Below are 57,671 nucleotides of genomic sequence, written 5' to 3'. Positions count from 1 at the left end.
TATTATTAAATTTTTGACAATCTCTGGTTTATTTTTTGCAGGTATAGCTTGGGTTTTTAAAGATCATTTTGTAAATATTATTAATGGTTTGATTATTATGTTTTCAAAGAATTTTAATATTGGTGATTATATTTCATTTGATGATACGAAAGGTATTATTCAAAATATCACATTCATATTTACTGAGATTAAAACTGATGAAGGAGATATTACTTATATTCCAAATTCTGTTTTGCTTTCAAGGGAAATAATTAATTATAGTAAAACTAAAGTTAAGAAAATAACTTATAATTTTGATCTTGAAAAAAAAATATTTAAAAAGATAAAGCATTTTGAAAAGTTTATTTCAAATAAAATTTTGAGAGAATTCGAAGGGCGTGTGTTAACTGAGGATGTCTTTATTCGTTATGTTACTTTAAAAGTTGATAGAATTAACTTAAATATTGAAGTTTCAGTAAAAACTTATAATTTTGCAATTGAGGAATCTATAAAGAATTTTTTGTCAAAAGAGATTATAATATATGTTGCAAAATATGGTTAATATAATATTTCAATACATTTTATAAATGCTTTATTATTAATTTTAATATGTTGGATTATCTTTTGATTCTGAAAGGGAATAATAAAGAGCTAGCAATAGCTGAATTTGAAACTTTATGGAAGGTTTATTTTAATGAAGAAATAAGGCTTGATGAAGTGAAGAATGTAATTTATAAGTTTTCATCAAAGAATTTAATTGAAGATAATCATGAGATTTTATCAAGATTGACATATACTAATATTTTAGTTAAAATTTTGTCTTATCATCAGAATTTAGAAGATTTGAAAAATAATTTGCCTGATTTGAAAGAGTATGATGGTAAGAAGTTTAAAGTAAGATCTCATAAGTCAAGAAGGAATTTTAAAAGTGAAATTAGTGAGAGTGAATTAGCAAAAGTTTTGTGGAATTCTTTTGATAATCCTAAAGTTGATATTAAAAACTTTGAAGTTGAGTTTAATTTTATTTTTATAGAAGATGTAGAAGAGTTCTATTTTACAGTTAAAATTTATGAGAATGAGAAGGATTATTTGAGAAGGATGCCAAAACTTCGTCCAGTTAAAATGCCTTATACTTTAAAGTCAGATATGGCAAGAGCAGCAATTAATTTACTTGGTATTAAGGAAGGAAAAATTTTAGACCCTTTTTGCGGCATTGGTGGGATTTTGCTTGAAGCTTATGATATGGATTTTGAAGTTATTGGTAATGATATTTCTTGGAATGATTTAAAATACTTTAAAGAGAATTTTGATTATTTTTATCATGGTTCTGATTCTAAATACAAACGGATTCTTGCTGATTCTCAAACGAAGTTTTTGAAGGATAATGTAGTTGATGGTATTGTTACAGATATTCCTTATGGTAAGTGTTCTAGAAGATTGGGCGATGATTTGTATAATAGTTTTTTGAAGAATTCGAAACAGTATTTGAAGAAAGGTTCAAGAATGGTTGTAATTTATGCAAATTTTGTTGAATTTAAGAGCCTGGCACTGAAATATTTTGATGAGATTTTAGAAGTAACTGAGTATATTAATAAAGATTTGACTAGATATATTTTAGTTCTAGAAAATAAATAGTTTTTTAACATTTCATTAATTAGTATTTTTATGAAATTTAGTTATTTATCTGCAGAATCAAGGTTGCTTAAGTTAATTGTTGGTAAGATTCCAAGAGATAAACGAAGTATGGTTTTTCTAAGAGAGATAGATTTTATTAGAAACAATCCAGAAGGATTCTATACTGAATATCAAAAATTATTTCCTGGAGGAAAATTAAAAGATTGTGCAAAGTATTATGCTGAAAAGATTATAACAACTGAAGAGACTGTAGAATGTGAAAGGTTGTTTGCAAATTGTTCTGACAATAAAACCCTCTTTTCTTCTCGGAAGTATTATCAAAAATAGGAATTATTTTCTTTTATCAGGAATAGAAATATTTAAATACTTTTTATTCTAAAAATTTATATGTTATTAAATAAAAATGCGATATCTCCTGTTGTTGCTGTAGCTTTACTTTTAGTTGTTAGTGTTGTTGCAGTTGTAGGATTTCAGAATTGGTATCAGAGTTATTCTTCTACAATACTTGCTGGAGTTGAAGAAGAGGGGGGGGCAACTTTTGGTGCAGTTGGAGTTGAAACTGTAATTGGAGATCAATTATATTTGCTAATTAAAGATGATTTAGTAAGAATTAATAAAATAGAAATAGATTCTATTGATTGTAATATTAATATTAATTTAACTAATGGAGTTCATAATCTTAGTGTTTTTAGTTGTTTAAATGACGTTAAAAGTTCAATTGTTGAAGTTGTTGTATTTACAAATAATAATATTTATTCTAAAAAAGTATATTTGAAAGAAATTAGTAGTAGTTTAATTTCTTATACTGGATATTTAGAAAAATTAGAATTTTTAGAAAATAATTTTATTTATCCAACTTCAATTTATGTTCAAGGAAATTATGCATATGTTACTTCTTGGACTAAAGATGCGTTTAATATTTTAGATATTACGGATAAAGAAAATCTTGAGATTGTTGGGACATATAGAAATTCTTCAATTATAGATTATCCTGATAAGATCTTTGTTAAAAATAATTATGCGTATATTTCATCTATTGGCTCTGATAGTTTGACTATATTTGATATAAGTATTCCAAGTGATATTAGTTTTGTTGGAATTTATGTTAATAATACAATTTTAAATGGTTATACTTCTATTTTTGTTGAAGGAGATTATGCATATGTAACTTCAACAGATGAGGATAGTTTAAGTATTTTGGATGTTAGTGTTCCTAGTAATATTGTTTTAATTGATACTTATATTAATAATAGTGTTTTAGATTATGTGGGTTCTGTTTTTGTTGAAGGAGGTTATGCTTATGTTACTTCAAGAAATAATGATAGTTTAAGTATCTTGGATGTTAGTGTTCCTAGTAATATTGTTTTAATTGATACTTATATTAATAGTACTATTTTAAATGGTGCTGGGGATGTAGTTGTTTCAGGAAATTATGCTTATGTTGCTTCAATATATAGTGATAGTTTAAGTATTTTGGGTGTTAGTGTTCCTAGTAATATTGTTTTAATTGATACTTATGTTAATAGTACTATTTTAAATAGTGCGGGAGATGTAGCTGTTTTAGGAAATTATGCTTATGTTGGTTCATATATGTCGATGAGTTTTTCAGTTTTTGATGTTAGTACTCCTAGTAATATAATATTAGTTGATTATAATTCTAATTTGGGTTTAGTTAATGATATTTTTGTTGATGGTGATTATGTATATGTTACTTCTTATGAAGGAGATCCTTTATTGGCTATATTTAATATTTCAACACCTACCAGTATTGACTTATTAAATCCATTTAATGGTAATTTTGGAATCGGTATATATCCTAATCAAATGTTATTAAATGAAAATTATGCATTTATTATTGGAGATTATGATTCAGGGGATTTGAGTAATCAATTTTATTCTATTGATATTTCAAATTATGATGATTTAATTTATTTAGATGGATATAGAAATTTTAGTATTTTTAGTTCTGCTACAAATATGTTTTTAAGAGATAATTTAATGTACGTTACGTATTGGAATACTAATAGTTTAGGAATATTTAATATTTCAAATCCAAATGATATTATTTTAGAGGGATATTATATTGATTCAACTATTTCAATGCCTAAGGGATTATATTTAGAAGGAGATTATGCGTATATAACTTCTCCTAATTCAGATAGATTAACCATATTAAATATTTCCAATCCTTCAAATATATTATTTGTTAATAGTTTTAATCATGCAGGTTTAGATTATTCTAGAGATATTCTAGTTAAAAATAGTTTAGCATATGTTACTTCTGCATATCAAAACAGTATCTCCATATTCAATGTTTCTGACCCTTTATCAATATCTTTGTTAGATAATTATATTAATAATACAATTTTAGATTTTGCAGAAAAAATAAAAGTTTATGGTGATTATGCATATGTTACTGCAGCTGATTCTGATAGTTTTAATATATTTGATATTAGTAATTCAAGTAATATATATTTAGTTAATAGTTATATTAATTCATCAACTTTAAATGAAGTATCTAATTTTGATATTGCTGGAAATTATGTTTATCTTGGTACAAGTTATGTGATGTCGGGTAATACTTATTTGACTGTTTTGAATATTACTGATCCGTTTTCAATTACTCAAGTAAGTTCAATAATTCACAACTTAGATAATGGGGGGATAAATTCAGTTATAGTTAGGGAAAATAATTTATATGTTTGTTCGAGAAGTGTTTTTTCTGTTTATGATATTGTCAAATAATTTTATTATTATTTACTTCATAATTTTTAAATTAACTATTTATTTTTAATATATTATAGTGATATAATTAATAATATCTTCATATAAACTAATTTCAAATTATTATAAATTAGATTTCTTCATTTGATTGTTCTGATAATAAAACACTCTTTTCTTCTAGAAGGTATTATCAAGAATAGAAATTACTTTCTTTTTTAACTGATTAATTGTAAATACTTCTTTTAAATATATATATCTATAAGTTTCTATGAAAATAGATTATAATCTTAATAAGCAAGTTTTTTCTTATACTCAAATGGATTTAGATGAAATTAAGAAGCTTAATTTTGTCTTATCAAATTCTCGAGGAGACTTTTTAAATTTAGGGTTTTCGAATAACTCTACTAAGTATGAAGGACTTTGTGTTTTGGAGAATAAGACTCTTGATGTGTATAAATTTTTAGATGAGGTTTTGCTTGAAGGTGTTGAAGTTTCAAGTGTTGAATATGGAGGATATTTTGTTAAGAGAAAATTTTTGAGTAAGGTTGAATCTTTAGTTATAGATGAGACTGAGGATGATGAAAAAGTTGAGGAAGTTGTTACTTTTGATAAATTTTATTTAGGTCCTTCAGGTGGAATGATTTATGAAGTTTCAAATTATGAAGGAAGGATTAATTTTGATTTAGATATTAGAAAACTTAATGATTTTGATGAGTGGGGTAGAATCTATGATGTTTATGTTAAAGATGGTGTTGTTTTAGTTGAGTATAAGAAAGAGAAAGAAGATTCCTCTTATAGTGCATTTTTTGGAATTAAAGCGGTTAATTTTTCTTATGATTTAGTTAAGGATTTTGTTAAGAAAGAATATATGTATTCTAAAGTTCGGGAGACTGATTTTGAGAGATATGTTTATCGTTTGATGAGTGTTAATGTTGTTGGTAGTAAGAGGATGATTATTGGGGCTGGTTTTTCTGAGTCAGAAGTTTTTGAGCAGATTTCACTTCTTGATATTCATGAGGGAGAATTAGATAAGTTTGATTCTGTAATTTTTTCAGATTTTATTTCTGAGAGGGAGTTTGAAAAACCTATTACTCAAGATTTTAATGTGGCTTATAAATTATCAAATAATGCTATTTACAGGTTTATGAATAAGGACTTAGTTGGAAATATAAATTTAGGTTCTTATGCTGGATTTTTATGGTTTTCAAATATTTGGGCAAGAGATGAGCTTGTAGGTTTAAGAGCATTTATTAATAATTCCGAGGAGAAGCATGTTAAGGGGAAATTATTTGATTATTTGAATGCAATTGATCCTGAGACTGGAATGATTAGGAGAATTAATCTTGATGGTTCTTATCAAAGTCCTGATGCTTGTTTTTGGCTTGCTAAAAGATTTGAAGATTTCATTTTCCATTTAGATAAGAATTTGAGGTTGAATGATGTTTTGAAAAAAGAGGAGTTAGAAATTGTTTTTTATAAATTTTTGAATTCATTTCATAAACTTGTTGAGAATTATTGGGATAAAGATAATGAACTTTTGAAAGTGAAATTCGGAGATTCTTGGATGGATACCATTGATGTTGATTTTCCACTTGATATTCAAGTTCAGTTTTTGAGCATGGTTTCATTTTTGATTGTTTTAGGAACTCTTATTGGAAAGAAGTCTGAGGTTTCTGAGCTTGCAGATTTTGAGAGTTTACTTAAAGGAAAAATTAGAGTAACTTATTTTAGGAGTGGAGTTTTGTATGGTGAAGCGTATTCAGATAAAATTGATTCTAATGTTTTTTTAGCGTATTATTTTTATCCTGATTTATTTTTGCAGAGTGATTGGGAGCAAATTTTTGATAATTCTCTTGCTCATTTATGGAATTCTTGGGGTGGAGTTTCAACAATTTCTAAGAAGGATAAGAGATATAAAGATGATTATACGGGTGAGAATAATTTGAGTTATCATTTAGGAGATTCTTGGTTTTGGATTAATAATATTGCTGCAATTGTTATGTATGATTTAAATGAGAAGAAATTTAGACCTTATATTTCAAAGATTATGATGGCATCAACTAATGACATTTTAAAATATGGTTCGATTGGTTTTGGTAGTGAGATTAGTTCTTCTTCTAAGCAAAAAGCTGAAGGAAATTTTTCACAGATGTGGTCTTCTTCTACTTATCTTGAAATGATTGATAAAGTGTTTGAAAGAAAACATTAAGTTATTTTTTATTTTTGAATATAAAGTCAAAAAATTATAAATTTTTAATCTTGTTGTGAGTTCTTAAAACTCACAAAGTTTTAAATATGTTTAATATAATTTATTTATATGAATTTGAATAAATCTGCTATTAGTCCAGTTGTTGCAATAGCTTTGTTATTGGTTGTTGCAGTTATTTCTGTTGTTGGTTTTAATTCTTGGTATCAAAGTTATTCTTCTGAGATGTTTAGTGATATGGAACAAAGTGGAAGTACTGATTTTGGTAATGTAGGAGTTGAAGGAGTAATTGATGACCAACTTTATATTAAAAATACTAATTTAGAAAATTTATCTATTGCTCAAATTACTGTTGATGGAGAAGTTTGTTATGAAAATATTAGTTTAGGTTCAGGAATTTCTAATTTTAGTTTGAGTGATTGTTTAAATGTTAGTGGAATTAGAAATACTCCTGATGTTGTAATAATTACTGAGGATATGATTATTAGAGAAACTGTTTATCTAGATGATTCTAGTTTAATTTCTGTGAGTGATAATTTGCCGATTGTTACTAATACATTTATTAGTATTTGGAATGTTAGTATTGATGTTGGAGTTTCAGGATTTAACAATTTGACTCTTCCTTTACAAAGTGATGGTACTTATGATTTCATAGTTTATTGGGGAGATGGAACTAATGATTCAATTACTTCTTATAATCAACCTGAAATCAATCATACTTATGCTATTGGTGGGGAATATCAAGTTAATTTAACAGGACAAGTTGATGGTTTTGCTTTTAATGCTGGGAATGCTTGGGAAGATAATAATGATGATGGTGATAAATTAATTTCTATTAATCAATGGAGTTCTTTAAAATTATCTGATGGAGGAGAACAATTTTCAAATTGCAATAATTTAGAAAGTCTTAGTTCTTTAGATGGACCTAATTTATCTGGAATTACTGATATGGATTATATGTTTTCTTATGATAGTCATTTTATTGGAGATATAAGTAATTGGGATGTAAGTTCAGTTACTAGTATGGTTAGTATGTTTCATGATACTGATTCTTTTAATTGTGATTTATCTATTTGGGATGTTAGCTCAGTTGTTAATATGTAAAATATGTTTTCTACTGCAAATGGTTATTATGGAAGTCTAAGTTCTTGGGATGTTTTTAATGTTGAATATATGTATTATATGTTTGATTATTCTTCTTTTAATGGAGATATAAGTTCTTGGGAAACAGGAAAAGTTACAACTATGAAACAGATGTTTGCTCATTCAAATTTTAATCAAGATATAAATTCTTGGGATGTTAGTAATGTAACAAATATGGATTATATGTTTGATGCTAATCCTACTTTTAATCAGGATTTAAATTCTTGGAATGTTTCAAAAGTTAATGATATGGAATCTATGTTTAGAGGTTCAGCTCATTTTAATGGAGATATTAGTAATTGGAATGTTAGTAATGTTGGAGATTTTTTTCAGATGTTTGATGGAGCACTTGATTTCAATCAAGATTTAAGTTTATGGGATGTAAGTTCTTCTTCTGCTTTAGGGTATATGTTTGATGGATGCCATAACTTCAATCAAGACTTAAGTGGTTGGAATACTAGTAATGCAGTATATATGTACTCGATGTTTAGAGATACAACTAATTTCACAAGTGATTTGAGTTCTTGGGATACTGGAAAAGTTACTACTATGTATGTTATGTTTAAAGGTGCAAATAGTTTTAATAGTGATTTGAGTTCTTGGGATACTGGGAAAGTTACAACAATGGAAGGAATGTTTTTGGGAGCAAGTAATTTTACAAGTGATTTGAGTTCTTGGAATGTTAGTTCTGTTTTAGATATGGATACTTTATTTTATGATGCAATTAGTTTTAATAGTGATTTGAGTTCTTGGGATGTAGATCAAGTAAATGAATGTAGTTCATTTAATACTTCTACTACTTCTTGGGTTTTAGCTCAACCAGATTTTTTGGGACAGGGGTCAGTTTGTACTCCTTGATTTTCCTACAAACTTTTATAAATTAATTTTTATATATTAGTATATGGTTAAAGATAATTATAATAAAAAATATTCTGCATTGATACTAGTGTTTTTTTTTGGTTTGATTATTTTGTATATGCTTAGGAATTTTTTGACACCTATTATTACAGCAGTTATTTTGAGTTTTTTAGTTTATCCAGTTTATAGTTATTTTTTGAAAAAGACTAAAGGTAAAGAAATTTTGAGTGCATCTTTAGTTATTGTTTTTGTTTTATTGGTAGTTTTTATTCCGTTATCTATAGGGGCTAGTGTTGCGCTTAATCAGATTAATAATTTAGATTTGGATCCTGAGGGTTATTCAAAATATGAACAGACAATTTTTGATTTGACAGGGACCGAGATTTCTATTTCTGAAGGAGTTAATAATTTGGGAACTTTATTTAAGAGTGAGGCTAAGACTACTTTGCCTAAGTTTGTTTCTCTTACTTCAAATTTTTTAATATCAGTTTTTGTTATGTTTTTTGTTATGTTTTATTTGATATTGGATAAGGATAAAGTTATCAAGCTTGTTTGTGATATTTTACCTTTTTCAAAAAAGAATTCACAGCATTTAATTTTAGAGAGTGGGAAGGTTACTAGGGCAGTATTAATAGGACAAGTTTTAACTGCAATTATTCAAGGATTTTTAGGAATGATTTCGTTTATTATTGCTGGAGTTTCAGGAGCATTCTTTTGGGGTTTTATAATGATGATTTTATCTGTTATACCTGTAATTGGAGCATTTTTAATTTGGGTTCCTGCAGGAATCTTTTTACTTATTGAAGGACAGATTTGGCAAGGTGTTTTTGTTTTAGTTTGGGGAGTTGTTGTTGTTTCAAATGTAGATAATATTGTTCGACCAAAACTTGTTGGCAAATTTGCAGATATTCATCCACTTGAAGTATTTTTAGGAGTTATTATTGGTCTTTCAACATTTGGTATGATTGGTATAGTTTTAGGTCCTCTAATTGTTTCTTTGTTTAAAACTTTGATTAAAGTTTATCATCAGGAGTATTTTGTAGCTTGAGCTTATTTTTTTTATCAAAACCTTTTTAAATACTTAAATTCATGTTTAAATACACAATGAGGAAGATAAAAAAATCTGCTTAACGATTTTTTTATCTTTATCATTCTTTTTAAAAATGAGAAAAGATGCAGTCACTCACTTGAGTTCGTTCGGTATCTTTTCTTATTATATATAAAAATGAGAAAAGATGTAGTTGAAAAATTAGCAGCGTTAATTACTGCGGCCTTTGGTCTGGTTGCTGCTCTTGCATGGAATGATGCAATTAAGTCTATGTTTGCAGAAGGTGGAGTTCTTTATTCTTTAGCTTCTAGTGGTCCTTGGATTTATGCAATACTTGTAACTGTTTTGGCAGTATTTGCGGCGATTTGGATTGGAAATGTTGCAGCTAATGCAACAAAATAAAAATTTCTAATTGAAATTTTTAAGTTTTATTTTAGGTTGTTACTCTTACTTGTTTAAACAAATGTTTAAAAAGTAAATCATTATTTATTTTTATGAATTTTAAGAAAGCAATATCTCTAGTTGTTGCTATAGCATTACTTTTAGTTGTAAGTGTTGTTGCAGTTGTTGGGTTTCAAAATTGGTATAGTAGTTATTCTAGTGAGATGTTTAATAATCTGGAACAAAGTGGAAGCAATGATTTTGGTGCAGTTGGAGTTGAAGCAATAATTGGTGATCAATTATATGTGAAAAATAGTAATTATGATAATTTAATAGTTTCTAAAGTTATTGTTGATGGTGAAGTTTGTTATACTAATATTAGTTTAGATTCAGGGATTTCTAATTTAAGTTTAAGTTCTTGTTTAAGTGGTGGAGTTAGTAGTTCTACTCCTGATGTTGTCATTATGATGGAAGATAAAATTGTTCGAGAAACTATATATGTTGAAGATGTTAGTTTAAGTGGAAGTGTTGTTTTAGTTTGTAATGCAACAACTCCTGAAGGTTTTCAAGAAGGAGATGGAAGTTTAGGGAATCCGTGGAAGATATGTAATTGTTCTCAGTTACAATTGATTGGACAGTCTTCTTCAGTTTTATTGGGGAATTTTTCACTTATTCAAAATATTGATTGTTCTGACACAATTAATTGGAATGCTGGATTAGGATTTGATCCTTTAGGGAATATAGGGGTACACTTTAAAGGGAGTTTAGATGGAAATTATAAATCTATAATGGATTTATTTATTGATAGATCCTTAGAAGATAATGTTGGATTATTTGGAGTAGGTGAAAATGGTTATATATTTAATCTTTATTTAAATAATGTTAATATTACTGGCAAAGATTTTGTTGGTGCTTTAATTGGGTATGATTTTGCTTCAACTATAGATTTAATAGTTGTGTCTGGAGTTGTTCAAGGTAATGATTATGTTGGTGGTTTAATTGGAGGTGTTAATTAAAATGAAAAATTTATTTAAGATTTCATGGATTTTTGTTTTTTTGTTAATTATTCAATTCAATTTGAGTTTTAGTGTTGGATTTTCCGGTAGTATGATTAATAATTCTTATTTTAAAGGAGAAGTAATTTCTACTGGAGATAGTGTTGGAGGATTAGTTGGACTTTTAAATTCTAATGGAGGATATATTGCTAATTCTTATTCTATTTCTACTATTTCAGGAAATGATAAAGTTGGAGGTTTAGTAGGGTATTTATTTGGAGATATAGAGAATTCTTATTCAATTAGTAATGTTTCTGGAGTAGGTTTAGAGTTGGGAGGATTTATTGGCAATAATTTTATGGGAGTTATTACTAATTCATATTATAATAATGTATCTGGAAATCCTAACTTAGCTGTAGGCTTAGAACAAAATGGACAAACAGTTAGTGCTAGACAAAATGAAATTTCTTATTTTTATGGAAATTCTAATGAACCTATGATTTCATGGGATCCTACTGTTTGGAGTTTTAATCTTGGCTCTTTACCAAAATTTTTTTGGGAATAATTTTTATTTTTTCTAGTAGTTACAAACTCTTTAAATAATATTAATTTTTATTTATATTATGTTTAAAAAATCTGCAGTCACTCATTCTTCGTTCGGTACAAAGAAATCAAAGATTTCTAGTACTGATAATTTTCAATTATCATGTACCATTTTTTCTAAAACCAAAAAGGGAATATCTCCAGTTGTAGCTATTTCTTTACTTTTAGTTGTTAGTGTTTTTGCTGTTGTTGGTTTTAATAATTGGTATAGTTCTTATTCTAGTAATCTTTTAGATGATGCACAAATTAAAGGTGATCTTGATTCTATGTATTCTGGAATTAATACTTTGATTGATGGAAATCTTTATTTTAATAATCCTAGTTCGGAAAATTTGAGTATTTTAAAAGTTACTGTTGGTGGAGTTGATTGTAATATTTTAGAAAATATCGAAAGTGGTTTAGGTGAAATAGATTTAAGTTCTTGTTCTGAGGATTTGAATGGAAAGTATGATGTTAAAGTTTTTACAGAGGATGAAATTTATACTAAAACTTATAATTTTGATTATGATTGCCATGGCTATTGTACTTCTTTGAGTTTTATGATTGATTTAGGCAAACTTAGTGGAGAACAAGTTAATTTTCAAATTAATTATACTACTGATGATTTTAATTTTTCAGGTATTGGTTTTACTGAAAATTATATTGGTAGAGTCATTTGGAATACTATTGATTATGGTGCTTATATAATGAAAATACTTGCAGTTGATTTGGATGAAGATGGAATTAGTGATGAAGTTCTTGTAGCAAAATCAGGACGAATGTATGCATTCAATGAAGATGGTAGTGATTTATGGGATACAGGAATCTCAGGTGGTTATATTTATGATTTCGAATTATTTGATTATGATAATGATGGATTTAAAAATGATTTAATTGTCCCAGTAGTTAATGGTGATGTTCATATATTAAATAAATCTGGAGGAATTGAGCAAATTTTGGATTTGACTTCAGATGATACTATTTTAGTTGAAAATTGTGAATTTGATGGAGATGGATTAAATGATGAATTTACTATAACTAATAATTCTCATGTTATAGGTTTAGATAATGATTTCTCTATTTTATGGACTGAGTATTATGGTGCATATGGGAAAGAAATTGAATGTAATGATATGGATAAAGATGGTTTTGATGAATTGGGTATAGCTACTTATACGGGCTCAACTAATTATTTTTTTTTGATTAATTATACTGGAGATCAAATTTTTAATACTACTTCATTAGGTAATGGTTTGTATTCTATAGCATTTGTTGATTGGAATAAAGATGGGTTTGATGATGTCGCATTCTCAGGATTTGAATATATTAGATATTATGATTATTTAGGTAATGAATTATATAGTAATGGTGCATATTCGACAGAGTCTAATTTAGATAAGGTTAATGAGATGTATAAATTTGATTATGCTAATGATGGAGTTTTTGAAATTTTAATGGGGAATACTTTGTATGGAGGTGGTCCTTCATATTTGTCGATTTATAATGGAACGGAGTTTATTGATTATGTTGAAATTACTTCGGCTGAAATTGATGCAATTAGTATTGAGATTGGAGAAAATATATATGTTGGTTTGGAAAATGGTGAGGTGCATTCATATGATAAAGAATTAAATTTTTTATGGAAATATGATTTAGGAGATGGTGATGTCGGACCGGTTAATATTTATGGTAAAGGTGATGGTTTAGATTTATCTGATATTAATGGGGATGGACAAGTGGATTTGCTTGCAGTTGAAAATCAAGGTGTTGGATATATTCTTCAAGATGTTGATTGTGAAATTCAATTTTTTGATGGAACTTATGATTTAGATTGGAATAATTCTATTAATCAGTGGCAATATAATAGAACTTTTGCTTTAAGTGGAACTTATGATTATACTGTTTTATGTGGTAAGAATAGTTATCAATCTCAAAGAAAAAAAGGTAGTGTTTTGATTAGTTGATTTGTTTTACCTTAATTTATTAAAACACACTTAACAATTTATTTCATAAATTCTTAGTTGTTTTATCTTAATTTGTTAAAACACATCATAAATGTTTCACAAGATTTTTGTTGTGAGGATTTAGGTTTGAATTCTTTTACTACTTCAAATATTTCTTTTGCTTTTTTTTTAACATTTGGTAAATCTTCGCCTTCAAATGATTTGAATAGTAGTTTTCCACCTTGTTTTAAGTGTTTTTTACAGAATTCAATTGTTATCATATTTAATTTATGGGTTCTTCCTCTGTCTACTTGTGAGTTTCCACTAAATTCTGGTGCCATGTCAGATAGGACTAAATTAAATTTTTCGCCTTCTTTTAGGTATTCTTCAATGTTATTAAAGTCATCTTCAATTATTTCTATTTTTTCAGAGAATTCTTTTTGTTTTTCGATTTCTAATAAATCGATGCCAATTATTTTTCCAGTTTTTAATGTTTCGTCGATGTATTGGAGCCATCCTCCTGGTGCAGCTCCTAAGTCGATAATTGTATGTCCTTCTTTTAGTAGTTCATATTTTTCGTTTAATTGTTTTAATTTAAAATAAGATCTTGCACGAACTTTTTTCTCTTTTGCTTGTTTGAAATATTGTTCTTTATTTCTTTTTTTTATGTATTCTGGAATAGTCATATATTTAAGTAAGAAGAAGTATAATATAAAACTGATGGAAATTTTTTAAAATTTAGAGTAAAAATTAGTTTAATTGTTTTGATTAAATAATTTTTTCACTAAATGGTAGAGGTCTTTTAGCATTGTAATGTTTAAGATTATTATTATTAAGTATATTAACATTAGAATATTTCCTGCAATATAAAATGTTCCATTGATGTATTCAATTATTCTTACTATTATGTTCATTATAAATAATATCGTTATTGTTAATAATGAGATTCTTAGTAGATTTTTTTTTGTTCTTGAATATGTTGTAATATAGGATAAATTTGCAAATAATTGTGCAAGGAATAATACAAATATTAGAACTATAGGTTGCCAAATTGTTTTAAAGTATTCTTTTGAATATTCAAAAGCATTTAGTCCAACACTTGTGTAGATGTATGCTACATTTAATGTTGCGATAAATATTACTAAATTGTATATGATTAATTTTGAGATTTTCATTTTTATATTTCGTTGTTATTGAATAGCCAGTTAGCAAATGAGTTACTTTTTTTTTTGTTTTTGATAGTTATTTGTTTTTTTATTGGAAAGTTTAATTTTTCGGCATTTGCATCCAATTTATGGTAAAATTCCATTTTTTCTAATTCTTTTTGAATTTTTAAAATCTTTTTTTGTGTTTTTAGATTGTATTCTTCAATTGATATTTTTTCTATCTCATCCAAATTTTCTCTTATGCCTTTTATGTTATGCAATATGATTTTTTGGTTTAATTTGTTTTGCATATTATTTTGTTATTTTTATAATTTATAAATTTTTGTTTTTTGTTATTTTGGAGTGATGATTAATATTTTAAGTAAATTTTATAAAGAGTTTGTTGGTTATAATTATATAAATAATTTTTTATTGTTAACTTACAGGAGAAATTCTTTAAATGAATTTCGAGTGTAGTCAGACTTTGCTTGTTAGCACCTTATTTAGTTAGAGTGCAAATTGTGGGTTTGTTAAAAATTATATTGTCGACTTAGCTCAGTTGGTTAGAGTGCCAGACTCATAATCTGGAGGTCCCGAGTTCAAGTCTCGGAGTCGACACTTTTCTTGGGACTTTGGTCCCGATACGACATATTCTTCTTATTAAAATAATTTGTGGATAATTCAATTAGTTTTAATTAGTTTCAATTTTTGGAGTCGACACTTTTTTTTCGTATTTTTTGTTAATTTTTATGTTTTTTAGTGGTTAAATATTTAGTTGACACTTTTAGTGAATTGAGTTCTTTTTGCACTTATAACTCAAAAACTAGTTTTTCTTCTTTCAAGTGACAATTTTTGACTACTGTCAATAGTAACATTTATAAATATAGATTTATTTGATAATGTAGATTAAATATTTAAAATGGGAGACCAACAATATGAGAACGATTATTTGGAGAGGAAGAAGAGACTTAGAGTTCTTCACCAAAAGTTGAAAGATACTAAAGAAGTTCAAGAAATTTATCATAAAATTATGGGGTCTAGTCAAGGTGAAATGGACTCAGATACTGAGGATCCTAAATCTAAGTAATTTTATTTTTACTTGTTAGTTACATATAAATATTATATAGTTTTTTTAGAAATGTTTTGTTATGAAAAGTATATTAAAAGTATTTTTAATGTTAATTTTTTTTTTGATGAGTGTTACTTTCGTATATTCTGCAGATTTGACTTGTTGTTTTGATGGTGATATTTTTAGAGTTTCTTCTTTGGGTTGTGGAGAAGGAGAATTTGATGTTGGACAAACTTTACAAGTAGGAAATAATTTGTGTGATTTTAGTTCTATGAGGCAAGTTTGTGAATATAATTTGGATAATCAAATTTATTGTAATTTTTTAGGATATGAGATATATGATTTTGATTGGTATCCTACTTTTATTCAGGATGAAACTGGTTTGAATGTTGATGATTATTGTAATTTGATTCCTTATGTTGATACTTGTGTTGGGGATTTGAATCCTTCTGGTGCTATTGGCTCTGATCCTGATAACACGAATAATCCTACCGGTAGCACTATTGGTGATCCTTTAGATATTGCAATTCCTACTGATACAGAACTTTTAGAAATTTTAGATGTAGAACTTAGGAAGTTTTGTTCAGATACTGGAGGTCCTTTTGGTTTTTTCTCGAATGAACAAAGTTGTAACGGATTAGTTGATCAAAATGGCGAATTTCCTTGTTTGTATAATCCATATTTAGCTGGCGAAGTTTCAATTTCTGCTGTTGAAGCTACTCCAGGTCTTGGATATATGGAAGAGGGGTGTGTGCCTAAGACTTCAATTAATAGGTGTTACGATTATAAAACTGAAATTAATTGTAATGAAAATATTATTTTCGGTAGTGATTTTAGTACTAATGATTTAGCTTTACAAAATTGTGTTTGGGTTCCAACTAATGATTTTTTAGATTCTAATACTTATTTTGAGGTTGATTCAGGTATTTGTATTTCTGATGCAATTGATGAAATGAAGAATTATGATTTGAGTAAGTTTGTTGATAGAAATAATTTGCTTATTAATCCTAGTTTTGAAATTAATGGAGATACTAGTTGGTCTGTTTTGAGTAGAATTGATGGTAGGGAAGATTCTTTTAATGGATATTCATATGCTAGAGTTGATCCTGGAGTTACTTTGGGACAGGGAATTGAAAATTTAGGTGAGAGAATATCTTATGAGACTCTTTTGTACATTATGACAAATGAAGATTTTGCTCAAGGAGATGAACTTAGAGTTTTAATTACTGAAATTGATAGTGATGGAAGTCTTCTTCCTAGTGAATTTATTGTTGATTTGTCTTCTTTTAATGGTTCGAATGGAATTTTTAAGAAATATGTTATTTTTCCTAATCATGTTGTAAATGAAGGAACAGTTGGCATTAATTTTGAGATTTCTTCGGATGTTTTAGTTTATATTGATGCGGTTTATTTTGGTGTTGATGATGTTAAGTTTACGACAGGTAATAATGGTTTATTTGAGCCACTTGAGATTATCCCTTCTGAGGCATCTTCTTGTGGAGTTTGTTTTGATGAAAAAAATTTTAATTTTTGTACTCAAGAAAAGTCTGATTTATTAGGTGATTGTTCTTATATGGTTGATAGTTTGTCACAAATTTATGAGTCTGATTTAGAAGATGATAATTATTTGGGGTCTGAGATTGATGGTGGAAATCCATATCTTAATAATTTTTCTTCACAGTCTTTAGCTAATTCTTTAGTTTTTTGTGAACTTTATGTTACTCAAGATACTTGTGAGGATCCGAATAGTTTTTTGAATTATGTTGTTGATTATTATCATTTTGAATCTGGTGCTAATTTGTGTAAATGGAATGATATTTATGGTTGTTTCAAAGATTCAGATAATTCTAATGGACCTGATACCATTTTGAATGGAGAAATTTATCATAGAGTTCCTGGTATTACTTATGATAATTATGGTGTAGATTTTTTCCCATTTTATAATAGGAGTAGATATGCTTCTTTACCTTCCGATTTTGAATTTGCTTGTGATTATTTATCTCCAGAATTTTATGTTTCATTTGAAGCACAAGATGAAGATTTAAATAAAATTTATGTTACTGATAGCTTTCCTGAGAATGTTTTAGGGAATGTTATTTTTGATGTTTTTTCTTATGATTTAAGTCTTGAGTCTTGTAGTCCATTTGATGTTTCTAAAAAAATTTATATTGATTATGAGGTTGTGAATTCTGTTTCTAATAGTTCATTTAGATTTGTTCAAGGTAGTGTTTTTAATCAAAGAGATTTAATTCAAAATTTTTTTGTTGATATTCATGGTAATACTATTTTAGAGGAAGGAGTTAATAGTTTTAGAATTTATGCTAGAGACCAGTCAGGAAATGTTGGAAAGATTAGAAATTTTGATTTTGATGTTGATTTGTATGGTCCTCAAGTTGTTTTAAATGATATTTCTAATGGTGGTGTTTATGGTCCTTATAGTTCGGATTCACAACTTAGTTTTACAATATTTGATACTAAATCGGGAGTTGTAAATTGTTCTTATGATTTGGATGCTAATGGTGATATTCCTCTTGATTTTTATAATTCTTCGGGGGATTTTTTAGATTTTGCAAGTCCTAATGATTATTCAGGTTCAAGCTTTATGTTTGATTTGCCTATTTATAATAGTTCTCTTAGTGGAGATTATTATGCATTGACTATTAGTTGTGAAGATGTTTTTAGACAAACTGCAAGTGAGACTTATATTGTTAGTGTTGATTATGATACTTCATTTGTTTTGATTTCTCCTCAAGATCTTTATGGTTTGGATGAGCCTTATTTAGTTAGTAGTGGTTTTATTAATTCAGGAGATAATTTTTGGGCAGTTTCTGCAGATACAGGAATTTCTAGTTGTTCATTTGATTTTACTGGAACTGATGGTAGTGGTTCTTTGAATTCGGAAGTAATTATTGGACCTTTTGATATGTTCAGTTATAATTTTGATTCTTATATTAATATTTCGGGAAGTTTTGATTTTGCAAGTGATGGTATTAAAGATTTTACAGCTTTTTGTTTGGATGTTAATGGTAATAGATATGAGGAGAATTTGAGGTATTATTATGATACTGCATTTCCAGTTTTAGATGATTTCAATTTAATTGATGTTTCTTCAAGTAATAATAGTGTGGCATTAGTTGGTTCAGATTATTATACTAGAAGAACTGATAGGTCTGAACTTACTTTACATAATGTCTTGAATTTGAGTGTTGATGGTACACTTTCATGGATGTCTGAGAATTCAGAGGATTATAATATTAGTAGTTGGAATGGTTCTACTTTTAAGACTATAAGTAATGCTGATTATTTTCCTTATTTGAAAAATGATTCAAAAATTGGACAAATTTATATTGATGATTATGTTGATTTGTATAATTATAATCTTGAGACTTCGGAAGATAATTTGTATGAGAGGAGATATAATGTTGAATTTGCAGATAAAGCTGGAAATATTGGTAGTTCACAGCTCAGTTATTATTTTGATGATTCTATGCCTGATTTTGTTTTTAGTGGAGATATTTTCAAGAATGGAGATTTGTATACTGGTGAGACTGATCCATTATTTGGTGTGAGTTTTAATACTCCTGATTATAGAACTTGGAATTGTGATGTTGAAGTTTTGCATGAGGGTTTAACTTATATCGGTAATTATGATGGTGTTAATTCTATGAGTTTTAGAATTAGTGATGTTATTGGAGCTTCTTTTGAGTTTAATGCAGATTCTTCCTTAGATATTGGATTTAGTTGTGTAGATATTTATGGTGTTGAGTTAAATAATGTTTATACTTTGAAATTTGATAATACTCCTCCAATTTTAGATAGGATTTATCTTGATAATGGTAATAATATTTATTTGGCTAATGCTGGAAATAATGTTGTTTATAATGCGGTTATAGATAAACTTGTTTTTGATTTTGAAGATACTGGCGAAGAAGGTTATGAGTGTTTTTATGGATTTGAAGAACTTGATTCTCATTCTATATGTTCTGATGATGTGTATGAATATAGTGATTCGGTTGGCTCTGAGAGTTTGACTTTCAAGACTGGTGATTTGGATATTTTAGATGAGACTCAAGAGAGTATGTGTTATAGGGATAGAATTGCTTTGACTCCTGTTTTGGAGAGTTTTAGAGATAGAGAGAAAACACTTTACTCAAAGATTAATGTTCAAGCAGAATGTTTTGATAGAGTTAATTTATCTACTGGAGTTTATAGTTTTGAAGTTAATGTTAATTATGTTGCTGGAAATAGATTTGTAGATTTTGATGTTGAGTATAATCTTGATAGTGCTAAATTTGTTGCAAGGTCTATGACTCCTTTTGATAGTGTTGTTGTATCTTTTGATGATAATGGTCAAGATGTTTTGACTTATATGGTTGCAACAGGTGAAGAAGATGGATTATTCATTTATTCTACTGATGGTGATATTTCGGGAATTGATGAAGGTTTTAGTCCACTTAATATTTTTGCAGTTGGTTTTGGTAGTGATGGGAGTATTTGGGATAGAATTACTACTGATCTTGTGATTGATAGGACTCCTCCTGTTATTGATTTTAGTTTTCCTGATGCTAATTCTAATGGTGAGGTTTTCTTTAAAGATTTTCAGATTATTTTTGATGTTTATGATGAGGGTGGAAGTTCACTTTTTGAAGTTGAATTATTTTTGGATGGAGATTTGATTTATTCGGGTAATAACATTTCAGAGTATGATTCATCTAATTTGTATGAACCTGATTTTACTAAGAATCATTATTCAATTGATAGGTCTAATTATTTTGGTAGTGTTATCTTTGCAAATGGGACTATTAATGGAGTTTATGAGTTTGAGGTTGTTGCAAAGGATGGTTTTGGTAATGAAGTTAATGTTACTAAGACTATTTTAGTTAAGGATGGAGTTGGTATTAGATTAATTGATTCTGATTCTGCTTTGGTTGATTTTGATAGATTTTCATGGATTACTAAATTTAATGCACCTGTTTTGAATTTTGAGACTTCAAAGTCAGTTATTAGTTGTAATATTAAACCTTTATATGATGATGTATGGATTAAATTTTATTCAGAAGATGAGCAGCGTTTGAGTATGACTCAATCAGGTATAGAGATTTCAGACTTTAGTTACGATTTATCTACATTTAATGAGGGTTCTTATGATTTGAGTCAAGGTGACCAAAAAGATTTTGATATATTAATTCAATGTAATAATGGGACTCAAGTTTTCAATTTTACTAGGACTTTAAGTTTGATTAACACATTGCCTGATTATGTTTTGAGTTCGAGTGAAGGTTTTTTGATTAATAATGAACCTTATGAGACTAATTTAGAGGTTTTAAGTGTTGGGCCATACAAATACATTACTTGTGCATATTCTGTTGATGGATCTCCTTTTATTGATTTTAATGGAGGAATCTCTTATAGATTTGTTGAGAGTTTGAGTTTTGCGAATTTTGCACAAGGAACTTATAATATTGATTTGAAATGTGCTGATAAATTGGGAACTGAAGGTCCTTTGAAGAGTTATAATTTTATTGTTAATCAAGATGTTGCTACAACTTTTGAGGATATTAAGTTGACTAATGGCGCTCTTGATTATGAATTGGTTGATAATACTTTTTATGTTGATACTTTAGATGGATTTGGGTTAGAGTTTAAAGCAAATAAGAATGATTTGGCTTGTAGTTATTATGTTGAAAAATATATAGGTAATCCGATTACTAGTTTATTTACTTATTTTATTAACTTGTTTGTGGATAATACTGAGGATTTGAGTTCTAGTTCTAATCCTTTTGTTTATTTGGTTAGTTCAGGAATTAGTTTTAGTGAAGGTGGTAATAATCAATTAATTATTACTTGCGGTGCTGATAATTTCGAGTATAATGTTTTGTATGTTGAAGAGAGTAGTTTTGATTTTGATTTGGTTAAGGTTAATTAATTTTTCAATTTTTTTCAAAAGCTTTAAAAACCAATTCTAATTTTAATTTAATATAGGTTGTGTATATCTATGTATTATATTTATCAATAACAGTCCTGTAGTGTAGTGGACTATCATCGTAGACTTTGGATCTATGGACCCCGGTTCGAATCCGGGCAGGACTACTTTTTTTTTGAATTCTTAAAGAAACATACTTTCATTTATTCTTTTGTTTAACAAAAACCTACAGTCACTCAATTCTTTTGCTGAGTACTTTATTTAAGATAAAGTTTTTAAAGCACTATTAATTATTTTATACTGTATAAATATGTTCCCTGGGAGTAAATCCTATAGGATATGTTTGTTTGTACAAAATCAAAAATCCTCAAAATTGTTGATTTTTGGTCATGGTTTGACAAATTCATGTTAATTAAATTTGTGAACCCATAAACAATAATATACCTGAAAATGGCTAGAACACACGCAAGAGTAAAAGGAAAATCTGGTTCAACAAGACCAGTGATTGCAGATTTATCTTTTGTTACAGTTAAAAAAGCTGATGTTGAAAAATTAGTTTTAGAACTTGCAAAAGAAGATGTTAAACCAAGTATGATTGGTTTAGTTCTAAGAGATTCTCATGGAATTCCAAGCATTAAAAAAATGACTGGAAAATCTGTTGGAAAGATTTTAGAAGATAATAAAATTAGTGTTACAACTATTCCTGAAGATTTAAGTGCTTTAGTTGTTAGAGCTAAAGGATTAAAAAAACATTTAGAGATGAATACTAGAGATACTCATAATAAGAGAAGCCTTCAATTAATTGAAGCTAAAATTAGAAGATTATCTAAGTATTACAAAATTAAAGGTAAGGTCCCTTCAAATTGGAGAATGAATTAAAATGGTGCAGTCAAAAATAAGTTTTTTCGGTACAATTTTAAAATTTAGTGAGGTAAATTATTAAAATGGCTAAGGTAGTAGTTAAGAAAAGCGTTAAAAAAGTTAAGAGAAAATTTCCTGTAGAAATTAAAGCGCCTGAGTCTTTTAATTCCAAAATTTTAGGAAAAACTAGTACTACAGATTTAACAACTTTTGTTGGAAAATCAATTAAGATGAATTTAATGTATGTTACTGGAAATATTAAAAACCAAAATGTTAGATTAGTTTTTAAAGTAAATGAAGTTCATGCAGGAGTTGCTAAGACTGATGTTATTAGTTATAGTCAAATTCCTTATTATTTGAATAGATTTGTTAAAAAAGGTTCAGATTTAGTTGAAGATTCTTTTGTATGTGAATCAAAGGATGGTAAAGAAGTACTTATTAAACCTTTTATAATTACAAAGATGAATACAAGTTCAATGATTTTGACTTCAATTAGAGAAAAAGTTAAAGAAGTAGTCTTAGCTGATGTTAAGTCTAAGACTGCAGAAGAATTTTTAACTTCGGTTGTTTATTCAAAAGTTCAAACTGCGTTTAGAAATGAGGTTAAGAAAATTTTCCCTGTTAAGGCATTTGAGTTTAAAAAAGTAGTTATTCAATAAAGATGAAGATTTTAGAAAAAGTTGAGGAAAAGGATACTTTAAGAGTTCTTGTGGATTCTAATGAAGAATCTTTATTTTTTTTATTAAAAGCTTATCTTGAAGCTGAGTCAGATGTAGACATTGTCGGTGTTTATAAAGAGCATTATTTAATTAATAAAACTGAGATTTTAATTAAAGTTAAGAAAGGTAATGCTTTGGAAGTTTTCAATAAGTCTTTAGCAAAAGCAAAGAAAGATTTGTTATCAAAAAAGGTGAAATAAAATGAGTGCAGTCAATAATCAAAGATTCTCAAGAAATGTTTACATTTCTAAGCCTTTGTCAACAAGTTCGACAAAGTTTCGGGACACATTTGATTTTTTGATTATAATCTCTGAGGTAAAAATAAAATGAGTGTAATAGGATTTAGTTTTTCAAAATTTGATTGTGTTAAGCTTACAGGAAAAGCTTCTGGAAGTATTGAAATTAAACACAATATCAGTATTAAAAGTGTAGAAAAGACTACTCTAAATGTTGGCGCAAATAAAAATGATGTTTTAAAGATTGTTTTTGCATTTGATGTTAACTATGGTAAAGAGTTAGGAAAAATTAGTGTTGAAGGTGATGTTGTTTACGCTGACACTAAAGAAATTGTTGATGAGACTTTGAAGTCTTGGGAAGCAGATAAGAAGTTAAATACTACTGTTAGTGAAGTTGTATTTAAGTTTATATATAGTAAAGCAACAGTAAAGGTTTTAGATCTTGCAGATTCATTGAATTTGCCTTCTCCAATTCCTCTTCCAAAAATTAATTTTGGGAATAAATAATTAAATTTATTTATGTTATTTTCAATAATTTTTAAGATAAATTTTATTGTTGAATTTCATTCAATAAAAAGCTTTATAAAGGGGTATAAATTTCAATTTATATTAAGTAACCCAAGCATAGCTCAATGGTAGAGTGGTCGGCTGTAAAATCTTTTTGACTGGTTCTTTTAGAACTAGGATGATACTAAAGACAGTCGCGATTTGCCAAACAATGCAGAAACCGACAGGTTCCCGGTTCAAGTCCGGGTGCTTGGACTTAAAATAGCGTTATTGCCCGAGTGGTGTAGTCCGGCCCATCATTTCACCCTGTCGAGGTGAAGACCCGGGTTCAAATCCCGGCTCGGGCGCTATTAAAGACAGAAAGCCTAAATGGATTAATTTCATTTGGGCTTTTTGCAATTTATCACGAGCTGTTAGCTCAGTCTGGTAGAGCACTAGACTTTTAATCTAGGTGTCGCGGGTTCGAATCCCGTACGGCTCGTTACTTCCTTTAGTGGTTTTAAGCAAGGTTATTTTTAAAATGGAAGAAAATATTAGTTTTTTGGTACCAAAACATAGGAAATTATCCCCACAGGAGATAACTTTACTATTAGAGAAACATCAGTTAGTTGGTGTTGTTAAATTACCTAAAATAAAGGTAAAAGATCCTGCAATTAGTTCTATGGATGTAGTAATCGGTGATGTTATAGAGATTACACGAGAAAGTTTTGCTGGAGTGAGTAAGTATTTTAGAGTAGTTATTGAATAATAAATTGAACATTACAGTTAGTGCAAAACAAATCAGTTTGAAGAACTGTCGAGGAAAATCAAAAGAATGGAATATAAAGAGTTGTTAAAGTCTTATTTTAAGGACAATAGTATAGTTGAGAGTCAGATTAGGTCATATAATTATTTTATAGAAAAAAGACTTAAGGAGATCATTATGAAATTTGATAGGTCAAATATCCCTGAATATTTGCTTGAAGTTTATGATGAGGTTAATTTAAAGATTGAAGATGCTAGATTGGGTAGTCCAGTACATATTGAAGTTGATGGTTCGATTACGCATCTTACTCCTGCAGTTGCAAGGCTTAGAGGTTTAACTTATTCTGCACCGCTTTATCTTACAGTGAGTACCTTAATTGGTTCACAAAAAGATGAGTTTGAAGTTCAGATTGCAAAGATGCCTATTATGCTTAAGTCTGATAAATGTGTCCTTAATGGAAAATCTCAAGATGAATTGATTGGTTTAGGGGAAGATCCTTTTGAACCTGGTGGATATTTTATTATTTCTGGAACTGAGAAAGTTGTAGTTCTAATTGAAGATTTAGCGTTGAATAAATTCTTTATTGATGATATTGAAGCTATTGAACCTTTAGGAAGAATGTTCTCTGAGAGAGGAGTATATAAGAGTCTTCAAGAAATTAAAAGATTAAAAGACGGAAGTTATATTTACACTTTTGGTAATTTTAAAAACATACCTATTTTTTTATTAATTAAAGCCTTAGGAATCACTAAAGATAAAGATATTGTTGAGTTGACAGAAGTTACAGATTCGGATGTTATTTTCCAAATGTCTGGATATTCTACAATTACAACTAATGAAGAAGCGATTGAATTTTTGAGTAAAAAGTTTAATTTAGTTGGTAGTAGTAAAGAGAAGGGAGATAGAGTTTCTTTTTATTTAGAAAATTTTGTTTTACCTCATGTTGGAACTAGTATTGATGATAGAGAAACTAAAGCTAAACTTATTTGTAAATTGTTTAAGAAATATTATAAAATTACAAATAAACAAGCTAGTTTAGATGACAAAGATCATTTTGCAAATAAAAAAGTAAAGTTGGTTGGTCAATTATTTGAGCAATTATTTGTTGGAAATTTTAATGATTTGATTGTTGATATTTTAACAAATTTTCAAAGAATGATTAAGAGAGGAAGGTTTTCATCTATGAAGATTATTATTAGGGAGCAATTATTAACACAAAAAATTAATAGTGCTCTTGCTATTGGTACTTGGTCTGATGGAAGAAGAGGAGTTGCACAATATTTGAAGAGAGAAAATTTCTTTGATATGTTGTCACATTTAACTAGAGTAGTTTCACCTCTTTCAACTTCACAAGAAAACTTTAATGCTAGAGAGTTACATCCTACTCATTATGGTAAATTGTGTCCAGTGGAGACTCCTGAAGGTCATAGTATTGGTTTAAGGAAGAACTTGTCACTTCTTGCAACAACAACTTATGAAAGTATTGATACTGAAGTAATTGTTGAAAAATTAAAAAGTTTGGGGATGAATAAATAAAATGGTACAGTCAAAAATTGTAGAAATAAATGGTATTAATTTTTTCGGTACCATTTTAAAATTAAGAGAGGTAAATTGTTAAAATGGCTGGAGATATTTTTTTTAATGATGTGTTTGCTGGGACTTGTTCAAATCCTAAAGAGTTTGTTGAGAACTTTAAAAAAGCAAGAAGAGCAGGAGAGATTGATAAAATTTGTAATGCTCATTTTGATGAGGAGTTAGGTTTTGTTTATATTGATAGTACGCCTGGTAGAATTAGAAGACCATTAATTATTGTTGTGGATGGAGTTTCTAAATTTACTAAAGAGTTAAATGATGAAGTTAAGTCTGGAAAGATTTCATTTGAAGATTTGGTTGATATGGGTGTTATTGAATATATTGATACTTTGGAAGAAGAAGGAGCATATTTTGCTTTTAGTGATTCTGAACTTACTTTAGAACATACTCATTTAGAGATTACGCCTATTACAATGTTTGGTATTAATACTGCACAAGTTCCTTTTTTAGATTTTGATGAGCCTTCAAGGCTTATGAGAGGACAGAAAACTATTAAGCAAGCTGTTGGAACTTATGCTTTAAATTATTTGAAAAGAGTTGAGACTGATAGAAATCTTTTGATTAATCCTCAAAAACCTTTAGTCGAAACTTTTATTTATGAGTTGTTAGGACTTAATCATCATCCTGCTGGTCAGAATACGACTGTAGCAATTATGAGTTTTGAAGGTTATAACATGGAGGATGGACTTATTTTGAATAAATCTTCTATTGAGAGAGGTCTTCAAAGATCTTTTTACTATAAAAAATATTCGTCTTCTGAGATTAAATATCCTGGTGGACTTCAAGATAGAATTGCTATTCCTTCAAAAGATGTTAAAGGATATAGTGCTGAGATTGATTATAGATATTTAGAAGATGATGGTATTATTTACTTAGGTCAAGCAATTAAAAGTGATGACATTTTAATTGGAAAAATTTCACCTCCAAGATTTATTGAAGAAATTGAAGGATTTGGTCAAATGATTAATTTGAATGTTGATTCTTCTTTAAGTTTGAAAGAGGAAGAGTTTGGAGTTGTTTCTTCGATTCATATTATTGAGAATGTTGCAGGAGATAAAGAAGTAAATGTTTTACTTAGAACTCAAAGAGGTCCTATTGTTGGAGATAAATTTGCTTCAAGGCATGGTCAGAAAGGAGTTATTGGTGCACTTATCCCTCAAGCAGATATGCCTTTTTCAGAAAATGGTATTGTTCCTGATTTAATTTTCTCTCCACATTCAATTCCTGGAAGGAAGACTGTATCTCATGTTATGGAAGTTTTAGCTGGTAAAGTTGCCGCTCTTAGAGGAGAGGTTGTTGATGGTAATGCTTTTGACGGTGAAAAAGAAGAGGATTTGAGAAAACAATTGAAAGAGTTTGGATTTGAGTCTTCAGGTACTGAAGTTATGTATCATCCAAAGACTGGAAAAAGAATGGAAGCTCAAATTTATGTTGGTTCCCTTTATTATTTAAGGCTTAAACATCAAGTTGAAAATAAAATTCAAGCTAGAGGTACTGGTCCAGTTCAATTACTTACTCGGCAACCTGCTGAAGGTAGAATTAGAGGTGGAGGTTTGAAACTTGGAGAGATGGAGAAGGATGCTTTGATTTCCCATGGAGCAGCTCTTTTATTAAAAGAGAGGTTCTCTTCAGATCAAACTACAGCTTTAGTTTGTAAAGGTTGTGGTTTCTTGGCAGATCCTTACATGTTTAATTACAGGAGTAAATGTCCAGTTTGTAACACATCTAAGTTTGATGAAGTAGAGTTAGCATATGCTTTCAAGTTATTTATTAATGAGTTGAAGTCTATGGGTATTAATCCATCATTTGGAACACAGGATAGGTTTTTTGAGTAAAATGGCATATAGAAATAAAAATATTACAAAAAGAATTAGTAGTGTGAAATATTCAATTTTTTCACCTAAAGATATTTTAAAGCAAAGTGTTGTAAAAGTTATAACTCCTGAAATTTATGATAAATATGGTTTCCCTGTAGAAGGTGGACTTATGGATATCAGAATGGGTGTTATTGAGCCAGGTTTGAGATGTAAAACTTGTGGTAACAATTATAAAGATTGTGAAGGACATTTTGGTCATTTAGAGCTTGCAAGACCTATTTTAAATGTTTTATTTATTGATCCTATTTTAAGGACTCTTCAATCTACTTGTAGAGAATGTTTTAGAGTTTTATATCCTGAAGAAAAAATTGCTGATGCTAAACAATATTTAGATGATGCTAGAGGCAGTATGTCTTCAGAAAAGTTTGCAAAATTTTATACTAAATTTATGGCAAATTTGAATAAGGTTAAAACTTGTCCACATTGTGAAGCAAAGCAAGAAGGTGTTAAATTAGATAAATCAAGTGTTTTTGTTTTCTCTGAAGGTGAAAAGAAAAGATTACTTACAACTGAGATTAGATTTAGATTTGAAAATATTTTAGATTCTGATTTACCTTTATTGAATTTAGTTGGACTTAGGCCTGAATGGTTACTTTTAACTGCTCTTTCAATTCCTCCTGTTTCAATGAGGTCAACAATTACTCTTCAATCCGGTCAAAGGTCTGAGGATGATTTGACTCATAAGTTAACTGATATTATTAGAACTAATCAAAGATTACATGAGCATTTATTAGTAGGTGTTCCTGAAGCAATTATTGAGGATGTTTGGGATTTATTACAGTACCATATTTCAACATATATGGATAATACTATTACTGGTCTACCTCCTGCAAGACATAGAAATGGAGATTCATTAAAATCTATTGCTGAGAGAATTAAAGGTAAGAAAGGTCTTATCAGAAATAATCTTATTGGTAAAAGAGTAAATTATTCAGCGAGAACTGTTATTTCGCCTGATCCAAAATTAAATTTGAATGAAGTAGGTGTTCCTGTTGAAATTGCAAGAAAATTGACTGTTCCTGAGAGTGTTACTGCTGAGAATATTGATTTTTTAAAGAGTCTTGTTGCAAATGGACCTTTAGTTTATCCAGGTGCTAGTTATTTGAGAACAAATACAGGTTCAAAGAAGAAAATCTCAACTGATATTGTAGAATTATTATTAGATGAAATTGAACCAGGTTACATTATTGAGAGACATTTACTTGATGGGGATAGTGTTATTTTTAATAGACAACCTTCATTACATAAATTATCTATGATGGGTCTTGTTGTTAAAGTATTACCTATTAAGACATTTGCTATTAATCCAGGTATTTGTAAACCGTTTAATGCAGACTTTGATGGAGATGAGATGAATTTACATGCAGCTCAAACTTTGGAAGCTAGACAAGAAGTTGAAAGAATTATGGATGTAAAACATCAATTAATTTCACCTGCTTCAGGTGATGCTGTTATTGGTTGTATTCAAGATTCTATTACTGGTCTTTATGTTATGACTAAAGATACTGAGTATTCTAGAGAAGATGCTTTAGAGTTATTATTTTCAATAGGATTTAGAGAAATTAATAGAATTAAGTTTGGAAAGAAAGTTACAGGAAGGGAAGTTTTTTCAGTGATTTTGCCTGAAGGAGTTAATTTTATTGGAGAGAGTAAGAGTGGACAAGTTATTATTAAAAATAGTAAATTAGTTGAAGGAGTAATTGACAAAAAAACTATTGGAGATGGTGGTGGTACACTTCTAAGACATTTACATAAAAATTATGGACCTGATGAAGTTTTGAGGACTGTTAGGTATATGTTTAATTTAGGTATTCAAGTTCTTGCTAAGAAAGGATTTACTATTAGTATGGGTGATTTTGATGTTCCAAAGAAACTTGATGATGATATTGAAAGAATTAATAATGAAGTTTATGCTAAAATTGATGGATTAATTGAAGAGTTTAAGACAGATAAATTGGAAAGAATTACTGGTATGACTTTGAAACAAACTTTAGAGATTAAAATTTTACAACTTTTGAATTCTATTAGGGATGATGCTATGAAGATTGTAAAAGAAGATTTGGATAAAAATACTGGTACAATGCTTATGGCAGATTCAGGAGCGATGGGTAAGGTTATGAGTATCGTTCAAATGCACACAGGTTTAGGACAACAAGCTTTAAGAGGTCAAAGAATTTCTAGGGGATATAAGGAGAGAACTTTATCTTGTTTTAAGAAAGGAGATATTGGACCTGAAGCTAGAGGATATATTAAGAGTGCTTTAAGAAAAGGTTTGAAACCTTATGAAGTATTTATAGGTAATATCACTGGAAGGGATGGTTTAATGGATACTGCTTTAAGAACTCCTAAAACTGGTTATCTTTATAGAAGAATGGCAACAGCAATGCTCGATTTGATTGTTAGTACTGATTTAAGTGTTAGAAATGAAGATGGTGTTGTAGTTCAATTTAAGTATGGAGATGATGGTATTGATGTAGCAAAGACTGTTAGTGGTGCTTTTGATGTTAAAGGGATAATTGAAAATACTCTTGGAGGTAAGAAATAAAATGGTGGATAAATTATTTGATAAGTTTGAAAAGGAGAATCCAGGATTCCCTAAATATGTTTTAGAGGAAGCAAAGAAATATTTACCTAATAAAGTTAGTGATAAGGATGTTAGTAAAGTTTTGAATAATATTAAGAATGAGTATGAGGAATCACTTGTGACTCCTTATGAAGCAATAGGTATTATTGCTGCTCAATCTGTTGGAGCTGAAGCTACACAAATGACACTTAATACTTTTCATTTTGCAGGTGTTGCTTCACATGGTGTTGAGGGTTTACCTAGACTTATTGAGATTTTAGATGGTAAAAAGAATTTATCTGCTCCTTTAATGAAACTTTATTTGAAGAAAGGTTTAGATGAAGTTAAATTAAAACTTGTTGCTGATAAAATTAAAGAGACAAGATTAATTGATTTTGCTAATAATGTTGATATTGATTTGGAAGGGAAAGTTGTTAAAGTAGATTTAGATGTTTCAAAATTTAAAAAATTAAAAGTAGAACTTGATTCTATTGTTTCTTATCTCGATAAAAAAATTAAAAAGTCAGCAGAAATTGTTGGAAAACAATTAATTATTAGTGGTACTTCTTCTTCTTCACTTAAAGATATGATGGCAATTAAAGAGCTTGCTCTTAATTCAGTTGTTTATGGTATTAAAGGAATTAAGGATGTTTCATTAATTAAAGAAGATGATGAGTATGTAATTATTACTCGTGGTATTGCTTTAGGTCAAGTTCAAAATTTTGATGAGATTGATAAGTCTAGAATTTACAGTAATGATTTTTTTGGAGTTTTAGAGAATTATGGTGTTGAAGCTGCAAGACAAGTTATTATTACTGAGATTCAAGATGTTGTTAAATCTCAAGGTTTATCAATTAATGATAGACATGTTTTACTTATTGCAGATGCTATGACTTATACTGGTGATGTTAAAGGAATGACTAGGTATGGTATTGTTTCAGATAAACAAAATGTTTTAACTAGGGCTTCTTTTGAGACTCCACTTAAACATTTAGCTAAAGGTGCTCTTCAAAATGAAGAGAACAAGTTAAACACTATTACTGAAAATGTAATGACTAATCAAATGGTTAGAGTTGGAACTGGTATTCCTAGAATTTCCGTTAAGGAAAATAAATAATTTTTTATTTACTTCTTTTTTTTAAACGATAATTATATATATTAATTTTTATATTTTTTATTATGAAAAAAATTATTTTAATTTTAGTTGTTAGTTTGTTTGTTTTAAGTGGGTGTAGTAATTCTACTCAAGAAGTTATAGTAAATAATGATTTAATTCCTACATCTGGATTATTTTTGAAAATTTTAGAAACTAATGATGATGGTTTAGAGTATTTGGAAAAACATAATGATACTAAAGTAGTTGATTTTAAGAAGATTAAGCCAATAGAATTTGAAGAATTAAAGAATCAAACACAATACAAGGAGTTGTATTTAGATTTACCTCAAAAGGATTTGTACTATGTTGAGTTTTCAAGTTCTGGAAGTACTTTATCTCTTATTACAATAATTGATTTAGAGAAAGAAGAAGTAATTAAAATTTTCGGTGTTTTGATTATGGGTATGGGATAATTTTAGAATTTAAAAATGGTAGGAATTAAGTATGTTGATTTGAAAGTTGGGTATGATTGTAATAATTCTTGTATTCATTGTGTTATTTCTGATCAAAGAGATAGGGCAAGAGAACTTCGAGGGAATGAGAATCGTGGTACTCAAGAATTTTTTGATGAGCTTTTGAAGAGTAAAGAGAATGGTTGCACTGCAGTTACAATTACTGGTGGGGACCCAACAGTTAGAAAAGATTTTCATGAGATTGTTAAGTTTTCAAAAGAAGAGGGTTTTAGAGTTTTACTTCAAAGTAATGGGAGAGCTTTTTCTTCGAAAAAATATTTAGAGAAAGCATTTGATTATATTGATTATTATATGATTGCACTTCATGGTTCTAGTGCTGAAATTCATGATAAAATTACGAGAGCTCCAAATGGTTTTGTTCAAACTATTGATGGTATTAAAAATATTCTTGAAGTTGGAGGAGAGATAGGAATTAAAGTAGTTATTTCTAATATTAATAAAGATGATTTGTTGAATCTTTTGAAGTTTGTTGATTCGCTTGGAGTTAAATATTGTAATATTGCATTTCCTCATGCAAATGGAGATGCGCTTAAATATTTTGATGAAATTGTCCCATATTACAAAAATATTGATTTAGAGATTCAAAGTTGCATTAAATTTGCAAAGGAGAGTGGTTTAAAGCTTGAATTTGAGCAGATTTTACCTTGCTCTTTAAGTTTAGATTATGATTTGAAATTCTTTTCAGATATGAAGATTCATACTAATTTTGGTGAGATTAAACAACTTGATGAGACTCCTGGTGATTGGAATTCTTTGAGGGCTGGTTCTAAGAGAAAAGGGAAAATTTGTATGTCTTGCGTTTATAATAAATTTTGCGAAGGATATTGGAAAGAATATGTTGAGCTTAGAGGTTTTAGTGAGTTTAGAGCTATTCGAAAATTTGATGATGAATTTAAAAGAATTTTTTTGGCAAAACTTAAATCTTGGAAGGATTAAAAGATGAGAAAATTTAATCATTTAATTATGAGTTTTGGACTTAGTTTGTGGATTTTATATTTTGGTTTCGAATATGATTTATTTTTTGTTTTGTTTGGTAGTTTTTTTGTAGGTTTTTTTTCATTTTTACCTGATTTAGATATTAAATTTATTAAAAAATTAGACAAATTTAATAAGGAAAATTTCTATTTTTTTTCGGTTTTCATTTTACCTTTGAAATACATTTTCAGACATAGAGGAATTACTCATAGTATTTGGATTCCATTTATTTTGATTTATTTTGGAGAATTTATTTTTATAAACTTTTTTTTAGTTTTAATTTTTAGAATTTTTTATTTGAGTTTTTTTTTACATATTTTTGAAGATATGTTTACGGTTTCTGGTGTTGAACTTTTTTATCCTTTTACTTTTAGATTTAGATTTTTTAAATTTTCGACAAATTCTCATTTTGATTTTTGGTTTTTTAATTTAATTTCATTTTTACTTACTTTGTCATTTTTTGTGTCTTTTTTAGCGTTTTTTTGATTTTATAAGAATAAAATTTATAAAGGAATTAGTTGGTTTTTAATTATGGCTGAAAGTAAAACAAAGTCTATGGCTAAAAAAAAAGCTGTGCCAAAGAAAAGTGCTAGTGTGAAGACTTCTAATAAGAAGACTGTTGCAAAAAAAGCACCGGTAGTAGCTGCCAATAAAAAGAGTACTAATGTTAAGGCTCAACCTAAAAAAGTTGAGAATAATAAAACAGATAAAACACATGTTTCCTCAAATGTAAAAGAGTCAGGAAATAATTGGATGTTTGCTGCTATTATTTTGTTATTAGTTATTGCTGCATTGGTTGGGGTTCTAGGATATTTTATTTTTAGTGGTTCAAGTGATTCTTCAACTGATGTTCCAATTGATATTGAAGATCCTGTTGTTGTTACAGATGGAATGGTTGAACTTTTAATTGTTGAAGATCCAAGTTGTATTAATTGTCAAGTTGATTTATTTGTAGAGCAAGTTAAAGTTAATTTGATTCCAGATTTAGTTGCTACTAAAATTACTTTTGATAGTGAAGAAGGAGCTGCAATTGTTTCAGAATTAAATGTTAATCAAGTTCCAGTTTATTTATTTGGTACAAATATTGATCAAAGAGATGATTGGGCTGAACAGTTAGCTGGAGCTTTTGTTCAAGTAGAAGTTTTAGGAAAATCATATTACTTATTGAATCCTCAATTTATCCCTAATAAGGTTATGATTGAAGATGTAGTTATTACTGATTCTGCTATTGTTATCGGTGATGTAAATGCACCAGTTACAGTTGTAGAATTTACAGATTTTGAATGTCCTTTTTGTGGAATTGCTGAGGGTAATCCTGATTTAGTTGCACAATTTAGTGCTCAAAGTCCAGGATATGTTCCTCCAATGCCTAAAGTTATTGAGGAGTATGTAGATGCAGGTTTAGTAAAAGTTGTATTTTATAACTTTCCTATAGCTTCACTACATCCTAATTCCAGAATTGTTCATAATGCTGCACTTTGTGCTAATGAACAAGGTGAGTTTGAAGTTTATAGTAGAAATGTTTGGGATTCAGTTTCTGAATGGTCAAGTTCAACAGTTGATAGAGTTGAGACTCTTAAAACTTATGCAGTTGATTTAGGTTTAGATACTGAACAATTTAATACTTGTTTAGATGCTAAAACTTATGATGCTCAAATTGATGAAGAGTTAGCTCTTGGTCAAGGTTATGGTGTAAGTGGAACTCCAGCATTCTTTGTTGGAAAAGCATTTATTTCAGGAGCACAAGACTATACTGTATTTAAAGATTTAATTGATGCTGAATTAGCTGCTCTAGAAAATTAGAGATGTTTTATCAATATCTTTTTTCTTATTTTATTTTGTATTTTGGTTTTCTTTTAGGTAAATCTACAAAAGAAGAACATGATGAGATTAAGAGATATGTTTTAATTTTGAGTAATTTATTAAAGGTTATTTTTTATGGAGTTTTATTTTATTTTTCTTTAAGTTTAAATATAATCTATTTGTTTTTTGCATTATTTTTATTGTATGTTTTATCTCTTACTTTGAAAAATAAAGATACAATGAAATTTCATGATATTGTTTTGCTTGGATTTTCTTTTTTATTTTTGCAAAATAATGGTTTATTCCTTTTGATAATTTTCATAGCTTCACTTGTATTTGAAAATTCATTTATAGAGTTTGATGTAAAAGAAGAGATTTATTCTTTTGTTTTGTATGTTATCGTTTATGTTTTATTTGGAATGTTGTATTGAGTTTTTATTTTTCTATTATTGATTTGTCCATTATCTTAGGTTGTTTTATGTTTAATAATTCTAATAGTGTTGGTGCTATATTGTATAATGATAGGTTTTCATAGTCTTTTCTTAGTTTGTAGCTCTTATCGCAGAGTATGAATGGTACTAGGTTGTATGTATGTTTTGTGTGTGGGTTATCTTTTTCATCACGCATTGTCTCGCAATTCCCATGATCTGCTGTTATTAATAGAGTTCCGCCTAGTTTGTCGATTTCAGTTTTAATGAGACCCAGATTTTTGTCTACTTCTTTCATTGCTTTAATTACTGCCTCATAATTTCCAGTATGTCCTACCATGTCCGAGTTTGCGTAGTTTAGTAGTATAAAATCGTATTGATTCTCTTTGATAGCTTCAATTACTTTTTTTGTTAGCTCGGGTGCATTCATTTCAGGTTGCAGATCATATGTTGCAACTTTAGGGCTAAGTATTTTAATTCTTGTTTCGTTCTTGAATGGTTCATTTTTTAGACCATTAAAAAAGTATGTTATATGAGGATATTTTTCGGATTCTGCAATTCTTAATTGTTTTAGATTGGATTTTGCAATTATTTCTCCAAAAGTTCGTGTTGGGTATATGGTTGGGTATAATACATCTACTTTGAAGTTTGGAGAATAATTAGTCAGGGTTTGAAATTTTAGATTTTTGAGTTTTTTTGTTTCAAATTCTTTGAACTCTGGATTAATAATTGCGTCAACGATTTGTTTTGGTCTATCTGATCTAAAGTTATAGAATATACATAGATCATTATTTTTTATTGGTTTTATGTGAAGTATGGTTGGCATTAAAAATTCATCGTATGTTTCTTGTTTGTATGATTCCTCAATTGCTTTTTTTGCTGAAGTTGTTTTCTTGCCTACTCCATTTATTAACATGTCATATGCTAGTTTTGTTCTCTCCCATCTTTCATCTCTATCCATTGCGTAGTATCTTCCGCAAATTGTTGATATAATGAATTTATCCTTGTGTTCAAGAGAGTTTATTTTGTTTTCTAATTCTTCAATGTAGCCTATTGCAGATTTTTGTGGCGTATCTCTTCCATCTAGAAAATTATGTATGAATATTTTCCCTTCTATCTCTTCTGCATAGGAGTTGTAGAAATCTAGTAGAGCATGCAGATGTATGTCTGAGCTGTGGACTCCGCCATTACTTAATAGTCCCATTATATGTATGTTCCCTTTGCTCTTTTCTATGTATTTTATTCCTTCTAGGAGTTTTTTATGTGAAAAGAATTTTTTAGATTCGATTTCTTCTGTTATTCTAACTAGGGGTTGCTTGATTAGTCTTCCAGCACCAATTGTCATATGTCCTACTTCAGAACTTCCAATTTGTCCATCTGGAAGACCAACGAGGGGACCTGATGCGTGAAGTCTAGTATGAGGGTAATTGTTCCAAAGTGAGAAATAGTTTTTCATGTGAGAGTTTAGTACTCCATTATAATATTTGTCGTCTTTTATTCCAAATCCGTCTAGAATTGTGAGCATTATGGGTTTTTTATTCATATCTGTTTTAGTATATTTTAATATATAAATACTTGTTACTCCTTTTGAAAAGGAGTTTTTAGAATAATTTCTCCCCTCATTAGTAATTTATAATTTATATAAACATTTATTCTATGTATAATATATGAGTAATATAAAAATTGCATATTTTAGTGCTGAAATTGGAATTTCTGAGAAGATTAAGACTTATTCAGGTGGTTTAGGTATTCTTGCAGGAGGAACTATTAAGGCTATGGCTGACTTGAGGGTTCCTTTCTGTGCTGTTACGTTGTTGTATAAGGATGGTTACTTTAAACAACATATTAATGAAGAGACTAATCTTCAAGAAGAACTTGATGATAAATGGGATTATGAGAAAATTTTAGAAGATACTGGAAAAAAGGTTAAAGTTAATATTTCAGGAGAGGATGTTTGGATTAAGATTTGGAAGTATGAATATGAAGGAGTTACGGGACATAGGGTTCCAATTTATTTTTTAGATACAAAAGTTGAAGGTAATTCTGATTCTGCTGTGCATTTGACTAATCATTTGTATGTGGGAGATAGAATTGGACAAGAGATTGTTCTTGGAATAGGTGGTTTTAGGGCCTTAAAAGAGCTAGAATATAACGAAATTCAGAAATACCATATGAATGAAGGGCATAGTGCTTTTTTAACGCTAGAATTGTATAAGACTATTGGAGAGAGTATTGGTTGGGATGATGGAGAAGTTCGTGAAAAATGTGTTTTTACAACCCATACTCCAATTGCTGCAGGTCATGATAAATTTTCTTATGAGGAGTTTGATGATAAACTTAGAGGAGAGCAGAATATAGTACCACTTCATATTAGAAAGCTTGCTGGCGAATATGAACTTAACACTACAACACTTGCCATGAGTTTTTCAAGTCATATTAATGCAGTCTCAAGAAAGCATGGCGAAGTGACTCGTGATATGTTTCCAGATTTTTCAATTGAGTACATTACAAATGGTGTTCATGGCCAGACTTGGATTAGTTCTTATATGAAGAGTGTTTTTGATAACTCAATTCCAGGTTGGAAGGAAGATTTTACAAAATTAAAGGAAGTTTTTAAGATTCCTAATTCTGAGATTTATAAGGCTCATTCTCTTGCAAAGAAGGATCTAATTAAATTTGTTAATGAAAATAATGTTGCAGGCTCAGTTTTGAAAGAAGATGTTTTAACTATTGGCTTTGCAAGGCGTTTTATTGCATATAAGGATGCTGAACTTATTTTCTCAAATATTGATAACTTAAAGAGATTGGGTGAAAAAGTGCAATTTATTTTCTCAGGGAAGTCTCATGTTAAGGATGGTTTAGGAAAAGATATTATGAGAAGAATTATTGAGAAAGCAAAACTTCTAAAGGGAGATATTTCAATTGCATTTGTAGAGAATTATAACATGGAAGTTGCAAAGCTTTTAGTTGCGGGATGTGATATGTGGCTTAATACTCCAATACCTTTTAATGAAGCATCAGGCACTTCAGGTATGAAAGCTGTAATGAATGGTTGTTTGCATTTCTCAAGATTAGATGGTTGGGCAATTGAGGCTTATGAGATGAATGGTGGTGGTTTCCCAATTAGTGAATATCCTGATTTTATGACAACTCTTGAGTATAAAGTTATCCCAATGTTTTACTCTCAAAATAAAGCTGAATGGGTTGAGGAGATGAAACTCTCAATTGGTAATTCAGGAGGTTATTTTAATACTCATAGAATGGCTAGAGAATACATTAAGAAAGCCTATAGACTAAAATTATAATCTTTCTTAGAGTATTTTTAATAGGAAAAATATGTAAAGAGAGCTTACAGGTTAAAACAATCTAACTATTTTTTCTAGTTTTGTTAATTCCTTATTCTTTTTTGCAATTGTAATGTATCCATCAGACATTGCAATTGATGTTGCTCCTTTTCTCGAAACAAAATGAGCATGTGGGTTTTCTTCACTTACTTCTATATCATAGCCTACTCTTTTGATAGGTTTTTGTGATAATTCATATTCCGTACTTATGCAATTTGTTACTAAAAGCAGTCCACCTATTTTTGTTAAATCAAAACAGTCTTGCAGAATATTTGTCCAATTCATGTCTCCTATATAAGGATGTCTTAGTATTATTACGTTTGGTTGAATTGGAATGTAATTCTTAAGTTCATTGATATCTTTCACGTAGAACTTGGCATGTTTAGAGTTATTGTTTTCTTTTGCAATTTTAATTGCTTCCTTATCGATATCTACTCCTAATAACTTTCCATTAAAAAATTCTTTTAATATTTCTCCCTCTAAGCATTTTCCACATCCCAGATTTAATATGAATGGATTTTCATATGTTGTTAGATTTTGAGCATAATGATGAAGAGTCTTTTTATATGTAGCCTCAAGGTCCATAATTTCTTCGTAATGTTGCATAGAGTTTTTCATTTTAATTTATCCTTTAATTACTAATTCAACTTCTAGTACTTTTCTTTTTGTTGCTTTGATTACTCTAAATATTGTATGTTTTAATTTTACTATGTCGTTTACTTTTGGTATTCTTCCTATTTCTGATATTAAGAATCCATTAATTGTTGTAAAATCTTCATCATCACTTAAATCAAGTTTTAAATCAAGGTCTTCATCTAATTCGAATATGTCTGCAGTTGCATCTACAGTGTATTTATTTTCGCTTATTTTTATATATGGTAATTTTTCTTCGTGATCAAATTCGTCTTCGATTTCTCCTAGTAGTTCTTCGATAATATCTTCAAGAGTTACAATTCCTGTAAAGTCTCCATGTTCATTTACAATTATTGCCATATGAGTTCTTTCTTTTTTTAAATTTTGTTCTAATGCAAATATTTTCATACTATCAGCTGCAAAAATTACTGGTCTTAAAATTTTTGAAATTGAGAAATCTGCTGCTTTATTTAAAAATTTGAACAAGTCTTTTGTGTTAATTACTCCAATTATTTCTCTGTTTTCAATTATTGGAAATCTTGTGTATCCAGTTTTTTCAACAAGTTCTACAATACTGTTTAATGAAGATTTAGAATCGATTACTTCTACTTTGTTTTTTGGAACCATGATATCATATGCTTCAATATCATTCATTTCAAATACGTTATTGATGATATCTGTTTCATATTTGTTTAGGCTTCCTTCTATTTGTCCAAGTGTTGCCATTTGTTTGATTTCACCTTCTGATATGTTGTTTTCTTTGTTTTCTTTTACAACTTTTGTTGTGAATTTATTGATTATGTATACTACTGGATAGATTAGTGTTGTGATTATTATTATTGGTCTTGCAATTATTAGTGATATTTCTGTTGAATATTTTTCACCATAAACTTTTGGAAGAATTTCTGCGAAAATTATGATTAGAAATGTTAATATTCCTGAGACAATACCTAGATATATTTCTCCAAATAATTCTGTTGCTAATACTCCAACATAGATACTCCCTACTATGTTGATTAAGTTATTTAGTATTACAATTGCAGTTAGATATTTTTGCATTTCATCTTTAATTTTCATTAATGGTTTTGCTTTATTTCTAGTTTTTTTCGAATTTTCAAGTTCTTTTGCTTTAGCGTAACTTGTACTTAGAAGAGCTGCTTCTGAACCTGATACTAGACCACTAAATAGAACAATGGTAATTATTAGAATTATTAGTGCTGTTAGTGCCATTTAATTGGAGTTCACCTTGTTGTTTGTCATTTATATTATATTTATAATGGTTTTTTGTTTTTAAAGGTTTCTTTCTTTCTTATTGAGAGTTTAATTATAATTCTTGAAATATTTTATTCTGCAAATAATTTATGTTATTTTAGGAACATAATATTTAAAAACTATGAGTTATTTAAAATAGTATGAATAGTATTAAACAACATCAAGAAATGGGTTATGATAGATCAGTTGGAATGTTTTCTCCTGATGGTTTGTTATTACAAGTAGAGTATGCTGAAAAGGCAGTAAAACTTGGAACTTCTGTTTTAGCAATTACAACTAAAGAAGGTTTAGTTTTTATTGGTGATAGAAAGATTAAATCTAAGCTTTTAGTGAAGAATAGTTTTAGAAAAATTTTTGATGTAGATAATCATATTTTGGTTTCTGGAGCTGGTGTTATGAGTGATGGTAGAAGACTTATTGAGCAAGCTCAAAATATTGCTCAAGAGCATAAGGTTAAATTCCAAAACCCTATTGATATTTTGTCTTTAGTAAAGGATGTTGCAAATATTCAACAATATTATTCTCAAACGGGGGGGTTAAGGCCATTTGGAGTAAGTTTGCTTATTGGTGGAATTGAAGATGGTGAGTCTAAAATGTATGTAACGACTCCTTCAGGAATTTATATGAGATTCTTAGCAAGAGCTGTTGGTACTTTGGGTGATAAAATTAATGAAGGTTTAGAAGAAGAGTATAAGGCAAATATGTCTAATACTGATGCTTTAAAACTTGGTTTAAAATTATTTAAAGTGGCTTTAGATGAAGAGTTTGATTTAGAGAGATTTGATGTTGTTTTTGTTGATTTAAATGAGAAAGTTACTAGACTTGATAGTTCTGAACTTAAAAAGTACAATTAATTTTTTTATATTCTTTTATTTAGCTTTATATTCACTAATTTTTGTATTTTTTTTCATTTTATTTTTGCTATTCCTTTTTAGTTATACTCAAGTTTTATAAGGATAGTTAACATATTAATAGTTAATACCTTTACAATTAAACTATGAAAAGAAAACATTTTAAAGATTTGGGAAAGTCTAGGATATGGAAAGAAGATTTTAAAAATGTAGAAGATACTATAGATAGAGGGATTAATGAGGATGAAAATATCCCTGATTTTGCTAAAGCTATGAATCTTGTTATTAGAACTTCTGATTTGATGAAAGAACTTGCTGAGAAACATTTTAAAAAGTATGATTTAAGTATTGCTCAAAAAGATGTTTTAGGTGCTCTTTTTTTTTCAGGGGAAAATTATCTTACTCAAACTAAACTTTCTACTTTTGTTTATACGTCTAAGGCTAATGTATCTTCACTTCTTGATAGGATGGAAAAAAAAGGATTGATATTAAGAGAAGGTAATCCTGAAAATAAAAGAGAAAATAAAGTTATGATTACTAAGAATGGTAGAATTATTTTTGAGAAACTTATGAAAGAATCAGAGAAATTACCTTTAGAGGAAATGCTTTCAAATAAAGAATGTTTAGAGTTAAAGAAAATTTTGACTAAGTTAAGAGATGAATATAAGAAACTTTTAGAAATTGAGAATTAAAAATGGTTAAAAAAAAATCTAGTGGACCAGTAATAGAATTAAAGGATGTTTGGAGAACTTATTATTTGGGAGATAATGTTGTTCATGCTCTTAAAGGTTTGTCTTTTAGTGTTAATAAGGGTGAGTTTGTTGCAATTGTAGGTAAATCTGGTTCTGGAAAGACGACTGCAGTTAATCAAATTGGTGTTTTGGATATTCCTTCGAAAGGAGAGATTTTTATTGAAGGAGAACCTATTACTGAGTTATCTGAGAGTGAACTTGCAATTCTTAGAGGTAAGAAAATTGGTTATATCTTTCAAAAGTTTAATTTAATTAAAACTCTTAGTGCTCAAGAGAATGTAGAACTACCTATGATTTTTCAAGGGATTTCACCAATTGATAGAAAAGATAGAGCAGCAGAACTTTTAACAAAGCTTGATATGGGTGAGAGATTAATCAATAAACCAACAGAGCTTTCAGGTGGTCAACAACAAAGAGTGGCTATTGCAAGAGCACTTGCTAATGAACCTGAAATTATTTTAGCGGATGAACCTACAGGAAACTTAGATTCAAAAACTGGGGTAATTGTTATGGAGTATTTAAAAAAACTTCATAGTGAAGGAAAAACTATTATCTTGGTAACACATGATGATAAGTTGTCAAAGTATGCTCAAAAATTAATTACATTAGTTGATGGTAAGGTAATTAAAGAGGAAATAAATACAAAACCGTTATAATATTAAAATAATATAAAAATAGAAAATGACACGAAATAATAATTTGTTTAGAATAATAGCATTGACTTTTTTGTTTATGCTTGGTATGACTTCTGTATATGCTGCAGGAGGTCTTAATGTTGTGCTTTCATCACAAAATCCTGACCCAGTAACTCCTGGTAATTTTGTGTATGTAAATGTTAAAGTTTCAAATTCCGGAACTAGTAGTTTACCTGATGTCGGTATTAGATTAATTGAGAATGATAATTTTCAAATCGCTCAAGGTAGCGATATAAATCAAAATCTTGGTGCTATACCTGCACTTAGTAATTTAGATTCCTCTTCAGGTTTTGTTATTGCTAAATTTAAGCTTTTAGTTGATGAAAAAACGCCTTTAGGACTTAATACTATTGAATTTGAAGTTAGAGATGGGTCTCAAATTTATACTTATGATTTTGATATTTTAGTTCAAGATGCTAATCCTTCGATTAGAGTTGGAGATTTTAAGGCTGAGACTGTTGAACCTGGAAAGAGCACTAAACTTACTATAGATTTGGTTAATGATAATACTATTGATTTGAAAAATGTAATTGTAAGTTTAGATTTAAGTAATGTTCAAGATAGTGTTTTTAGTACTATTAGTGGTAGTAATCAAAAAATAATTGGTCTTTTAAGCCCAGGTAAAACTAAAACTGTTGAATATAATCTTGTTACTGATCCTACTGCTAGTTCAAAGTCTTATAATATTCCAGTGATTATTGAGTATGATGATGCTCTAGGTAATTCTTTTACTTCTAATGGTTTAGCTAGTGTTCAAGTATATTCTGCGCCGCTTTTATCTGTAAAACTTGATTCTCAAGATAGTTTTACTACTGGAGCTAATAAAGTAACTCTTGCAGTTTCTAATCCTGGAACTAGTAGTATTAAAGGAACACAAATTGAAATTATGAGTTCAGATAATTATGAAGTGATTGAAGGTCAATTTCAATATGTTGGTGATTTGAATCCAGATGATTTTCAAACTGTTCAAGCAAATCTTTATGTTAAATCTAATGAAGATTTTAATGTTGTATTGAAAGTTAAATATCTTGATAGTTATAATACTGTAAACGAAGATGTTATTGAAATTCCTGTTAAAGTTTTCACAAATACACAATTAAAAGAATTTGGTTTAGCTGCTGCTAGTTCAAGTTCTGCTTTAGGTAGTGTATTTGGATTTATTGTGCTTGTATTAATTATTGCAGGGGCATATGTTTTAGGAAGAAAGAAAGGTTTTAAGAAAGGTAAATCTTCAAGAAAAGATTAATCTTTTTGTATAAGTGTAGTAAAAATTATTAGAGGCGAAAAAGATGTATTTAGGATTAACTAAGCTGGTGTTTAAGGATATAATGAGGAGAAAGTTTTCCTCATTTTTGACATTTATAGCTATTAGTCTAGGAATACTTGCTATTTTTGCTATTATTTTAATTAGTGCAGGTTTTGAGAATTCGATTCAAGCCCAATTTGAGCAATTGGGTACTAATCAACTTTTTGTTTCAACTACTGTTTCAGGATTTACTTCTGGGACTTTTACAAAAGGTTTGAGTGATAATGAAGTTGATTTAATTAGAAATAGACCTTATGTTAAAGATGTTTTTGGATATTATATGAGAAATTCTCAAATTAAATTTGGGAATGATTTTCGTAATATTAATTTGATGGGAAGTACTGATTTGTCTCAGAATTTTTTTGACACATTAAATGTTGAAGTTGAAATGGGGAGACTCCCTAAATCTAATGAAAAATATGTTGTTGTTATTGGTCCTGAGGCTGCTGCAAATTTATTTGATAAAGAGATTAGAGTTGGTTCTAATGTTTATATTAAAGATACAAAATTTAAGGTTGTAGGAATATTAGAGAGTTTAGGAAATCCTCAAGATGATTCAAGTATATATTTTCCAATTGATACATTGAGAGATTTATTTGATGATAAAGATAAAATAGGTTTCATTAATGTTATTGTTAATGAGAATTCAGATATCAATCTTGCAAAAGAGAATGTTAAAATTTTACTTGAAAATAGATTGGGTAAAGATACTATTGATGTTAGAACTCTTGAGCAATTACTTACTCAAGTTCAAGATATTTTACAGATAGTTCAATATACTCTTGGAGGTATTGCTTTTGTATCTCTTATTGTAGGAGGTTTTGGAATTATTAATACAATGTTTGTAATAGTTACTGAGAAAACTAAAGATATTGGAATTATGAAAGCAGTTGGAGCTACTAATGAGCAGATATTTTTTATGTTTACATTTCAAGCTGGTTTTTTTGGTTTTATTGGAGCAGTTATTGGAGTTATTTTTGGTGCGTTGATTTCATTTGGATTCCAATTTTGGGCAAATTCCGCAGGATATAGTTTTTTAAAAATTACAGTTACACCTATTTCAGTTATATCACTTATCTTGTTTGGTTTTATTGTAGGAGCTTTAGCTGGCTTTTATCCAGCTTATAGGGCGTCAAGATTACAAATTGTGGAGACTTTTAGAAAATAAAATGGTACAGTCAAAAATTATAAATTTCCCCTGTATCATTTTAAAATTTGTGAGGACAAATTCTTAAAATGGCAAGTATGATTGAGTTATTCAGGTTGGTTTTGAAGAATATGTTTGAGAAGAAGGGAAGAGTAGCTCTTACTATTTCAGGTATTGTTATTGGTATTTTTACTTTTGTATTTTTTATTTTTGTTTCTCAAGGTTTGGAAAATGCGATAACTGAACAATTTACTTCTGTTGGAGTTAATGTTTTGGGAGTAGTTTCTGCAAATAATCAAGTTAATGGTCCTCCTTCAGGTGTAGGTCTTACTGATACTGATATTGCAAAAATTAAGCAAGTAATTTCAGATTATAAATATGTTGCACCAGGAATTGCAGGACAGCAACTTTATGAATATGGTAGAAATAAGGCAGTAATTACAAGTATTTCATATCCTGATGAGTTTATAGAGGATATTTCGACTGATTTAAATATTGAGATTGAATATGGAAGGGGTCTTCGTTCAGGAGATAAAGGAGTTTTAGTTCTAGGAGCAAAAACTGCAAGAGAGGGATTTGGAAAAGATAGTGAAGTAAAAGTTGGTAGTTCAATTAAACTAGGAGATAAAAGTTTTAGAGTTATCGGTATAATTAAAGAGAGAGGAGATTTGTTTATTGATAGTTCTATGATGATGTCTTTTGATGATGCAAAGGCTACTTTTGAGCAAGAAACTTATTCTTCTATTAGAATTGCTTTTGTAGATGGTGCTGATTTGGAGGCTAATCAAAAAGCTATTGAGAGGAAACTTAATCCTAATGGTAAAGAAAAAAGAATTAATGTTACTTCACCTACTCAAGTTCTAGAACAATTTAATCAAATCTTAGGTCTTCTTACCGGGATTATTTCTTTTATATCCTCTGTAGCTCTTTTAGTAGGTGGAATTAATGTATTGAATACGATGTATTCTAATGTTTTGGAGAGAATTAACGAAATTTCAGTTATGAAAGCGATAGGTGCTACGAATTCGGATATTAGGACTTTGTTTTTAATTGAGAGTTCAATTTTAGGTTTGATTGGTGCATTTGTTGGTTTTATGTGTGCTTATATTCTTGCAGAGATATTATCTTATATTATTACAACTTATTTGAATTATAATGTTGCAATTTATTTTGGATTTGGATTCTTTTTTACAACTATTTTAGTGACTGCTAGTTTTGCAATGCTTTTTGGAACTTATCCTGCGATTCGTGCTTCTCGTGTTAATCCTGCAGATAATTTAAGAGGAGATTAATTTTTATTTTTAACTACTTTAATTTTGTACTAATATTTATTAACTTCTAACATAGATGTTTTTTATGTTTAATAAGAAGAAACTATTTATTTTTAATTTAATATTGTTTTTTTTTTTAATTTCAAATACTTATTCTACGACATTTTGTAGTTTTGATTTTATTGATAATGATGTAACTCAAGGTTTTGATAATTGGTGGTATTCTCCTTATGGTGATTCTAGTTGTGATGTTTGGGATCCTACTTCGAGGAGTAAGATGTGTTCTTTTCCTGATTTAGATGGAAATGTTAGATCTTTGTATCTGTATTATAATGGATATAATAGTGATCATATGGGTTGGATGCGTTATGGTTATATTGATTCTACTAATATTTCTATCAAAGGGAATGCACTTAAATTTGTTTTTACTGGTGGTGCTTATGATGATAATGGACAAGTTGCTTATTCAGGACTTGAAGTTAAATCTAAAGAGCAATTTGATGATTTTGTTTTACAAGGTGTTGATCCTTATTCTGATAGATTGTCATTACCTGGAGATTTGACTTTTTATTTTAAATCAGGAGGACAATATGTTGGTTTTGAAGAGTTGCAAGGTAATGATAGGTTAAGTGTTTGGGTTTTGCCCCCAAAAGAGAGTTTGCGTACTTTTGAAAATCAAAAATATAGTGATAATTATCGTAGTACTCCTAATTTTTTTGCATGGTATCCTTTTGTTAATAATTCTAATGGGGATCATTATTATAATGAATTAGGTAATATTAATATGGGTGGATGGATTCATTTAGTTTTTGATGCGCATCCTACTCATAATAATGGAGGAGATTATAATCCTTATAGTTATTATAGGGTTGGTGGCAGTGATTATCCAGGAAATGCGACTAGATTTTTTGATAATACTCATGGATTTGCTTTAAGGGCAGGTATTGTTAAAAATAATCCTTCTCCTCTAGAGATTATATTTGATGAATTTGAAGCTTATAAAGTTGGACAGCCTGAAAATGATGAAACTATTGCAGGAATTGGTGTTGGATATAATCCTAGCAAAAAATTGTTTGATATTTCTTTTTTAGATAAATATAGATGTGGTGATTGTAATTCTAAATATGAAGTTAGGTATTCATTTAATCCAATCACTAATTTAAATTATAATAGTGCTAAATTACCTAATGTTATTAATTTTGATAGAAATAAAAATAATGCTATTGGAGAAATATATAAACCTAATCCAGGATATAGTACTTTGTGGGCTGCGATTAATATTAGTGAGAGTGATAAACAACAATTAGTTGAAGGAGAGACTATTTATTTTGCAGTTAAAGATATTTCCGATAGGTCTAATTTGCCTGATAGAGATACATATGATTTAGAGACAGTCCCAGTTTTAGGTTTAGGCCAAGTTAGAAGAATTGATTTGGTGAAGACTATTGATTATACAATCTATCCAGTTTTTTATGAGATGAATTTTAAAAGTGAAGAATTAATTGATGGACATATTGGAGAGTTTTTAAATCAAAAATTGGAAGTTGGGGGTGGTGTTGGACCGTATAATCTTCAAGTAATTTCAGGTAGCTTACCTACAGGACTTAGTTTATCGTCTGATGGAGTAATTTCTGGAATTCCTTTGAGTTTGGGATCATTTAATTTTAGAGTGAGAGTTAGTGAAAGCAGTTCTTATAATCAACAAGTTGAAAAAGATTTTGTTTTGAATATTTATAATCCTGAAATTTGTACTGACTCACAAGATAATGATAATGATGGTTTAGTTGATTGTCAAGATAGTGATTGTTTTTTACATGGGAGTTGTTCTATAGTTTTGGTTGATTTTAATACTACAAATTATTTTGGACTTGAGAATTGGAATACTGTAATTAAAGGTACTTATAATAATTATGTTGAGGGTAAAGGTATGGGTATTACTATTGGTTCTAATAAGGCTTATGATTATCAAGGTGTTAAAGGGGTTTTGAGAAAATTTTCTAGTGGAGAGAAAATTATGGTTACTTGGTATAATGATGGTGATTCTTCAATTACTTTTACTCCTAGGGTTAGTTTTAATGATCCTGATAGGAGTGATACTGGAGTTGTAGGTACATGGTATTTAATGGATGAGATTGTTATTAAAGCTAAGGAAACAAAACAAAGTTTTTTTGTATTTAATGATTCAAATTTTGGAGAGTATGATTTAGTTAATGTTAATGTTAATTATGATAATAATCAAATCTTATTTGTTGATAAAATTAATTTATTTTCTTTGAATAATGATAATGAAGGAAAACAATTAGCATTTCCTGGTGCAGAAGGATTTGGTGCTTATAGTTTAGGAGGTCGTGGAGGAGATGTTATAAAGGTCACAACTTTAGCAGATTCAGGTCCAGGAAGTTTAAGAGAAGCAGTTGAAGCGCCACGTAGACATTGGGCTAATGGTGTTTCTTATTCGTATGAGAGTGAAGAAGTATATCAGACAAGGATGGAGAGTTATGGCCCTAAAATAGTCGTATTTGAAGTTTCGGGGATTATTGATTTAAATTCAACTTTGATGATTACATACCCTTATTTAACCATTGCAGGTCAAACTTCTCCAGGGGGTATTTTAGTTAGTGGTTATCAAACGACTATGAATACACATGATGTAATTATGCAACATATGAGATTTAGAGGAGGTTCACATAAAATTTTAGAAGGAGCTGATCCAGAACAATTAGATTCTTTTGATATTTTGGGAAGTTATTGGGCAACAAATGAAGCTTATAATATTATTGTTGATCATTGTTCTTTTAGTTGGGGTGTTGATGAGACATTTACTATTTCAGGAGGAGTTTTAAATACTACAGTTCAATGGAGTATAGTCTCAGAAGGTTTGAGCCATGCTGGCCATCCTAAAGGAGAACATAGTAAAGGTTTATTAGTTTCAGGAAAATATGTAAATCCTAGTAGTGTTTCTTTACATCATAATTATATTGCACATAATAATGATAGGTCTCCACAAATATCTTCGCCAGAGGATGTTGATACAATTGTTGATGTTAGAAATATTATATCTTATAATTGGAAAGGAGGTTTATCTCCTTATAGTACGGGATCTGCAAAAGTTAATTGGGTAAATAATTATGCTAAACAAGGATATAACTCTAATAGTTATTCTTATGAAGTTGCCTATGAGAATCCTCTTAGTCCGCCTCTTTCTGAATTAATTTATGTTGATGATAATATAGGTTCAACTAGATTTGATCAAGATAGTGATTCTTGGAATGTTGGTGTTGGTTGGACCAATGAGATTTTGGATAGTTCTTATAGGAAATTTGTGCCTTGGAGTGTTCCAAGTGTTACAACAACTCCTATAGATTATACTTATGCATTGGAAATTTTAGAGGATGTTGGTGCTACTAAACCTTTTAGAGATAGTGTTGATACACGAGTTGTTGCAGATTTTGATGCAGGCACAGGAGTTATAATTGATAATGTAGTTTTTCCTGACGATTATCCTATTTTTGAAAATTTGCCAGTTCCAGTTGATATTGATAACGATGGTATGTCTGATTCTTGGGAGGCAAGTCAGGGTTTTAATGTTGGAGTAGATGATTCTGCATTAGATGGTGATGGTGATGGTTATACAAATATTGAAGAATATTTACATTATTTATCTGGTGGCGTAATTGTAACGCAAACTCCAAGTTGTAGTGAAGGCTTAATCACTTCAGATTGTTTGTGTGGAGGTATTTCACATTCTGATGGATATTGTTGCTCAGGAGTTTGGCAAAACAATGTTTGTTCTCAAGTTTGTATTTCAAATGATAATAAGCAATGTGTTGGTGATGATGTTTACTGGTTTGATAGTTGCTCTGTTCAAGAGAATTTATTTGAAAGTTGCTCAATTGGGATGTGTTTAAATGGTATTTGTCAAATTGATAATAGTATAGGATTAATTAATATTTCAGATAAGATAATTGATAGTTCAAATAATTTTGATTTGAATCATCCAATTGAGAAATTATGGGATGGTTGTCTTGATGGAGGTACAGGTTGTACTGCTGGAGCTGCAGTTTCGAGTTTTTGGATAGAGTTTGATTTAGGAGAAGATTATAATTTAAGTGTTACTAAATTATTTGGTGATGATGTTGGTGTTTGGATTAGTGATAATTGGAGTTTATCTTACAAATCAAATTTAAGTGATTTATGGATTAATGCTTTTTCAAATGAAAATGTTTTTTTTAGTGATTGGGATGTTCAATATTTGGATATTATAACAAGATATGTTAGAATTGAAGTTTATGGTGATGCAGTTGCACCGGCAACTCAGGCAAGAGAATTTGAATTATATGGTTTGGTATTTGTTGAAGATTCTATTGAAGAAGGTAGTGATACTTCTTCAAGTAGTAGTTCAAGTTCTTCAAGTAGTAGCGGTAGTAGTTCAAGTTCTTCTTCAGGAGGTAGTTCTATTTCTTCTAACCCTTTTAATATTGTAGGTAGTGATGATGTTGAGGATGATATTTGTCGTGAGAGTTATGAGTGTTCAGAATGGAATTCTTGTAGCAATTCTTTACAATTTAGAACTTGTCATGATCTTAATAGTTGTTTAATTGATATTGAAGAATCTCGTAGTTGTTTGGTTACTAATGATGATTATGAAAACGATTTATTAAATCTGAAAGTTATTAATATTAGTCCAACTATTTATCAAAAACGTTATGAGGGTAGATTTACTGGTACTGAGAAATATATCTCTTTTGAAAATGATGTTGAAGATTATATTTTATTAATTAATTCTGAAACTGGTACAGAATATTTTTCAAGAGTAGTTGATGAGATTGATGGAAAAAAGGTTTATAGTGTTGAGAAGATAGACACTGCTTTATATGATGAAGGTATTTTACAAGAACAAGGTTTAGTTGATCCTCCTTTTACTGAAGAGTTTATGTCTTATTTAGATGATCATTATAAGGTTGTAAAACGTGTTTCTAATGTAGTTTATGGTTTACTTTTGGTTAGTTGTATTTTTGTAGCCCATTTTATTGTGAAGAGAACTCATCGTAAGAAAGCTTATCGTGCAGTTTTGAATGATGACAAGGATTTAGCTAATTATAAAGATTATTTTAATAAATATCATTTACAAATTGATGAGTTGAAGGATTATATTAATTCTAATATAAATAAGGATGAAGTAGAATTAAGAACAGAGTTGTATAAACTTGGTTGGAATAAAGATATTGTTAATGAAGTATTTAGGAGTTTGAAAAAGTAATTAGATTATTATTTTTATAAGAAGGATAGATAGTTATGAATTTGAGATAGTTTTAAGTTCATAACTTTGTATTCTAGGAGGTTGTGAGTTTTTATGTTTAAACATTTGAGCATCTGCCATGTCTATTAGTTTTTCTGTGTTTGTATGATTGTTTTTAGAAAAATAATGGATTGCTCCTATACTTGCACTTGGATTATTAAGTGTTATATTTGAAAGATTATATGGAGTGCATAATAATTTATATATATTTTTTAATGTGTATTGGACATATTCGTGGTTGGGGTTAGTCATAAGCACTCCGAATTCGTCTCCTCCAAGCCTTGCAATGAAATCTGTTTCTCTTTTTGTTATATCTACGAGTCTTTTTGCAATTGTTTGTAAATAAATATCTCCTCTATTATGTCCTAGATTATCATTTACCCATTTGAAATTGTCGATGTCTATGAATGCAATAGCAACAGAAGATTCGGTTCTGTTTAAAATTCTTAATTCTTCTTCGAGAATTTCTTCAAATTTTCTTCTATTTCCTATACCTGTGAGTGTATCTGTTGTTGCATATTGCATTAGTAATTTTTTATTACGATATGATTCTATGATTGTTTTTAGATTTAGTAAGAAAATTTCTTTTAATTCAGGTTCCATTGATAGTTGAGATTTTGATATAAATAATTCTGCACCTGCAAGTCTGGATTCAAGGTGGTATTTACTCTCTTCATGACAAGATATCATTACAAAAGGAGTGTTTATATTTTTTTCTTCTCGTGCTATTTTTATAACATCTATTCCTGTTAGTTTTGGCATATTATAATCTATAATTATTAAATCATAATCTGATTTGCTATCAAGATGTTGTAATGCAGAAATACTTGAATTTAAGCTTTTTATTTTAATATTACTATTATTGATGTATTCACTAAATCTTTTTTGAATTATAGACTTCATTATTTCTGTGAATTTTGATTCATCATCTATAAGTAAGATTTTTATTGTTTGTTCAAGTGACATTTATAGTATATATATTGTTTCCTGTATTGATAAATGTTCCTTTAAAATGTTATTTTTTTTAATTTTTTTTAACAATCTTTATAAACCATTCATCATTAATTTTATTACAAAAGAGATGAGAAGCAATTCAGGAATGGCCTGATTGTGGAGTAAGCTCGAATATTTGACTTACTATATTCTCTTTGCTTTCATTTAAAGATGGCAGAAAAAATCGCAGAAATGTATGTGGAAGAGATAACTCCTTCAAACGAAATTAAAGGTTTTACTAAATCTTTTGTTAAAAGAACTAAAAACAAAAGAGAAGAAGATCAAAGCGTTATTGAGTTGCTTAACTATAATAAACTAGGAAAAGTTCAACTTGGTGCTAAAATCACTGAGAAGAATTTCAAGAAAGGTGTTGTTGCTAAAGTTTATGCGGCAACTAACTGTGACAAATTAACTTTAAAAATGACTAAACATTATGCAAAAATTGCAGATGTTGAAGTTGTTGAGTTAGATTTGGATAATTTAGAACTTGCCCAAAAGTTGGCAAAACCATTTTTAATTTCAATGGTTTGTGTGAGGAATGATTAAAAATGAGTAGAAAAACTAATGGTTTATTTGCGGCAAAGAAACTTATTGAGAAAAGAAATAAGTTCAAGATTAGAAAGGTTAACCTTTTAGAAAAAGCTAAATATGATCCTCTTGAAAATGCAAATCAAGCTAAAGGGATTGTTTTAGAGAAAACTCAAAGGGAAGCTAAACAGCCTAACTCTGCTTTAAGAAAATGTGCAGTTGTACAATTATCTAAGAATGGAAAAACTGTTGCTGCATTCCTACCTGGAAATAATGCTTCAAAGTTCGTAAATGAGCATGATGAAGTTATGATTGAAGGTATTGGTGGAATTAAAGGAAAGTCCAAAGGAGATATTCCAGGTATTAGGTGGAAAGTTATTCAAGTTAATGGTCAATCTCTTAACGCTTTAGTTAGAGGAAAATTAGAGAGGGCGAGAAAGTAAAATGGCTGCTGAAATTAAATTATATGATAAATGGTCATTTGATGGCGTAGTTGTTGTAGATGCTGGTTTGGTTGATTATATTAATGTTAAACCTATTATTGTTCCAAGAACTAATGGTTATTACCATAATACACCTTTTTACAAAACTAAAGTTAATATCGTTGAGAGATTAATGAATAGATTACAAGTAACAGGTCATAAAGGTAAGAAACATAAGTTTTCAACTGGTCATAATACTGGTAAAGCAAAAAATATTTCAAACATGGTTTTTGAAGTACTAGTGCTTCTTGAGAAGAGAACTAAACAGAATCCAATTCAAGTTTTAGTTACTGCTGTTGAAAATGCTGCTCCAAGAGAAGAAGTAATTACAATTGAAAGATCTGGTGCTAGATATGCTCAAGCAGTGGATATGGCTCCTACAAGGAGAGTTGATTTAGTGCTTAGATATTTAACTCAAGGTGCTGCTCAAAAATCTTTTAATAAGAAAACTTTATTGGTTAATGCTTTAGCTGATGAAATTATGGATTGTTTTGAATTTGGAGATAAGAGTTCTGCAATGTCAAAGAAAAATGAGATTGAAAAGATGGCAGCTGCTGCTAAGTAAATTTAATAAAAACTTAATGATATAAATACTTAAAATGACTCAAGAAAAAATGAAAACTGGAACTACATGTATTGGTCTTTTATTCAAAGGCGGTGTTATGCTTGCTGCTGATAGAAGAGTTACAACACATAAAATTGAAAGTGATAGTTTCACTAAAATTTTTGATATTTCAAAAAATATTTTAGCAACTGTTGCAGGAATGGCATCTGACGCACAATTATTCATGAGAGTAATTAAAGGTGAAATAAAGTTATTGGAACTTAAGAATGAGAGACAAGTCAAAGTAAGAGAAGCTGCGATGATTTTGAATTCGTTTCAATATAGTGCAGTTAGGAGTTCAGGTAGTGTAGTTGGATTAATTGTAGGAGGATATGATGTTAAGGAAGGTTATTCTTTATATGATTTGAGTCCTGATGGAACAATTAGTTCTCATGATGGTTATGTTATGAGTGGTTCAGGAAGTAGTTATGTGAAATCTTTGTTTGATGTTGAGTATAATTCAAATTTATCTGAAAAAGATGCTTTGACTTTGGTTGAAAAATCATATAAAGTTTCTTTTAAGAATGATAATGCTTCAGGTGGTGGTTTTATTATTAAAATTGTTACTAAGGATGGAATTAAGGAAATTTCAAGAAAGGTTGTTAAAACTGAGTATGTTGAAGAGTAAAAATATAGAAAATGGTTGAAATTGTAAAAAATGTTGAAAACAAGTTATTGGGAAGATTAGAAGTAGAAGCTTTGATTCCTAATACTGGTGCAACTATTAGCAGAGAAAATATCAAAAAAGATATTGCTAAGAAGTTAAAAGTTAGTGCAGACCTTGTGATTATTAATCATGCGGGTAGCTATTATGGAGATACTCAAGTTAGAGTTAGAGCTAAAGTTTACGATTCTAAAGAATCTTTAGAAAAGAATGCAAGGCCTCATATGGTTAAAAGAAATAGTGCTGCAGTTGTTGTAGCTGAAGGAGAAGAATAGAATGTCTAGGTATAAACATCCAAATAGGAAGGCTAAACTGATTAAGGCTAATAGATCTACTTCTTGGGCTCCAGTTTTTGCTGTACTTAAAAAGTATGGAGTTGGTAAGAGAATTCATCCTTCAAACTTGTCTCAAAAGAGAAGTTGGAGAAGAAACAAATTAAAATTCTAAGCTTTGCTTAAGAATTTTAGTCATTGTTTAATCAATTAAACAATAAATTAAAATTTTAATTAGTTAAAATTTTAGAACTTATTTTATATTTTATATTTCTAGTTGTTAGTAAAATTTATTAATAGTTTCTATAATTATTATTTATGAGAGATAATAATTCTAAAGGTAAAGTTATTTTTGTTATGGGTACTACTGGTTCAGGTAAAGGGACTCTGAATTCAATTCTGAAGGAAAGACATCCAGAATTTTTGTATATTCCTTCTGTTACTACAAGGTCTATTCGAGAAGGTGAAGTTGAAGGAAATAATTATAACTTCATTAGGGAGAGTGAGTTTAAGCAATTGATTGCTGAAGATAAGTTGTTAGAGTATGCTTTGGTTCATAATAAAGCGTATTATGGAACTCTAAAAGAAGAGATTTTTAATAGTTTGAGAGATAATAAGATTATTGTAAAAGAGTTGGATTATCAAGGTTTGATGCAAGCAAAAAAAATACTTTCAAAAGATCAGATGATTTCAATATTTATTATGCCTCCTTCTTTTGATGTTTTAAAGGAAAGAATTAAATTGAGGGCAAAAATTTCAGATGAAGAAGTAGAGCTGAGAATTAATTCTGCTAGGGAAGAGTTGAATCATTTAAATTTATATGATGTGAAGTTAGAAGTAATTGATGGGGATATTGAACAATCTTACGAATTATTTGAAAAAGAAATTTTAAAAAATATTTAATTTTATAAAAAGAAAACTTGTACTAATTCTTTTAGATTGAACAAATTAGTGTATAATCCAATAAATATTAATGTTGAAATTAATAATAGTGGTAGGAATAATACTATTAGAGTTTGTGCGTGTGAATAATTGTATATTATTGAGAGTGATAAAAACATACTTAATAGGAAATAAATTACAAAGAATGAAAGTAAGAACATTCCTAGATTTACACTATATGTTGTAACTAGTCCAATTATATATATCAATATTGTATATACTATTGCAGTATGAAATCCAACTGAGAGTAATGGTTTTACTTTTTTACTGGGATTAATTAATTCTGCAAATAGTCCAAATAGTCCATAAATTCCATAGATTACTACATTGTATATGAATGGGTAAACCATAAGTAATCCAAAGAATACTGGTGGATTTAAGTCTCTGCCCATAATTGTGATCCCTTCTGAGAGTTTTACTAGAATGAATACTACTAGAACTATTACATAATTCAGGAAGAGAGTACTTAAAAATATCTCTTCGAGGCTTTTTTCTCTTGATACAGTTTTAATGGTTTCTTTATCAAAACCAAGTATTTTTAAACCGTCTAATATAGATTTACTTAGATACATAATAGTATTTACTTATTTATTTTTTATTTAAATCTTAGTTATTATTGAAAGATAATTAAATTAGTTTTTAAGAAGGTGATTGAGATATTAAAGTTCAATTATTGAGTCTTCTTTTATACTTATTTTTTGATTTTTTATCTCTTCTTTTAATTTTTTTAGAATTTCTTTTTTTTCTTCTTTTGATTCTTTTAGGTTATTGAATTCGGTTTTTATATTGATGTGTGAATATTTTTCAAATTCTTGGTTTAGAGTTTCATAATCTAATAGTTTGCTTTCTATTTTTTTTATTTCTGAATCAAATTCTTTTGTTGTTTTATTTTTTTCATCTAGTGTTTTTTCTGATTCTGTGATTTTATCTGTAGTTTTATCAATTTTTTCTTTGTTATTTTCAATTTCTTCTGAGATTAGTCCTTCTTTTTGATTAGATTCTAAATTTTCTTTTTTATTTTTGGATATTTGTTTTTTTACTTCATAATC

General features: G+C 28.8%; 53 protein-coding genes and 5 tRNA genes (1 of these 58 running past the window's edge). 49 read left to right on the top strand and 9 right to left on the bottom strand.

The features are described 5' to 3' along the window. The 12 genes from PF569_07180 to PF569_07125 form a co-directional block, all read left to right on the top strand. A protein-coding gene (locus PF569_07180) for a mechanosensitive ion channel (protein MDA3856018.1) crosses the window boundary here: on the top strand, positions 1 to 541 show its 3' portion. 365 nt of this gene lie to the left of the window's left edge; only the last 541 of its 906 coding nucleotides appear in the window; its start codon lies beyond the left edge, outside the window; it ends in the stop codon at positions 539 to 541. A 47-nt stretch (positions 542 to 588) separates the two neighbouring features. Further along, on the top strand, positions 589 to 1,614 hold the full coding sequence (locus PF569_07175; GenBank protein ID MDA3856017.1) for a methyltransferase: 1,026 nt from the start codon (positions 589 to 591) through the stop codon (positions 1,612 to 1,614). Positions 1,615 to 1,644: 30 nt separating this feature from the next. Beyond that, positions 1,645 to 1,941 carry a hypothetical protein gene (locus PF569_07170; GenBank protein MDA3856016.1) on the top strand — a complete coding sequence of 99 codons (297 nt, stop codon included), beginning with the start codon at positions 1,645 to 1,647 and terminating at the stop codon, positions 1,939 to 1,941. 60 nt (positions 1,942 to 2,001) lie between these two features. Then, positions 2,002 to 4,359 (top strand): hypothetical protein, encoded by a 2,358-nt coding sequence (locus PF569_07165; GenBank protein MDA3856015.1) that lies wholly within the window; start codon positions 2,002 to 2,004, stop codon positions 4,357 to 4,359. A 295-nt stretch (positions 4,360 to 4,654) separates the two neighbouring features. Then, complete coding sequence (locus PF569_07160; GenBank protein MDA3856014.1) at positions 4,655 to 6,547, top strand: hypothetical protein; 1,893 nt, start codon at positions 4,655 to 4,657, stop codon at positions 6,545 to 6,547. Positions 6,548 to 6,655: 108 nt separating this feature from the next. Then, positions 6,656 to 7,648, top strand: a complete 993-nt coding sequence (locus tag PF569_07155; protein ID MDA3856013.1) for a BspA family leucine-rich repeat surface protein — start codon at positions 6,656 to 6,658, stop codon at positions 7,646 to 7,648. Positions 7,649 to 7,651: 3 nt separating this feature from the next. Next, a complete protein-coding gene (locus PF569_07150) occupies positions 7,652 to 8,545 on the top strand; it encodes a BspA family leucine-rich repeat surface protein (protein MDA3856012.1) in 894 nt (297 codons plus the stop codon). 43 nt (positions 8,546 to 8,588) lie between these two features. Continuing rightward, positions 8,589 to 9,593, top strand: a complete 1,005-nt coding sequence (locus tag PF569_07145; GenBank protein ID MDA3856011.1) for an AI-2E family transporter — start codon at positions 8,589 to 8,591, stop codon at positions 9,591 to 9,593. Between the two features lie 177 nt (positions 9,594 to 9,770). Then, entirely contained in the window at positions 9,771 to 9,995 is a 225-nt protein-coding gene (locus PF569_07140) for a DUF5654 family protein (GenBank protein MDA3856010.1), read from the top strand. Positions 9,996 to 10,087: 92 nt separating this feature from the next. After that, a complete protein-coding gene (locus PF569_07135) occupies positions 10,088 to 10,990 on the top strand; it encodes a hypothetical protein (GenBank protein ID MDA3856009.1) in 903 nt (300 codons plus the stop codon). 1 nt (position 10,991) lies between these two features. Beyond that, positions 10,992 to 11,534, top strand: a complete 543-nt coding sequence (locus tag PF569_07130) for a hypothetical protein (protein MDA3856008.1) — start codon at positions 10,992 to 10,994, stop codon at positions 11,532 to 11,534. 58 nt (positions 11,535 to 11,592) lie between these two features. Beyond that, positions 11,593 to 13,515, top strand: coding sequence for a hypothetical protein (locus PF569_07125; protein MDA3856007.1), 1,923 nt, complete (start codon positions 11,593 to 11,595; stop codon positions 13,513 to 13,515). A gap of 62 nt (positions 13,516 to 13,577) precedes the next feature. Here PF569_07125 and PF569_07120 read toward each other — a convergent pair whose 3' ends face one another. The 3 genes from PF569_07120 to PF569_07110 all read right to left on the bottom strand — a co-directional run bounded on the left by PF569_07120 (position 13,578) and on the right by PF569_07110 (position 14,950). After that, complete coding sequence (locus PF569_07120) at positions 13,578 to 14,180, bottom strand: RlmE family RNA methyltransferase (GenBank protein ID MDA3856006.1); 603 nt, start codon at positions 14,178 to 14,180, stop codon at positions 13,578 to 13,580. 69 nt (positions 14,181 to 14,249) lie between these two features. Next, complete coding sequence (locus PF569_07115) at positions 14,250 to 14,669, bottom strand: hypothetical protein (protein MDA3856005.1); 420 nt, start codon at positions 14,667 to 14,669, stop codon at positions 14,250 to 14,252. A gap of 2 nt (positions 14,670 to 14,671) precedes the next feature. Beyond that, complete coding sequence (locus PF569_07110; GenBank protein MDA3856004.1) at positions 14,672 to 14,950, bottom strand: hypothetical protein; 279 nt, start codon at positions 14,948 to 14,950, stop codon at positions 14,672 to 14,674. Between the two features lie 233 nt (positions 14,951 to 15,183). Here PF569_07110 and PF569_07105 point away from each other — a divergent pair. The 22 genes from PF569_07105 to PF569_07000 all read left to right on the top strand — a co-directional run bounded on the left by PF569_07105 (position 15,184) and on the right by PF569_07000 (position 35,570). Beyond that, a tRNA-Met gene (locus PF569_07105) sits at positions 15,184 to 15,257 on the top strand. A 301-nt stretch (positions 15,258 to 15,558) separates the two neighbouring features. Next, positions 15,559 to 15,726, top strand: a complete 168-nt coding sequence (locus tag PF569_07100; GenBank protein ID MDA3856003.1) for a hypothetical protein — start codon at positions 15,559 to 15,561, stop codon at positions 15,724 to 15,726. Positions 15,727 to 15,787: 61 nt separating this feature from the next. Further along, positions 15,788 to 21,634, top strand: coding sequence for a hypothetical protein (locus tag PF569_07095; GenBank protein ID MDA3856002.1), 5,847 nt, complete (start codon positions 15,788 to 15,790; stop codon positions 21,632 to 21,634). Between the two features lie 91 nt (positions 21,635 to 21,725). Further along, positions 21,726 to 21,798, top strand: a tRNA-Gln gene (locus PF569_07090). 283 nt (positions 21,799 to 22,081) lie between these two features. Further along, on the top strand, positions 22,082 to 22,510 hold the full coding sequence (locus tag PF569_07085; protein MDA3856001.1) for a 30S ribosomal protein S15: 429 nt from the start codon (positions 22,082 to 22,084) through the stop codon (positions 22,508 to 22,510). A 65-nt stretch (positions 22,511 to 22,575) separates the two neighbouring features. Beyond that, positions 22,576 to 23,151 (top strand): hypothetical protein, encoded by a 576-nt coding sequence (locus PF569_07080; protein MDA3856000.1) that lies wholly within the window; start codon positions 22,576 to 22,578, stop codon positions 23,149 to 23,151. Between the two features lie 2 nt (positions 23,152 to 23,153). Then, positions 23,154 to 23,411, top strand: a complete 258-nt coding sequence (locus PF569_07075) for a hypothetical protein (protein MDA3855999.1) — start codon at positions 23,154 to 23,156, stop codon at positions 23,409 to 23,411. A 1-nt stretch (position 23,412) separates the two neighbouring features. Next, positions 23,413 to 23,541 (top strand): hypothetical protein, encoded by a 129-nt coding sequence (locus PF569_07070; GenBank protein MDA3855998.1) that lies wholly within the window; start codon positions 23,413 to 23,415, stop codon positions 23,539 to 23,541. Further along, complete coding sequence (locus PF569_07065; protein MDA3855997.1) at positions 23,538 to 23,954, top strand: hypothetical protein; 417 nt, start codon at positions 23,538 to 23,540, stop codon at positions 23,952 to 23,954. The genes PF569_07070 and PF569_07065 overlap by 4 nt, the downstream gene beginning before the upstream one ends. Before the next feature lie 111 nt (positions 23,955 to 24,065). Continuing rightward, positions 24,066 to 24,209: transfer RNA gene (locus tag PF569_07060), tRNA-Tyr, on the top strand. A gap of 17 nt (positions 24,210 to 24,226) precedes the next feature. Continuing rightward, a tRNA-Asp gene (locus PF569_07055) sits at positions 24,227 to 24,301 on the top strand. Positions 24,302 to 24,361: 60 nt separating this feature from the next. Further along, positions 24,362 to 24,435: transfer RNA gene (locus PF569_07050), tRNA-Lys, on the top strand. A gap of 39 nt (positions 24,436 to 24,474) precedes the next feature. After that, entirely contained in the window at positions 24,475 to 24,702 is a 228-nt protein-coding gene (locus PF569_07045) for a DNA-directed RNA polymerase subunit H (protein ID MDA3855996.1), read from the top strand. A 66-nt stretch (positions 24,703 to 24,768) separates the two neighbouring features. Further along, on the top strand, positions 24,769 to 26,235 hold the full coding sequence (locus tag PF569_07040) for a DNA-directed RNA polymerase subunit B'' (protein ID MDA3855995.1): 1,467 nt from the start codon (positions 24,769 to 24,771) through the stop codon (positions 26,233 to 26,235). A gap of 83 nt (positions 26,236 to 26,318) precedes the next feature. Next, positions 26,319 to 28,127 carry a DNA-directed RNA polymerase subunit B gene (locus PF569_07035; GenBank protein ID MDA3855994.1) on the top strand — a complete coding sequence of 603 codons (1,809 nt, stop codon included), beginning with the start codon at positions 26,319 to 26,321 and terminating at the stop codon, positions 28,125 to 28,127. A gap of 1 nt (position 28,128) precedes the next feature. Next, the gene (locus tag PF569_07030) at positions 28,129 to 30,714 is read left to right on the top strand and encodes a DNA-directed RNA polymerase subunit A' (protein MDA3855993.1); all 2,586 of its coding nucleotides are present in this window, start codon (positions 28,129 to 28,131) and stop codon (positions 30,712 to 30,714) included. A gap of 1 nt (position 30,715) precedes the next feature. Continuing rightward, the gene (locus tag PF569_07025) at positions 30,716 to 31,849 is read left to right on the top strand and encodes a hypothetical protein (protein MDA3855992.1); all 1,134 of its coding nucleotides are present in this window, start codon (positions 30,716 to 30,718) and stop codon (positions 31,847 to 31,849) included. A 62-nt stretch (positions 31,850 to 31,911) separates the two neighbouring features. Continuing rightward, positions 31,912 to 32,301, top strand: a complete 390-nt coding sequence (locus tag PF569_07020) for a hypothetical protein (GenBank protein ID MDA3855991.1) — start codon at positions 31,912 to 31,914, stop codon at positions 32,299 to 32,301. 15 nt (positions 32,302 to 32,316) lie between these two features. Then, entirely contained in the window at positions 32,317 to 33,297 is a 981-nt protein-coding gene (locus PF569_07015; GenBank protein MDA3855990.1) for a radical SAM protein, read from the top strand. A 3-nt stretch (positions 33,298 to 33,300) separates the two neighbouring features. After that, entirely contained in the window at positions 33,301 to 33,822 is a 522-nt protein-coding gene (locus PF569_07010; GenBank protein ID MDA3855989.1) for a DUF2227 family putative metal-binding protein, read from the top strand. Between the two features lie 45 nt (positions 33,823 to 33,867). After that, a complete protein-coding gene (locus PF569_07005) occupies positions 33,868 to 35,139 on the top strand; it encodes a thioredoxin domain-containing protein (protein MDA3855988.1) in 1,272 nt (423 codons plus the stop codon). A gap of 35 nt (positions 35,140 to 35,174) precedes the next feature. Next, positions 35,175 to 35,570 carry a hypothetical protein gene (locus PF569_07000; GenBank protein MDA3855987.1) on the top strand — a complete coding sequence of 132 codons (396 nt, stop codon included), beginning with the start codon at positions 35,175 to 35,177 and terminating at the stop codon, positions 35,568 to 35,570. A 4-nt stretch (positions 35,571 to 35,574) separates the two neighbouring features. Here the strand turns inward: PF569_07000 and gpmI are convergent, their stop codons facing one another. Further along, positions 35,575 to 37,110 (bottom strand): 2,3-bisphosphoglycerate-independent phosphoglycerate mutase, encoded by a 1,536-nt coding sequence (gpmI, locus tag PF569_06995; GenBank protein MDA3855986.1) that lies wholly within the window; start codon positions 37,108 to 37,110, stop codon positions 35,575 to 35,577. A gap of 124 nt (positions 37,111 to 37,234) precedes the next feature. Here gpmI and glgP point away from each other — a divergent pair, with 124 nt between their 5' ends. Beyond that, on the top strand, positions 37,235 to 38,872 hold the full coding sequence (gene glgP / locus PF569_06990; protein MDA3855985.1) for an alpha-glucan family phosphorylase: 1,638 nt from the start codon (positions 37,235 to 37,237) through the stop codon (positions 38,870 to 38,872). A gap of 51 nt (positions 38,873 to 38,923) precedes the next feature. Here glgP and PF569_06985 read toward each other — a convergent pair whose 3' ends face one another. After that, positions 38,924 to 39,517, bottom strand: coding sequence for a methyltransferase domain-containing protein (locus PF569_06985; protein ID MDA3855984.1), 594 nt, complete (start codon positions 39,515 to 39,517; stop codon positions 38,924 to 38,926). Between the two features lie 18 nt (positions 39,518 to 39,535). After that, positions 39,536 to 40,774 (bottom strand): hemolysin family protein, encoded by a 1,239-nt coding sequence (locus tag PF569_06980; GenBank protein MDA3855983.1) that lies wholly within the window; start codon positions 40,772 to 40,774, stop codon positions 39,536 to 39,538. Positions 40,775 to 40,956: 182 nt separating this feature from the next. Here PF569_06980 and PF569_06975 point away from each other — a divergent pair, with 182 nt between their 5' ends. The 7 genes from PF569_06975 to PF569_06945 all read left to right on the top strand — a co-directional run bounded on the left by PF569_06975 (position 40,957) and on the right by PF569_06945 (position 52,098). Next, positions 40,957 to 41,670 carry an archaeal proteasome endopeptidase complex subunit alpha gene (locus tag PF569_06975; GenBank protein ID MDA3855982.1) on the top strand — a complete coding sequence of 238 codons (714 nt, stop codon included), beginning with the start codon at positions 40,957 to 40,959 and terminating at the stop codon, positions 41,668 to 41,670. 143 nt (positions 41,671 to 41,813) lie between these two features. Beyond that, on the top strand, positions 41,814 to 42,359 hold the full coding sequence (locus PF569_06970; protein ID MDA3855981.1) for a MarR family transcriptional regulator: 546 nt from the start codon (positions 41,814 to 41,816) through the stop codon (positions 42,357 to 42,359). A 2-nt stretch (positions 42,360 to 42,361) separates the two neighbouring features. Further along, entirely contained in the window at positions 42,362 to 43,075 is a 714-nt protein-coding gene (locus PF569_06965) for an ABC transporter ATP-binding protein (protein ID MDA3855980.1), read from the top strand. Positions 43,076 to 43,100: 25 nt separating this feature from the next. Next, positions 43,101 to 44,360 (top strand): hypothetical protein, encoded by a 1,260-nt coding sequence (locus PF569_06960; protein ID MDA3855979.1) that lies wholly within the window; start codon positions 43,101 to 43,103, stop codon positions 44,358 to 44,360. A 106-nt stretch (positions 44,361 to 44,466) separates the two neighbouring features. Further along, on the top strand, positions 44,467 to 45,588 hold the full coding sequence (locus PF569_06955) for an ABC transporter permease (GenBank protein ID MDA3855978.1): 1,122 nt from the start codon (positions 44,467 to 44,469) through the stop codon (positions 45,586 to 45,588). 68 nt (positions 45,589 to 45,656) lie between these two features. Then, positions 45,657 to 46,859, top strand: a complete 1,203-nt coding sequence (locus PF569_06950; protein MDA3855977.1) for an ABC transporter permease — start codon at positions 45,657 to 45,659, stop codon at positions 46,857 to 46,859. A gap of 64 nt (positions 46,860 to 46,923) precedes the next feature. Next, complete coding sequence (locus PF569_06945) at positions 46,924 to 52,098, top strand: putative Ig domain-containing protein (protein ID MDA3855976.1); 5,175 nt, start codon at positions 46,924 to 46,926, stop codon at positions 52,096 to 52,098. 33 nt (positions 52,099 to 52,131) lie between these two features. Here PF569_06945 and PF569_06940 read toward each other — a convergent pair whose 3' ends face one another. Next, a complete protein-coding gene (locus tag PF569_06940; protein MDA3855975.1) occupies positions 52,132 to 53,103 on the bottom strand; it encodes a GGDEF domain-containing response regulator in 972 nt (323 codons plus the stop codon). A gap of 198 nt (positions 53,104 to 53,301) precedes the next feature. Here PF569_06940 and PF569_06935 point away from each other — a divergent pair, with 198 nt between their 5' ends. From PF569_06935 to PF569_06905, 7 genes are all read left to right on the top strand, one after another. Then, positions 53,302 to 53,676, top strand: coding sequence for a hypothetical protein (locus PF569_06935; GenBank protein MDA3855974.1), 375 nt, complete (start codon positions 53,302 to 53,304; stop codon positions 53,674 to 53,676). A 2-nt stretch (positions 53,677 to 53,678) separates the two neighbouring features. Further along, positions 53,679 to 54,101, top strand: coding sequence for a 30S ribosomal protein S12 (locus PF569_06930; GenBank protein MDA3855973.1), 423 nt, complete (start codon positions 53,679 to 53,681; stop codon positions 54,099 to 54,101). Between the two features lies 1 nt (position 54,102). Beyond that, entirely contained in the window at positions 54,103 to 54,705 is a 603-nt protein-coding gene (locus tag PF569_06925; protein ID MDA3855972.1) for a 30S ribosomal protein S7, read from the top strand. Positions 54,706 to 54,739: 34 nt separating this feature from the next. Then, on the top strand, positions 54,740 to 55,372 hold the full coding sequence (locus PF569_06920; protein MDA3855971.1) for a hypothetical protein: 633 nt from the start codon (positions 54,740 to 54,742) through the stop codon (positions 55,370 to 55,372). 11 nt (positions 55,373 to 55,383) lie between these two features. Next, entirely contained in the window at positions 55,384 to 55,683 is a 300-nt protein-coding gene (locus PF569_06915) for a hypothetical protein (GenBank protein MDA3855970.1), read from the top strand. A gap of 1 nt (position 55,684) precedes the next feature. After that, a complete protein-coding gene (gene rpl39e, locus PF569_06910; protein MDA3855969.1) occupies positions 55,685 to 55,855 on the top strand; it encodes a 50S ribosomal protein L39e in 171 nt (56 codons plus the stop codon). Between the two features lie 143 nt (positions 55,856 to 55,998). Then, a complete protein-coding gene (locus PF569_06905; GenBank protein MDA3855968.1) occupies positions 55,999 to 56,583 on the top strand; it encodes a guanylate kinase in 585 nt (194 codons plus the stop codon). A 2-nt stretch (positions 56,584 to 56,585) separates the two neighbouring features. Here the strand turns inward: PF569_06905 and PF569_06900 are convergent, their stop codons facing one another. Both PF569_06900 and PF569_06895 read right to left on the bottom strand, forming a co-directional pair. Beyond that, positions 56,586 to 57,194, bottom strand: a complete 609-nt coding sequence (locus PF569_06900; GenBank protein MDA3855967.1) for a hypothetical protein — start codon at positions 57,192 to 57,194, stop codon at positions 56,586 to 56,588. A gap of 87 nt (positions 57,195 to 57,281) precedes the next feature. Then, the coding region (locus PF569_06895; protein ID MDA3855966.1) for a hypothetical protein at positions 57,282 to 57,671 on the bottom strand (390 nt) is incomplete at its 5' end.

It is taken from the genome of Candidatus Woesearchaeota archaeon, assembly GCA_027858315.1.
Taxonomy (GTDB): Archaea; Nanobdellota; Nanobdellia; order Woesearchaeales; family UBA583; genus UBA583.
Note: the sequence above shows the minus strand (reverse complement) of the source record. Positions and strands in the feature narration are given on the sequence as shown.

Coding starts and splice junctions, on each gene's coding strand:
- PF569_07175 (MDA3856017.1), top strand. CDS start 589: ATGTTGGATTATCTTTTGATTCTGAAAGGGAATAATAAAGAGCTAGCA.
- PF569_07170 (MDA3856016.1), top strand. CDS start 1,645: ATGAAATTTAGTTATTTATCTGCAGAATCAAGGTTGCTTAAGTTAATT.
- PF569_07165 (MDA3856015.1), top strand. CDS start 2,002: ATGTTATTAAATAAAAATGCGATATCTCCTGTTGTTGCTGTAGCTTTA.
- PF569_07160 (MDA3856014.1), top strand. CDS start 4,655: ATGGATTTAGATGAAATTAAGAAGCTTAATTTTGTCTTATCAAATTCT.
- PF569_07155 (MDA3856013.1), top strand. CDS start 6,656: ATGAATTTGAATAAATCTGCTATTAGTCCAGTTGTTGCAATAGCTTTG.
- PF569_07150 (MDA3856012.1), top strand. CDS start 7,652: ATGTTTTCTACTGCAAATGGTTATTATGGAAGTCTAAGTTCTTGGGAT.
- PF569_07145 (MDA3856011.1), top strand. CDS start 8,589: ATGGTTAAAGATAATTATAATAAAAAATATTCTGCATTGATACTAGTG.
- PF569_07140 (MDA3856010.1), top strand. CDS start 9,771: ATGAGAAAAGATGTAGTTGAAAAATTAGCAGCGTTAATTACTGCGGCC.
- PF569_07135 (MDA3856009.1), top strand. CDS start 10,088: ATGAATTTTAAGAAAGCAATATCTCTAGTTGTTGCTATAGCATTACTT.
- PF569_07130 (MDA3856008.1), top strand. CDS start 10,992: ATGAAAAATTTATTTAAGATTTCATGGATTTTTGTTTTTTTGTTAATT.
- PF569_07125 (MDA3856007.1), top strand. CDS start 11,593: ATGTTTAAAAAATCTGCAGTCACTCATTCTTCGTTCGGTACAAAGAAA.
- PF569_07120 (MDA3856006.1), bottom strand. CDS start 14,180: ATGACTATTCCAGAATACATAAAAAAAAGAAATAAAGAACAATATTTC.
- PF569_07115 (MDA3856005.1), bottom strand. CDS start 14,669: ATGAAAATCTCAAAATTAATCATATACAATTTAGTAATATTTATCGCA.
- PF569_07110 (MDA3856004.1), bottom strand. CDS start 14,950: ATGCAAAACAAATTAAACCAAAAAATCATATTGCATAACATAAAAGGC.
- PF569_07100 (MDA3856003.1), top strand. CDS start 15,559: ATGGGAGACCAACAATATGAGAACGATTATTTGGAGAGGAAGAAGAGA.
- PF569_07095 (MDA3856002.1), top strand. CDS start 15,788: ATGAAAAGTATATTAAAAGTATTTTTAATGTTAATTTTTTTTTTGATG.
- PF569_07085 (MDA3856001.1), top strand. CDS start 22,082: ATGGCTAGAACACACGCAAGAGTAAAAGGAAAATCTGGTTCAACAAGA.
- PF569_07080 (MDA3856000.1), top strand. CDS start 22,576: ATGGCTAAGGTAGTAGTTAAGAAAAGCGTTAAAAAAGTTAAGAGAAAA.
- PF569_07075 (MDA3855999.1), top strand. CDS start 23,154: ATGAAGATTTTAGAAAAAGTTGAGGAAAAGGATACTTTAAGAGTTCTT.
- PF569_07070 (MDA3855998.1), top strand. CDS start 23,413: ATGAGTGCAGTCAATAATCAAAGATTCTCAAGAAATGTTTACATTTCT.
- PF569_07065 (MDA3855997.1), top strand. CDS start 23,538: ATGAGTGTAATAGGATTTAGTTTTTCAAAATTTGATTGTGTTAAGCTT.
- PF569_07045 (MDA3855996.1), top strand. CDS start 24,475: ATGGAAGAAAATATTAGTTTTTTGGTACCAAAACATAGGAAATTATCC.
- PF569_07040 (MDA3855995.1), top strand. CDS start 24,769: ATGGAATATAAAGAGTTGTTAAAGTCTTATTTTAAGGACAATAGTATA.
- PF569_07035 (MDA3855994.1), top strand. CDS start 26,319: ATGGCTGGAGATATTTTTTTTAATGATGTGTTTGCTGGGACTTGTTCA.
- PF569_07030 (MDA3855993.1), top strand. CDS start 28,129: ATGGCATATAGAAATAAAAATATTACAAAAAGAATTAGTAGTGTGAAA.
- PF569_07025 (MDA3855992.1), top strand. CDS start 30,716: ATGGTGGATAAATTATTTGATAAGTTTGAAAAGGAGAATCCAGGATTC.
- PF569_07020 (MDA3855991.1), top strand. CDS start 31,912: ATGAAAAAAATTATTTTAATTTTAGTTGTTAGTTTGTTTGTTTTAAGT.
- PF569_07015 (MDA3855990.1), top strand. CDS start 32,317: ATGGTAGGAATTAAGTATGTTGATTTGAAAGTTGGGTATGATTGTAAT.
- PF569_07010 (MDA3855989.1), top strand. CDS start 33,301: ATGAGAAAATTTAATCATTTAATTATGAGTTTTGGACTTAGTTTGTGG.
- PF569_07005 (MDA3855988.1), top strand. CDS start 33,868: ATGGCTGAAAGTAAAACAAAGTCTATGGCTAAAAAAAAAGCTGTGCCA.
- gpmI (MDA3855986.1), bottom strand. CDS start 37,110: ATGAATAAAAAACCCATAATGCTCACAATTCTAGACGGATTTGGAATA.
- glgP (MDA3855985.1), top strand. CDS start 37,235: ATGAGTAATATAAAAATTGCATATTTTAGTGCTGAAATTGGAATTTCT.
- PF569_06985 (MDA3855984.1), bottom strand. CDS start 39,517: ATGCAACATTACGAAGAAATTATGGACCTTGAGGCTACATATAAAAAG.
- PF569_06980 (MDA3855983.1), bottom strand. CDS start 40,774: ATGGCACTAACAGCACTAATAATTCTAATAATTACCATTGTTCTATTT.
- PF569_06975 (MDA3855982.1), top strand. CDS start 40,957: ATGAATAGTATTAAACAACATCAAGAAATGGGTTATGATAGATCAGTT.
- PF569_06970 (MDA3855981.1), top strand. CDS start 41,814: ATGAAAAGAAAACATTTTAAAGATTTGGGAAAGTCTAGGATATGGAAA.
- PF569_06965 (MDA3855980.1), top strand. CDS start 42,362: ATGGTTAAAAAAAAATCTAGTGGACCAGTAATAGAATTAAAGGATGTT.
- PF569_06960 (MDA3855979.1), top strand. CDS start 43,101: ATGACACGAAATAATAATTTGTTTAGAATAATAGCATTGACTTTTTTG.
- PF569_06950 (MDA3855977.1), top strand. CDS start 45,657: ATGGCAAGTATGATTGAGTTATTCAGGTTGGTTTTGAAGAATATGTTT.
- PF569_06945 (MDA3855976.1), top strand. CDS start 46,924: ATGTTTAATAAGAAGAAACTATTTATTTTTAATTTAATATTGTTTTTT.
- PF569_06940 (MDA3855975.1), bottom strand. CDS start 53,103: ATGTCACTTGAACAAACAATAAAAATCTTACTTATAGATGATGAATCA.
- PF569_06935 (MDA3855974.1), top strand. CDS start 53,302: ATGGCAGAAAAAATCGCAGAAATGTATGTGGAAGAGATAACTCCTTCA.
- PF569_06930 (MDA3855973.1), top strand. CDS start 53,679: ATGAGTAGAAAAACTAATGGTTTATTTGCGGCAAAGAAACTTATTGAG.
- PF569_06925 (MDA3855972.1), top strand. CDS start 54,103: ATGGCTGCTGAAATTAAATTATATGATAAATGGTCATTTGATGGCGTA.
- PF569_06920 (MDA3855971.1), top strand. CDS start 54,740: ATGACTCAAGAAAAAATGAAAACTGGAACTACATGTATTGGTCTTTTA.
- PF569_06915 (MDA3855970.1), top strand. CDS start 55,384: ATGGTTGAAATTGTAAAAAATGTTGAAAACAAGTTATTGGGAAGATTA.
- rpl39e (MDA3855969.1), top strand. CDS start 55,685: ATGTCTAGGTATAAACATCCAAATAGGAAGGCTAAACTGATTAAGGCT.
- PF569_06905 (MDA3855968.1), top strand. CDS start 55,999: ATGAGAGATAATAATTCTAAAGGTAAAGTTATTTTTGTTATGGGTACT.
- PF569_06900 (MDA3855967.1), bottom strand. CDS start 57,194: ATGTATCTAAGTAAATCTATATTAGACGGTTTAAAAATACTTGGTTTT.